Genomic DNA, 45,764 nt, shown 5'->3' with positions numbered 1-45,764 from the left:
CGGTGGCACGTCCACCGGCCCCGCGGCCCTTTTAACCCGGAAGCAAAACTCCGGGACCCACGCGGAACCGGCCCCTGCCGCTGCTACCATGGCAGCCAGATCGGGCCCGCCCGCAAACCGAAAGGCTTTGATGACTGTCGTACCTCTCCCGCTCGAGCAGACCCTGCCCGGAGGCGAACTGATCCACGGTGCCGAGGGCGGCTCCGTCGTCCGGCGCTCGGTCCTGCCCGGCGGGGTAAGGGTACTCACCGAGGCGATGCCCGGGCAGCGCTCGGCCACCATCGGCTTCTGGGTGGGCGTAGGGTCCCGCGACGAGGCCGAAGGCCAGCACGGCTCCACCCACTTCCTGGAGCACCTCCTGTTCAAAGGCACCAAGCGGCGCACGGCCCTGGAAATCGCCTCGGCCTTCGACGAGGTGGGCGGCGAATCCAACGCGGCCACCGCCAAGGAAAGCACCTGCTACTTCGCCCGTGTCCTCGACTCGGACCTGCCCATGGCCATCGACGTCATCGCGGACATGATCACCGGCGCCGTCCTGGACCCGGCCGAGCTGGAGCAGGAACGCGACGTCATCCTCGAGGAAATCGCCATGGACAGCGACGACCCCACGGACGTCGCCCACGAAAAGTTCGTTGCCGCCGTCCTCGGCGTGCACCCCCTCGGCCGGCCGATCGGCGGCACGCCCGCCGCCATCAAGGGCGTCTCCCGGGACTCGGTCTGGGAACACTACCGGCGCTACTACCGGCCGGACGAGCTCGTCATCACCGCGGCCGGCGGGCTGGACCACGACGTCGTCTGCCGCCTCGTCACGGAGGCCCTGCGCGCCGCCGGCTGGTCGCTGCGCGAAGGCGCTGCACCGGTGGAGCGCCGCTCCACCGAGCGGGCCGCCATCACCGGAACTTCCGGCCTGCAGGTGGTCAAGCGCCCGGTGGAGCAGGCCAACATCATCATGGGCTGCCCCTCGCTGGTGGCCACGGACGAGCGCCGCTTCGTGATGAGCGTGCTGAACGCCGTGCTGGGCGGCGGCATGTCCTCGCGCCTGTTCCAGGAAATCCGGGAGAAGCGCGGCCTCGTCTACTCCACGTACTCCTTCGCCTCCTCTTACGCCGACGCCGGCTACTTCGGCATGTACGCCGGCTGCACGCCGTCGAAGGTCAAGCAGGTCCTGGAGCTGCTGGGCACCGAGCTCGACAAGCTCGCCGCCAACGGCATCACCGACGAGGAACTCAGCAAGGCCGTGGGGCAGCTGAGCGGCGGGATTGTCCTCGCCCTCGAAGACACCGGATCGCGGATGTCGCGCCTTGGCCGTGCCGAGCTGGTCTCGGGCGAGTTCCAGGACATCGACGAGACCCTGCGCAGAATCAAGGCCGTCACCACCGCCGAGGTCCAGGAACTGGCCCGGGAACTGGCTGCGTCACCGCGCACCATCACCGTGGTGGGGCCCTTCGAGGAGTCGGAGACCTTCGGCCTCTGAGCCCGTGCCCTGCCCCGGACATGTCCGCTCCCGGCGCTGAAGAGTGGACATATTCCGAATATGTCCACTCTTCGCATTTCCGGGTGGACATGTCCGTCTGTGGAACGGTGGACATGTCCGTCCGGCGGGCAGAAGATGGGGCCGGAGGCATCATGCGCGATCAGCGGCACGTGTCCGTGGCAGAGTCCCTTGAGCCGTTCCTCGGCCGCTGGCGGGGGAGCGCGGAACTGGCCGCGTCACCGTCTGGCCCCGCCCGCACGGTCGAGGCGGAAGTCGTGTTCACGAAGGCCGCAGGCGGCCACGCCGTGGTGCAGAGCTACCGGCACCTGGAAGCCGACGGCTCACACTTCGAAGGCCACGGGGTGTTCACGGTGGACCCGGACCACGGCGACACTTTCTGGTACTACGTGGACAGCATCGGCAAACCGCCCGAAGCCCCTGCCCGGGGCCACTGGGACGGCGGCACCCTCACCCTGGAACGGCACAGCCCGCGGGGCACCTCGCGCCACAGTTTCCGGATCGACGGCGGCGAGCTGGTCCACAGCGGCAGCCTCCGCAAGGGAACCGCGCCGGAGTTCACGCGCTTCCTGAGCGCCCGCTTCCGGCGGGCCTGAAGGCAGCCACCCTGAAGGCAGCCACCCTGAAGGCAGCGGGCCTGGGGTCCGCTATCCGCCGGCGAACGGCGGCAGCACGTCGACGACGTCGTCTGCGCCAAGCGGCGCGGTGCGGTCGCGGACGGCGACCTCGTTGCGCAGGAAGCTGCTGCGGGCGATGATCCGCTCCAGCGGCGGCGTCCCGGCCGGTGGTACAGCGCGTTCGACGGCGAGCAGCGCCTCGAGCAATTCCGTCAGGCTGCTGCCTGCGGGCAGGTGGTGGTGTTCTTCTTCGACGCCGGCCGCGGAGCGTGCGGCAGCGAAGTAGCGTACGAGCAAGGTAGTTCAGCCTCCGATGGCGCTCATGCTGCGGTCGGGCTGGACGAAGTCCGGTGCGCCCAGACCTGTGTGGTCCATGCCGTGTGCCTTGGGTTTGATCCACATGGCGTCCTGCCAGCGGGCGGCGAGTTCCTCGTCGCTTGCGCCCTGGCGGAGCAGCCCCAACAGGTCGAATTCCTCGTGCGAGAACAGGCAGCTCATGATCTTGCCCTCCGCCGTGATCCGGGTGCGCCGGCAATCGGAGCAGAACGGCTCGGTCACCGAGGCAATGATCCCCACGGTGCCCAGCACGGGACCGGTGCCATCAGCGGAACCGGCCGTCCCGGCGGAAGCCTCCTCCCGGCGTCGTACTTCAAAGCGTTCGGCCGGTGCGCCGTCGCGTTCGCGCGGGTCGGGGCCGAGCACGAAGTCGCGGGAAAGGAGTTCACGGATTTCCGCGGCAGTGATCATGTTTCGCCGGGTCCAGCCGTGGTCGGCGTCCAGCGGCATCTGCTCGATGAAGCGCAGCTCGTAGCCGCGGTCCAGGGCCCAGGCCAGCAAGCCGGGCGCTTCGGCGTCGTTGATTCCGCGCATCAGCACGGCGTTGAGCTTCACCGGGCCCAGGCCAGCGTCCCAGGCGGCCTCGACGCCGGCGAGCACCTTGCCCAGGAACGGGCGGCGGGTCAGCTGGGCGAACGTTTCCTCGTGCAGGGAATCCAGGGACACGTTGATCCGGCTCAGGCCCGCGGCCTTGAGGGCGGCTGCCTTCTTGTCCAGTCCGACGCCGTTGGTGGTCATCGAGATCGGCAGTTCCGGGTGCTCGGCCCGCAGGGCTGCGATGATGTCCACCAAATCGGCCCGGACCAGCGGCTCGCCGCCAGTGAGCCGGAGTTCGCGCACACCGAGCCGGCGCACGCCGACCCGCACGATCCGGACGATCTCCTCCGCGGTCATCACTGCCTGCTTGGATAGCCATTCCAGGCCTTCGGCCGGCATGCAGTAGGTACAACGGAGATTGCACTTGTCCGTCAGCGACAGCCGCATGTCCGTGGCCCGCCGCCCGTGGACGTCAAACAAACCTGCCGGAATGCCTTTAGGGCGCGGCGGGGGTACGGCGCCATTGCCGGCGTCCCCGTCCGCGCGCACCAGCGGCATTCCCAGTCCAATACTCATGTTTTCAGGCTACGCCAAGTGACCCGGAACCTCCCCACCGGAGGGTGTCGCATTTCACTTCAGGCGTCACGGAATGCCCGGTTCTTACGGAATACCAACGGATCGCCTCGCGGGGCGCCCGCACCGCCACGCAGGCCTGCCGGAATCCTATGCTGGGAGGGTGAACAAGGCGTCCGAGCAGCGGCCCGAAGACCGCAGTCCTGCCGACCCTGGCTACCGCCGCATCCTCGTTGTCGAGGACGAGGCCACGCTGGCCGGCGTCGTCCGGGACTACCTGGTGCGGGCCGGTTTCCAGGTGCGGATCGCCGCGGACGGTTTCAGCGCCCTGGACCTCGCCTCCGCCTGGCGGCCCGACCTGGTGCTGCTGGACCGGATGCTGCCCGGCGTGGACGGGGTGGAAGTCTGCCGCCGGCTGCGCCGCACCATGGCCGTTCCCGTCATCATGGTCACCGCCCTCGGCACCGAGGACGACCGTATCCTCGGCCTGGAAACCGGCGCCGACGACTACGTCACCAAGCCGTTCTCGCCCCGCGAACTGGTGCTCCGGGTGAAATCCGTGCTGCGCCGCAGCATCAGGGAGTCCACGCCGGAACCGCCGGTGGAAGTTGCCGGATTCGTCCTGGACCCGGCGGCCAGGACTGTGCTGCACCACGGCAAACCGCTCGCCCTGACCCTGCGTGAGTTCGACCTGCTGGCCTTCCTGCTCCGCCGGCCGCGGCAGGTTTTCAGCCGGGAGGAACTGATCAAGGCCGTCTGGGAGTGGGACTTCGGCGACCTCTCCACGGTGACGGTCCACGTGCGCCGCCTGCGCGAAAAGATCGAAGACGACCCCACGGCCCCGCGCCTGCTGAAGACCGTGTGGGGAGTGGGCTACCGCTTCGACCCGCCGGCGGCCGACGGCGACGGGCAAGAACCGGAGGGCGGCCGTGGAGAGCGCTGAGCTGCTGACCATCCTGGCCTGGGTGCTGCTGTGGGCCCTTGCCATCGGCGCCGTGACGGTGGTGCTGTTGCGGTACCTCCGGCGGGCCTCCATCCTCGTCCAGGTCTGCCTGGTGGTGGTGGCCGCCGTCGCGGTGCTGGTGGCGGGGATGGTGAGCGCGTTCAACGCCATGTTCATCTCCGCCCGCGACCTGGAAGTCATGTGGTACATCCTCGGGTTGGCCTCCGCCGTCGCACTCGGCATCGCCCTGATGCTCGGCGTCGGGGTATCGCGCAACGCCGCACGCCTCGTGACCGCCGCCCGGCAACTCGGCAGCGCGGATGGCCCCAACGGCGGGCTGCCCGCCGGCCGGGGGCTGCCGGCAATGAACTCGGAACTGGCCCGGCTGGCCCGGGAACTCGAGAAGAGCGGCATCCGCCTGGAGGAATCCCGGCAGCGGGAGGCCGCCGTCGAGAACGCCCGCCGGGAACTGGTCTCCTGGATTTCCCACGACCTCCGCACCCCGCTGGCCGGCATGCGCGCCATGGCCGAAGCCCTCGAGGACGGCATGGCCCCTGACCCTTCCGCCTACCACCGCAAGATCATCAGCCACAGCGAACAGATGGCCGCCATGGTCAACGACCTCCTGGAGCTCTCCCGCATCCAGGCCGGAACCCTCCGGCTGCGGGCCGAGGCAATCGACCTGTACGACCTCCTCAGCGATGCCATCGCCGACCTCGCGCCGCTGGCCGCCCGGCGCGGAATAACGCTCGACGGCGGCGGCGTGGCACACTGCATGGCCGTCGCCGACGGGCCCAGCCTGGGCCGGGCCGTGCGGAACGTCCTGCACAACGCGGTGATCTACAGCCGGCCGGACAGCACGGTCCGGGTGGGCGCGGGGATATCCGCGGGGGCGCCTGCCGGAACGCCGGAACTCGTCGTCACTGTAGACGACAGCTGCGGCGGGATCGCCGAGGACGACCTGGCGCACGTCTTCGAGACCGGCTGGCAGAAAGATCCCGCACGGGGCAGGAGCGACGACGGCGGCCAGCCGGGCGGTGCCCTGTTCAGCGGGGCCGGAGTCGGGTTGAGCATGGTTGCCGGAATCGTCAAGGCCCACGGCGGGAGCGCTTCACTGGCCAATTACGGGGACGGCTGCCGCTTCGAACTGCGCCTGCCCGCAGCCCCGGGAACCGCGGCACCGGGAACGACAGCCCCGGGAACCGCAGCACCAGAACCACCAGCACAGCCACTACCAGGGAAGGGCACGCCATGAGCACGCTATCCCGCCCAGCGAAAAGCACCACCGCGGCCCGCACCCGCTGGGCCGCAGCAGCGGGCGCCGTCGCGGTGGGCGCCGGCGTCGCCCTCGGCGAACTGCTGGCCGCCCTGCTCAGCCCCGGGCTCTCGCCCGTCACCGCCTTGGGCGGAGCGGTGATCGACGCCGTCCCGCCCGGAGTTAAGGACCTCGCCGTGGCCTGGTTCGGCACCGCGGACAAAGCCGTGCTGATCGCCAGCATCGGCCTGGTCACCTTGGTGCTCGCCGCCGTCGCCGGAATCCTCGAAGACCGCAGGCCGGGCACCGGGCTGATCCTCGCGGGCCTGGCGGGCGCCGCGGGACTGGCCGCGGTGATGACCCGGGCGCAGTCGGTCCAGCTCGCGACGCTCGCGCCCGTGGCCGGGGCGGCGCTGGCAATGGGGCTGCTGCGCCTCTTCGCCAAGCGCCTCGCCGCCTGGAATCCCGCCGGCGGCAAGGCGAAGGAAACCGCACCCCTGGCTCGCCGCAGCTTCCTGCAGTTCCTGGGGCTCAGCGCCGCCGGTGCGGCCGTCGGCGGGATCGTGACGGCGGTCATCCGCCGCGCGGGAAGCCTCGCCGATTCCGCCCGGAGCGCATTGTCCCTTCCGGCACCTGCGACGCCGGCCCAGGCCATCCCCGCCGGTGCTTCGCTCGACGTTCCCGGGATCTCCTCCCTTGTGACCCCGAATCCGGAGTTCTATCGCATCGACACCGCCCTGATCGTGCCAGCCCTCAGCCCGGACACCTGGACACTCAAGGTGACCGGACTCGTCGAACACCCGGTCGAACTGACCTTCGCGGACCTCCTGGCCAAGCCGATGACCGCCCGCCACATCACCATCGCCTGCGTGTCCAACGAGGTGGGCGGTGACCTGATCGGCAACGCCCTGTGGCTCGGCTGGCCGGTCCGGGAACTCCTGGCCATGGCAGGCCCCAAGGACGGCGCAGACATGGTGCTCTCCGTCAGCAGCGACGGCTTTACTGCCGGCACGCCCCTCGAAGCCCTCACCGACGGCCGGGACGCGCTGCTCGCCGTCGGCATGAACGGCGAACCGCTGCCCCTCGAACACGGCTTCCCGGTGCGGATGATCGTCCCGGGCCTCTACGGCTACGTCTCGGCCACCAAATGGCTCACCGAGCTGAAGGTCACCCGCTTCGCCGACGACCAGGGCTACTGGACGCCGCGCGGCTGGAGCGCCCGCGGCCCCATCAAGACCCAGTCCCGCATCGACGTGCCGCGGCAGGGCGCCAAGGTCAACGCGGGAACGGTGCAGTTCGGCGGCGTCGCGTGGGCCCAGCACCGCGGCATCGGCCGGGTGGAACTGCGCGTGGACCGCGGCCCCTGGCAGCAGGCGGAGCTGGCGCCGGGAATCTCGAAAGACACCTGGGTGCAATGGAAGCGCGGCCTCGAGCTGGGTCCCGGCGAGCACGAAATCCAGGTCCGGGCCACCGACTCCACCGGCACCCCGCAGCCCGAACAGCGGACACCCGTCGCCCCGGACGGCGCCACCGGCTTCCACACGGTGTCGGTCACAGCCGGCTGAGACGCCGGGATGGATGCGCTGATCCCGTAGGCTGGCTGCACTAACCGTCCAACCCCGGAGGTACCCCGTGCCCAGATCTGTCGCCGAGCACGCCGACGCCGTCCGCGGCCTCCTCGCCGGGCTGCCCGCAGCCAAGGGCAGTGAACGCCTCCCGCTGCTGGATGCGCTCGGCCGCGCGCTCGCCGTCGACGTCCTGGCGCCCGGGCACCTCCCGCCGTTCGCGAACTCCCAGATGGACGGCTATGCGGTCCGCTCCCTGGATTTCCGGCACGACGGCGGCACTCCCGACGGCGGTGCCGGCGACAGCGGAACGGGAACCGGCGGCGCCCGGCTGAAAGTCGTGGCCCCCATCCCGGCCGGCGTCGCCCCGCAGGAACTGCTCCCCGGCAGCGCCGCCCCGATCATGACCGGCGCGATGATGCCCGCCGGAGCGGACGCCGTCGTACCGATCGAGCAGGCGGTGCCGGACAGCTTCCCCGCTCCGGGCACGGACGCCGTCGTCGAGCTACCCCCGACGGCGGCCCGCAGCTTCGTCCGCGCGGCGGGCAGCGACATCGCCGCCGGGACCTTGGCGCTCGCCGCTGGAACCAGCCTCGGCCCCGGGCAGCTGGGCCTGCTCGCCGCCCTCGGACTCACCGAGGTGGAGGTCCGCCGGCCGCTGCACGTGCTTCTCGTGACGACGGGGGACGAGGTGGTGGAACCGGGCCACGCGCTGCCGCCGGGCAAGATCCACGACGCCAACGGAACCCTGCTCGAGGCCGCCATGCGCCAGGCCGGGCTGGTTGTCACCCGGAGCGCCATTTCCTCCGACGACCCCGCCGTGCTGCTTGGGAAGCTGCGCGGCCGGGACGCCGGCGCGGACCTCATCGTGACCACCGGCGGGGTCAGCAAAGGCGCCTACGAGGTGGTCCGGCAGGCCATGGCGGAACAGCCGGTGGAGTTCCTGTCCGTCGCGATGCAGCCGGGCGGTCCGCAGGGCATCGGGACGTTCGATGGCGTCCCCTTCCTCGGCTTCCCGGGCAACCCCGTGAGCTGCCTGGTGTCCTTCGAAATGTTCCTGCGGCCGGCGCTCTCCGCCGTCCTCGGCGCACCGGCGCCGCGCCCCGCACCCCGCGCCCGGCTGACCGAACGCCTCAGCTCGCCTGCCGGCAAACACCAGCTGCGCCGGGCCAGCCTGCTGCCGGACGGAACGGTCCGCCTGGAAGGCGGCCCCGGCTCCCACCTGGTCCATGCCCTGGCCAAGGCCAACGCCTTGGTCCACGTGCCGGCCGACGTCACGGAACTCGAGGCCGGCGCGGAAGTGGAAGTATGGATGTTGTGAGTGATTCCCAATACACCCCGGACGGCCTGGACAACCCGGGCGGCCTGACCCACCTCCGCCAGGACGGTACCGCCCAGATGGTGGACGTCTCCGGCAAGGCCGTGACCACCCGCGAAGCCACCGCCACAGCCACAGTCCGCAGCACCCCCGAGGTCCTGGCCCTGCTCGGCGCCGGCGAACTGCCGAAGGGCGACGCCCTCGCCGTGGCCCGGGTGGCAGGGATCATGGCTGCGAAGAAGACCCCCGAGCTCATCCCGCTGTGCCATCCGCTGCCGATCTCCAAGGTCACCGTCGACTTCGAACTCGGACAGGACTCGGTGCAGGTCGAGGCGACCGTCAAGACCCGCGGCGTCACCGGCGTCGAAATGGAAGCCCTCACCGCGGCGTCCGTGGCGGCGCTCAGCGTCTACGACATGATCAAGGCCGTGGACAAGCACGCCGTCATCAGCGGCATCCAGGTGCTCGCGAAAAGCGGCGGCAAGAGCGGCGATTGGCGCCTCGACGACGGTTCAGCCGACGGCGACGCCACCGCCGGGGAGGCCACGGCCGGGGAGGCCACGCCGTGAGCGGCTGCGAACCCGGCGCGCACGGGCCCCGGAAGGCCGGCGTCGTCATCGCCTCGACCCGCGCCGCCGCGGGCATCTATCGGGACGAAACCGGTCCGGTGATCGAAGACTGGCTCGCCGAACACGGCTTCGAGACCTTCCCCGCCATGGTGGTGCCCGACGGCGAACCGGTGGGCGCCGCGATCCGCGCCCTCCTCAGCCAGGAACCCGCCGTCATCATCACCAGCGGCGGCACCGGACTCAGCCCCGACGACCGGACCCCGGACGTCACGCTGCCGCTCCTGGACCGCGAAATCCCGGGCATTATGGAAGGCATGCGCCGCGCCGGCGCCGCGAAGACCCCGCTCGCCATGCTGAGCCGTGGCCATGCCGGAACCGCGGGCCGCACCTTCATCGTGAACCTGCCCGGTTCCCCCAAGGGCGTCATGGACGGGCTCGCCGTCCTTGACCCCGTCCTCGGCCACCTATGCGATCAGTTGGAAGGAAGCCATGGTCACTGAAAGCAGCTTCGAAGTAGTCCACGCCGTGCTCAGCGCCGAGCCGATTTCCGTGGACCAGGCCATCGCGGCCGTCGAATCGGACACGGCCGGAGCCGTGGTGAGCTTCAGCGGCGTCGTCCGCAACCACGACGGCGGCAAGGCCGTGGACCGGCTCAGCTACAGCGCGCACCCCACGGCACACCAGGTGCTGGCCGACGTCGTCGCCACCCTGATCGCCGAGCATGCGGGGGAGACCGGGCAGCCCGTGCGGATCTGGGCCGCGCACCGGGTGGGCAAGCTGGAGATCGGCGACCCGGCACTGGTGTGCGCGGTGTCCGCTTCGCACCGGGGCCAGGCCTTCGCCATCTGCTCGGAACTGGTGGACAGAATCAAGGAACAGGTCCCCATCTGGAAGGAACAGTTCTTCAGCGACGGCACCGTCGAATGGGTCGGGGCGGGGGAGTAGGTCCCCGCGCCCGCAGGCGTAACCGGTTCAAGGCAGTGCCCCGCCCGACGGTAGGGTTAACGCCATGACCGAACAACTTGCCGTCGCCGTGCTGGGCGCCTCCGGGCGCATGGGAATCGAAGCCGTGAAGGCCGTCGAAGCCGCCCCGGACATGAAGCTCGTGGCCGCCCTGGGCCGCAACGATTCCCTGGACACCCTGCTTGACGCCGGCGCCAAGTACGTCGTGGACCTCACCGTCCCGGACAGCACGGAAGCGAACGTCCGCTTCGCCGTCGAACACGGCATGCACGCCGTCGTCGGCACCACCGGCTGGGACGCCGGCCGCCTGGCCGACCTGCGCTCCCTGCTGGCCGGCAACCCGGAGTCGGGCGTGCTGATCGCCCCGAACTTTGCCCTCGGCTCGGTGCTCGCTTCCGCCTTCGCCGCCAAGGCGTCCAAATACTTCGAATCGGTGGAAATCATCGAACTGCACCACCCCAACAAGGTGGACGCGCCCTCCGGCACCGCCGTGCGCACCGCCCAGCTGATCGCCGAGGCCCGCGAACAGGCAGGCGTTCCGGCCAGCCCGGACGCCACCGAAACCTCGCTCGACGGCGCCCGCGGCTGCGACGTCGACGGCGTCCGCGTCCACAGTGTCCGCCTGCGCGGCCTGGTGGCCCACCAGGAAGTCCTGCTGGGCGGACCAGGGGAGCAGCTGACCATCCGCCACGACTCCTTCGACCGCGCCTCCTTCATGCCCGGCGTCCTCCTGGGCCTGCGCAACGTTGCCGCGCACCCGGGTCTCACCGTGGGCCTGGACGGCTACCTGGACCTGGGCCTCTAGGCCATGGGAACGTTCTGGACCGTCCTCAAGAACAACCGCACCAAGATCTGGGTCGGCGCCATCACCCTGCTGCTGGTGCTGTACCTGGTGGTTTCCTTCCAGCGTTCCCTGCTGCTGCTGGGCGACGCCAACCTCATGGCCAAGGCGATCGGCACGGCCTACCTGGTCCTGCCGATCGTGGGTGCCTGGGCGCTGATCCGCGAGCTCATGTTCGGGGCCCGCACCGAACAGATGGCCAGGATCCTCGAGGACGAAGGCGGCCTGCCGGAGGACCGGCTGCCGCGGACCCCGGGCGGCAGGATCGTGCGTGCCGCGGCGGACGCCGAGTTCGAAAAATACCGGGTGGAAACCGAAGCGGCGCCCGAGGACTGGCGCTCCTGGTTCCGCCTCGCCTGCGCCTACGACGCCGCCGGGGACCGCAAGCGTGCCCGCGCCTCCATGCGCGACGCCGTCCGGCTGTTCCGTGGCCGGCCCGCCGCAGGCGCCTGAACCGCCGGCGCCTGAACCGCCGGCACCTGGACCTTTCCGCGGGTTGTCACCGGCCCGCGGCCGTCAGGTAACGGCCGAGCACTGCGGCCCGGTGCGCCATCCACTCCAAAGGCCCGCGCCTGCCCCAAAGCGCGAACAGCACGCCGACCGCCACCGCTGCCAGAGCGTGCAGCAGGTACATGCCTTCCGGGGTGAGCCCTGCGGGAAGTTCCTGTCCATGGAACCAGGACACTGCCCAGACATGCAGGGTGTAGAGAGTCAGCGTCATCGCCCCGGGTCCAGCGAGCGGCAGGAGCCAGCGCGCGGGTTCCGGGGCGCCCGGCCTGCGGAGCCCGCCCAGCAGCAGGAAGAAGCCGACGACGGCGGCCGCCGTTCCCGCGGTGTGCAGCAGGTCCAGCGTGGTTCCCGAGTGGGGCGCCGCCGCGGCGAGCCACCACCAGGTCCCGCTCTGTTCCACGCCCGTCAGGCTGACCTGGAGACGGCCCTCCAAGGGGAAGGCGGGGTTGCCCACGCTTGCTTCCAGGGCCTGCAGTCCGCCCCAATCCAGGATCGCCGCGTTGCCCAGCAGCTTCGCGCCCGCTGCCACGGCGGCGCCGGTGCACAGCACCAGGGCCCGGACCGCTGTCCGCGCCAGGTCCAGCCGACCGATCAACAGGCCGATCAACAGGTAGGAGAGCCACTGCAGCACCGGGTAGTAGCCGGTGAGCAGGACGTCCGCCAGCAGCGGGCCCGGCGTGCCCAGGTCCTCCATGGCCGGGTTGTGGCCGAGGACCAAGGGCGGCTCTGCGGACAGGAACCAAGGCCGCAGCGCGAAGGCGAGGACCGGGGACAGCAGCACCCACCCGCCGGCCCAGGCCGCGAGGGCCCTCGTGCCGAGGCCGAGGAAGGGCAGCACGCAGAGGAACAGCACGGCGTAGTGCACCAGGATCACGGCGATGTTCACCTCAAGGCCGCCCAGGATCAGGCCCACGACGGCGACGGGCACCGCCCGCAGGGCCACTCCGAGACGTGCTGCCTGCAGCTCCCCTCCGCGCAGCGGCCGCTGCCTGCCGGTGCTGAGGGTCAGCCCGACGCCGGCCAGGATTGCGAAGAGGGCGGCTGAGCGGCCGGAAAACACCAGGCCCACCCACGTGGGGGTCTGGGCCGGGTCGGAGCCGAAGATGGCCATCAGGTGCGTTGCCATCATCCCGAGGAGGGCAACGCCGCGCGCAGCGTCGACTCCGGCCAGCCGCTTGCTGGCGGTCGGCTTTGCAGCCACCCGGGCCCGGGGGCGGCGCCGGTCAGGACTCACAGCCTCCATGAGCCGATCGTCGCACAGGCCGTGCGGCCAGCGGCAGCTTTCGGGCGCTTCGGTTATCCGCCGAGGCGCAGCTTCCGGGCCTTTTTACCGGCTTTCAGGTACGCGGCGTGCGACTGTTTGGCGGTGTCCTGTTCCTGCCGCGCCAGTTGCTGGTAGATCTCCTTGCTTGCTTCGCTGAGATCCGGGGCGTCGGCGAGGCCGGCCAGGAACTCCCGGGCGATCACGGCATCCTGGTGCTGGCCGAGGACGTCCTGCAGCCGGTGGGCGGATTTCCGGAGTTTCCGGGCAGCCTTGCCGTAGAGGGGAACAGCGGTTTCGGCGCCGTGGCGCAGCCTCTTGGCGTCTTTGCGGATCTTGTGCAGGGCTTTGTCGTGGCGGGGGCCGGCCGTGGTTTTCCTGGCCTTGCGCTCGGATTTCTCCAGCCGCGCGATGCCTTTGTTGATGAACTTCGCGCTGGCCTTGCCTGCCTTGCGCTGCGCTTTGGACTTCGCCGGCGGGTGGTCGCGGAAGGCTTCCAAGGCGTCCAGCAACTGGAAGTACCGGGACGTGTCCAGCGCCGCGAGCGCGCGGCGATATCCGCCGTCGTACCTGGCGCCGAGTTCGTGTTCGACCTGTCCCCGGACGGGTCCGGACGACTGCTCTTCAGGCAGCTCGCCGAGGTTGGCAAGGATCCGGGAGCGCATCACCTCGGCATCGCGGGGCCTGCCGAGGATCCCTCCGATCCAGCGCAGTTCGTCCTCAAGCCGGGACGCGGCGTCTTTGTTGAACAGCGGCCGGTAGATGGCTAGGGCGGACCTGGTCCGCCGGACGGCCGAGCGCATGTTGTGCAGTGCCTCGGGCTCCTCGCGGCGGACCCCGGCGTCGTAGTCGAGGATCTCCGTGAGGCGGGCATCAAGGTAGGCGAGGACGAGGTCCCGGACCGGGCCCTTCTTGCGCGGGCGGATGGGGCTCCTCTTGGTGCCGGCCGGCCAGGCGTCGCCGAGGGCGCGGGCCACCTTGGAGCTGTGGCCGGCGGGCCGGGCGCCGGCGGCTGCGATCGCTGGCGACGCGGCGCTGAACAGCTCCGGCGTGGCGTGGAGGAGTTCGAGCTCCCATTCGCGCCAGTGGGTGCCTTGTTCCCGGCCCTTGGGTTCCGGGCCCCTGAGCTGTGCCGCGTGGACGTGGTCGTCGGAGAAATCAGCGAGGTGCTCTCCGCCGGGACCGTACAGCCGGGTGGTGGTCCGCCGTGTGGTCAGCCGGGCCGTGGGCGAAAGTTCCCTGCCGCGGATGAAGGCGGCCAGCCGTTCGAGCAGCCGCGGAGGCACTGCGTCGGGCTGGCCCAAGGGGGCGTGGATTTCCTGGCGGTCGTCGGGGCCCAGGGGCAGTTTCAGGTGCCAGCCGTCGTCGGGCCCTCCCGTACGGCGCCGCAGCGTGATGGCCCGTCTGGCCAGTTCCATGTCCGGGGTGTCGAAGTAGACGGCTTCCAGGAGCATTTCGGCCGGGTCCCCCGTGTGTTCGACGCCGGGGATGTCGAGGAAGCGCGGTGCCCGGGACGTGGGTCCGGGCTCGTACTTGCGCTCTGATTCGGTGCTTTCCGCAGGGACCATGGCTCAGGCGAGGGGGCTTGCCGGAGAGTCCAAGGCCACGGCGAGGACAGCATCGGCGACGTCGTCGCGCAGGTAGTAGGCCCGGTTCTCCCGGGGTTCGAGGCTGCCGTGGACCACGTAATAGCCGCGGCCTTCACCCGGGCCGCCGGCTGCGCGGTCGAGGGCCTCGACGGCGGCCGGGTCGAGTCGTTGCTCCCGCCCGAGCTGGTGCAGCCGCTCCAGTTCCTCGGGGCGCAGCGCGCTGATCAGCGCGGGGATGTTCGTCATGGCGCACGTCCTTAGCCGGCACCTGATGGGGGATGGTGTCGCTCCGTCGAGCCGTCGGTGCCTTTGCCCGGCCCGGCACACCCCGATTGTAGGACCGGCCGCTCGCGCCGAGAAGGGCCCGGCCCGGCATGACGGCGACGGCCCGGCATCCGGAGCCACCGTCCGCGCCGGGCGCAGCGCCAAGGCCTTGTATTCGAATATATGTTCGAATAATATTGCCCGCATGAAAGATCCCATGCCGGAGGGCCCCATGAAGGCAATGAGCCCAGGGGTGGTCGATTTCCTGTTCAGGCAACTGGTCAACGGGGAGCCCCCGGAGGATGTGCAATGGCAGCGCGAAGGGACTGTCCTCGTCGACGAGCCCCCGGGCGCCGAGCTCGCCCGGCGCCTCTCGGAGACGGACCTGGACGCCCTGACGCCCGCGGAACTCTTCGACTACGTCCGTGCCGCCCAGCGCCTCGGCGCCTGGGCCGACAAGCTGCGGGAGGCCGCCGTCGAACGGTATTGCGCCGGACGAATCTGACGCCGAAGGCGAATGTGGCGGTGGACACCTCGTCCCATTCCCGGAACGTGCGGCTGACAGGGTAACGTTTTTCGTATGTCTGACTCCCGCGCAAATGTTCCTGCCCTTGGTACCCTGCTGACCGCCATGGTCACCCCCTTCACCAAAGACGGTGACGTCGATTACAAGCAGGCGGCGGAACTGGCGAGCAAGCTGGTCGACGACGGCTGCGACGGCCTGGTCGTCACCGGAACCACAGGCGAAACCTCCACCCTCACCGACGAGGAAAACCTCGGCATGTTCCGTGCCGTCAAGGACGCGGTCGGAGGCCGCGCCGCCATCATCGCCGGCACGGGCACCAACGACACCGCCCATTCCGTGCACCTCTCGCAGGAAGCCGCAAAGCTCGGCATCGACGGGCTCCTGCTCGTCACCCCGTACTACAACAAGCCCAGCCAGGCAGGCATCCGCGCCCACTTCGAAACCGTGGCCTCCGCCACCGACGTCCCGGTGATGCTCTACGACATCCCCGGACGCTCCTCCGTGCAGATCGCCCCCGACACCATGATCCGGCTGGCCGAACACCCGAACATCGTGGCCGTGAAGGACGCCAAGGCCGACTTCGCCGCCGCCACCCGCGTCATGGCCCAGACCGACCTGGCCTTCTACTCCGGCGACGACGGACTGACCCTCGAATGGATGGCACTGGGCGCCGTCGGCCTGGTGGGCGTCACCACGCACGTCGCCACCCGCCGTTTCCGCGAACTGGTGGACGCCGTCAACGCCAACGACCTCGGCACCGCGCGCAAGATCAACTTCGAGCTGGAACCGGTCATCCGTGCCACGATGACCCGCGTCCAGGGCGCCGTAGCCGCCAAGCAGATTCTTAAATGGCAGGGAGTCCTGCCGAACTCGTATGTCCGCTTGCCCCTCGTGGAGCCGGACGCCGACGAGATCAACACCATCCGCGAGGACTTGGCGGAAGCCGGAATGGACTTCACCGTCTAGGAAGATTCCGCCGGAAAGTAGCGCACTATGACCCAAACCGCCCTTCCCGGACTTACCACTCCGCCCAGGCTCAAGGAGGGAACGCTCCGGATCGTGCCCCTCGGCGGCCTGGGTGAAGTCGGCCGCAACATGGCGGTCTTCGAAATCGACGGGAAGCTGCTTATCGTCGACTGCGGCGTGCTCTTCCCCGAAGAGACCCAGCCGGGCGTGGACCTGATCCTCCCGGATTTCAGCTACATCGAAGACCGCCTGGACGACGTCGTCGCCATCGTGCTGACCCACGGGCACGAGGACCACATCGGCGCTGTGCCGTACCTGCTGCGCCTGAAGCCGGACCTGCCCCTGGTGGGTTCGCAGCTGACCCTGGCGCTGGTGGAAGCCAAGCTCCAGGAACACCGGATCAAGCCGTACACCCTCACCGTCACGGAAGGGCAGATCGAACAGTTCGGCCCCTTCGAGTGTGAATTCGTCGCGGTCAACCACTCCATCCCGGACGCCCTCGCGGTGTTCATCCGCACAGCGGGCGGCAACGTGCTGCACACCGGCGACTTCAAGATGGACCAGCTGCCGTTGGACGGCCGGATCACCGACCTGCGCCACTTCGCCCGCCTCGGCGAAGAGGGCGTGGACCTGTTCATGGCCGATTCCACCAACGCGGACGTCCCCGGCTTCACCACTGCGGAAAAGGAAATCGGCCCCACCCTGGAGCGGCTGTTCAGCCAGGCGAAGAAGCGCATCATCGTGGCGTCCTTCTCCTCGCATGTGCACCGCGTCCAGCAGGTCCTCGACGCTGCCGCCAAGCACGGCCGGAACGTGGCCTTCGTGGGCCGATCCATGGTCCGGAACATGGCCATCGCCGCCAAGCTGGGCTACCTGGACGTGCCGCCGGGCATCCTGGTGGACCTGAAGAACATCGACGAACTGCCGGACCACCGCGTGGTCCTGATGTCCACCGGTTCCCAGGGCGAACCCATGGCCGCGCTGTCCCGCATGGCCAACGGCGACCACCGCGTCGTCGTCGGCACCGGGGACACCGTGATCCTGGCCTCGAGCCTCATCCCCGGCAACGAGAACGCGGTCTTCCGGATCATCAACGGCCTGCTCAAGCTTGGCGCGGAGGTCATCCACAAGGGCAACGCCAAGGTGCACGTCTCCGGCCACGCAGCCGCCGGCGAACTGCTCTACTGCTACAACATCCTCAAGCCGCTCAACGCCATGCCGGTGCACGGTGAAACCCGGCACCTGATCGCCAACGGCCGGATCGCCGAGGACTCTGGCGTGCCCACGGAGAACGTCATCCTCGCGGACAACGGCACCGTGATCGACCTGAAGGACCGCAAGGCCCGGGTGTCCGGCCAGGTGGAGGTCGGCTTCGTCTACGTGGACGGCTCCAGCGTCGGCGAGATCACCGACGCCGACCTCAAGGACCGCAGGATCCTGGGCGACGAAGGCTTCATCTCGGTCATCACCGTCATCAACCGCACCACCGGCAAGATCGTCTCCGGCCCGGAGATCCACGCCCGGGGCGTGGCGGAGGACGACGCCGTGTTCGACGAGATCGTGCCCAAGATCAACGCCGCCCTCGAAGAAGCCGTGGTCAACCACCCGGACCACACCAACTACCAGCTGCAGCAGGTGGTGCGCCGCGTGATCGGAACGTGGGTGAACCGCAGGCTCCGGCGCCGCCCGATGATCATCCCGGTGGTCCTCGAGGCGTAGCTCACACGCAGCCCGGCCCCGAGGGGCCCGAAAAGCCGGACGGCCCGGAATCCGCAGGATTCCGGGCCGTTTGCGGTACCGTGGCGAGTATGGCGACTCGTACTTCCTCCGCGCCAAAAGGCAGCTCCACCAGTAAGTCCGGCGGATCCAGCCGGGGCGGAGCCACCACAAAATCCAGCAGGAGCGCCGGCTCCGCTTCCCGCGGCAGCGCCCGGGGCAGCAGCCGGGGCAAGGCAAGCGCCGAGCCACAGCAGCCCTGGCTCGTCAGGGTCCTCGCCGGTGCCTGGCAGGGCATCGGGCACCTTGTCGGCGCGGGAGTGCGCCGCATCGGCCACGACGTCAGCGACCTCGATCCGTCCGAACGCCGCGACGGCGCCGCCCTGTTCAACCTCGTGCTCGGCATCTTCATCGCCACCTTCACGTGGTGGGGCATGCGCGGCTGGCTGCCGGACCTCGTCTACAGCGTCGTCAACGGCACCTTCGGCTGGATGTCCCTCCTCCTACCGCTCATGCTCTTCGTCTGCGCCTTCCGGCTGTTCCGGCAGCCCTGGGACGGCCGGGGCAACAACCGCGTGGGGATCGGTTTCCTGATCATGACCTTCGCCGGGACCGGCCTGGCGCACGTCATCGGCGGCCAGCCCACGGTCGCGGACGGGTTCGACGGGCTGCGCCGCGCCGGCGGCATGCTCGGTTTCCTCGCGGCGGCACCGCTGGCGGCCATCCATGCCGCCGTCCCCGTCCTCGTCTACTCCGCCCTGGCCTTCACGTCCGTGCTCATCGTCACCGCGACGCCGTTCGGGGCGATCCCGCAGCGGATCCGGGCAGCGTACGAACACCTCATGGGCGTGGACCTCATGGAGGACGGCACCCGCGGCGACGCCCACGACCGCAGCTACCTCTACGAGAACGACCGCCCCGCCCCGAAGAAGAAAAAGCGCATGCGGCTCTTCGGCAAGGACGAAGAGGCCGCGCCGGGGCTGGGCGGCTATGTGGGGGACGAAGCCTTCGAGCACGCAATCGTCGACGGCGAAGACGGCGCCACGGCGCCGAAGGCACCCTCGGTGCCCCCGGGAGTCCGCCGCCCCACCCAGGCCGAGATCGCCGTCGAGAAGATCAAGGCGGCCCAGGGCCTGGGCAGCGCCGGCCAGGGCGAGAGCCCCACCGAGGCGATTCCCGTCGTCGCGCCCGCCATCAGGGTTCCCTCGACGCCGGTCAGCCCGCCACCGCCGCCCACGCCGATCCCGCAGCGCACCGAACAGCTCTCCTTGGCGGGGGACGTCACATACACGCTCCCGGCCTCGGACAACCTGACACCGGGCTCGGTGCCGAAGGAACGGACCGAGGCGAACGACGCCGTCGTGGCCGCCCTGACGGACACCCTGCAACAGTTCAACGTCGACGCCACCGTCACCGGCTTCAGCCGCGGCCCCACCGTGACCCGCTACGAGATCGAGCTGGCCCCCGGCACCAAGGTGGAACGCGTCACGGCCCTGTCCAAGAACATCTCCTACGCCGTGGCCTCCAGCGACGTCCGCATCCTCAGCCCCATCCCGGGCAAGTCCGCCATCGGCATCGAAATCCCCAACACCGACCGCGAAACCGTGTCCCTGGGCGATGTCCTGCGCAGCCAGAACGCCCGCCGCACGGACCACCCGATGGTCATGGGCGTGGGCAAGGACGTCGAGGGCGGCTTCGTGGTGGCCAACCTGGCCAAGATGCCGCACATGCTCGTGGCCGGTGCCACCGGTGCCGGTAAGTCCTCCTTCGTGAACTCGATGATCACCTCGATCCTCATGCGCGCCACCCCGGACGAGGTCCGCATGGTCATGGTGGACCCCAAGCGCGTGGAACTCACCGCCTACGAGGGCGTGCCGCACCTCATTACGCCCATCATCACCAACCCGAAGAAGGCCGCCGAAGCCCTGCAGTGGGTGGTCCGCGAGATGGACGCCCGCTACGACGACCTGGCCAACTACGGCTACAAGCACATCGACGATTTCAACAAGGCAGTCCGGGCCGGCAAGGTGGTCCCGCCGCCGGACTCCAAGCGCGTCATCAAGCCGTACCCGTACCTGCTGGTGATCGTGGACGAACTCGCCGACCTCATGATGGTGGCCCCGCGCGACGTCGAAGACTCGATCGTGCGCATCACCCAGCTGGCCCGCGCCGCAGGCATCCACCTGGTGCTGGCCACCCAGCGCCCGTCGGTGGACGTCGTCACCGGCCTCATCAAGGCCAACGTGCCCTCCCGCATGGCCTTCGCCACCTCCTCCGTCACCGACTCCCGCGTGGTCCTGGACCAGCCCGGCGCCGAAAAGCTGATCGGCCAGGGCGACGCCCTGTTCCTGCCGATGGGTGCCTCCAAGGCGATGCGTGTCCAGGGCGCCTGGGTTTCGGAATCCGAAATCCACAAGGTGGTCGAGCACGTCAAGGGCCAGCTCCAAGCCGTGTACCGCGACGACGTCGCCGCCGAGGCACCCAAGAAGCAGATCGATGACGACATCGGGGACGACCTCGAGGTGCTGCTGCAGGCCACGGAGCTCGTGGTCACCACGCAGTTCGGCTCCACGTCCATGCTGCAGCGCAAGCTGCGCGTAGGCTTCGCCAAGGCCGGCCGGCTCATGGACCTGCTCGAATCCCGTGGCGTCGTGGGGCCGTCCGAAGGGTCCAAGGCCCGCGACGTGCTCGTCAAGCCGGACGACCTCGCCCCGGTGCTTGCGGCCATGAAGGGCGGCGAAGCGCCCGCCGTCCCCGACGCCCACACCGCCGCACTGAGCGACAACGCGAACGCGAACATCGCCGTCGGCGGCTATGCCGAAGACCTTGTGGCCGCCGACCTGGACAACCGCACCCAGGCGATCGACTACTATGACGGTGCCGACGGCGGGGAGGACGACGGCGGCGAGGACGCCTGGTCGCTGACTGGTCGGTAGTCATGGGCCGGACGGTAATCAGGGTGCCGGCCTCCGGACGGTAGCCTAGAGGCGTGACTACATCCGAAGGCAGCCAAGCCGGTTCCGGCTCCGAGATCTGGAACCTGCCCAACATCCTGACGATGCTGCGCATCGCCCTCGTCCCGTTCTTCATCTGGTTCCTGCTTGCCGACAACGGCGAGCATGGACTCTGGCGCTGGGCCGCCGTCGTCGCCTTCGCCGCGGCGATCTACACGGACAAGCTCGACGGCGACATCGCCCGCAGCCGGAACCTGATCACCAACTTCGGCAAGATCGCCGACCCGATCGCGGACAAGCTGCTCATCGGTTCCGCCCTCGTGCTCCTCTCCGCATTGGGGGAGTTGCCCTGGTGGATCACCATCGTCATCCTGGTGCGGGAGTGGGGGATTACCGCCCTGCGCTTCTTCGTCATCCGCTATGGCGTGATGCCGGCCTCGCGCGGCGGAAAGCTCAAAACCGTCGTCCAGACCGTCGCCATTTTCCTGTTCATCGTGCCCCTGGCGTTGATCGCTCCCTGGCTGTACTGGCTGGCGTTCGCCGTGATGCTCGCGGCCCTCGCAATCACCGTCTGGACCGGCGTCGAGTACGTCTTCCAGGCGCTCAGGCTGCGGGCCGCAGGACGGCGCGCATGAGCCGTCCGGCAGCGGAGACCGCTGCCGACGTCGTCGCCCTGGCGATCGACCGGGGCGTCACGGTGGCGACGGCGGAATCCCTCACGGCGGGCTTGGTCGCCGCGATCCTGGCCAACACCCCGGGCGCGTCCGGGATGCTGCAGGGCGGCGTGGTCGCCTACCAGAACTCGGTGAAAGCCGCCGTGCTCGGGGTGCCGGAGGCCTTGCTCGCCGAGGCCGGTTCGGTGGACGCCGAGGTTGCCCGCGCCATGGCGGAGGGTGCACGGAAAGCCTGCGGCGCCGACGTCGGCGTGTCCACCACGGGAGTAGCCGGGCCTGACGCGCACGACGGGAAAGACGTGGGCACCGTCTTCATCGCGGTGGCGTCCGGCCAGGGCAGCGAAGCGTTCGGCTACGCCTTCTCCGGCGGCCGCGCCGAGATCCGGGAGCAGGCTGCCGCCGCCGCGCTGGAGAGTGTGCTGGGCCTCTTGCGCAGCACCGAGTTACCACAGGTAAAGTAAGCGGGAACAAAAACGGCAGCCCGATAGTTGTTACATTGTGTCGCCCCGGAAGAGCCGGGGCGCCTAGGATGTAAGACAAGCGGGGCACCTTTTCGAGGGTGTCCCGGACCGAAGAGGGAGCAAGGCGATACAGATGGTAAAGCAGCCCGTATCCGTAAACGGCGTTGTCCGCTGGAAGGATGTGGGCTTGGCCGAATCGGCACCGAGGGAACAGAAGGAGCGCAAGATGGTTGTACTGCGTCACGAGATCGGTGATGTTCTGCGCGATGTCCGGCAGCGCCAGGGCCGTACCCTTCGCGAGGTTTCGCACAGCGCCCGCGTATCCCTCGGCTACCTCAGCGAGGTGGAGCGCGGCCAGAAGGAAGCGTCCTCCGAACTGCTGTCCTCGATCTGCACGGCCCTGGACGTCCCGCTGTCCAGCATGCTCCGCGAAGTCAGCGACCGGGTGGCCGTTGCCGAAGGCGTGGCAGTTCCGGACACCGTTCCCCAGGAGTTCGCGCAGCGCTACGGACGCGACCTGGACCGCGAACTCAGCGCGGAACTGGGCGGGGATTTCACCCCGGGCGTGCTCTCGGCAGCCCGCTGAGCACCGCGGCATAAACGCCAAATCACATAGACAACACAGGAGGAGGCTCCGGCAGCAGCGCCGGAGCCTCCTCTTTTTGTGCGGCGTGACGCTTGTATCGGGTGCGCCGAGCCGGGTCAGGCCGGCCAGCCTCAGGCCTGGTCTTTGCCGATTCCTTCGCCATAGGCGGTGTTGAGCCGCTCCATGTACTCGGCCAGCGTACGGATTTCGTCGAGGGGCCATTCGCCCAGGCGTTCCCGGAACACCTGCCGCCGCGCGTCCTGGACCTGGTGCATCTTTTCCTCGCCCTTGGGCGTCAGGCGGATGGACTGCGCCCGCCCGTCCTGCGGGTCGGCCTCCTTATAGACCATGCCGATGCTTTCAAGGAAGGCGATCTGGCGGCTCACCGAGGGCTTGCCGACGCCGATGCACGAGGCCAGTTCGGTCAGGCGCATGGGCCCTTCCTTGCGGATGATCGACAGCAGGCCGTAGGCGGCAGGTTCCATGTCCGGGTGCACCTGGCGCGAGAGCTGGTGGGAGAGCGAACGGGCCCGGCGCCAGAAGATGCTCAGCTGGTGTTCCACCTGTTGGAGGGCGTTATCCACGCCGTCTCCATCGACCGGCTCCGGCGCATCGTCGGGGGTATTGCTCATGGCAACCATTCTAGAGTCCGGCCACGTGAGAGACTCTATTGGTGCGGATCAGTGACTTTTGGCGACTCATGGAGGACGAGTTCGGGAGCGGCTATGCCCGGGTCCTGGCGGGCTCCCTCGTGCTTGCCGGGGTGGGCGGGCGCACCGCCGGCCAGGCGCTGGACGCCGGTGTCGAGCCGCGGAAGGTGTGGCTCGCGATCTGCGAGGTCCAGGACGTTCCCGAGGAACGCCGGCTGGGACGCGACATCAAGATCAAGGACGGGGCCTCCCAGCAGTTCTGAACCGGCCGAAGTCCCGGGCCAAGCCCGCGGACCCAGCTTCGAAGCGGTGACACGCGCGGCCCGCGTGTTCGAATATCTGTTCGGATAGGACTATGCTCCTTTCAGAGGAAAATTGATTCTGACGGACCTCCGCCTGTATCCGTGAACTAGTCCGATTCCGCGTGGTTTATCCACATAGCGCATGTTGCCCGCAAAAAATGTCAGCGGCCGGCACTAGCGTCGGAAGGGACAGGAAAGCGGCCCCTCAGGCCAGTCCACAGCGAGAAAGCTCAGAGGTGTGAACCATGGCGGCAAACCCGGATCGTGAGAAGGCGCTCGAAGCAGCGCTTGCCCAGATCGACAAGCAATTCGGCAAGGGCTCCATCATGCGCCTGGGTGACGACACCCGTGCGCCCATCGAAGTGATCCCCACCGGATCGATCGCCTTGGACGTCGCCCTGGGCATCGGCGGCCTGCCGCGTGGCCGTGTCGTGGAAATCTACGGCCCGGAATCGTCGGGTAAGACCACCGTGGCACTGCACGCCGTAGCCAATGCGCAGCGCAACGGCGGCATCGCGGCCTTCATCGACGCCGAACACGCACTGGACCCGGACTACGCTGCCAAGCTCGGCGTGGACACGGACGCCCTGCTCGTGTCGCAGCCGGACACCGGTGAACAGGCCCTGGAAATCATGGACATGCTGGTGGGCTCCGGCTCCCTGGACATCATCGTCATCGACTCCGTGGCGGCCCTCGTTCCGCGGGCCGAAATCGAAGGCGAAATGGGTGACTCCCACGTGGGTCTGCAGGCCCGCCTCATGAGCCAGGCGCTGCGTAAGATCACCGGCCGCCTGAGCCAGACCAAGACCACCGCCATCTTCATCAACCAGCTGCGTGAAAAGATCGGTGTGTTCTTCGGCTCCCCGGAAACCACCACCGGTGGTAAGGCCCTGAAGTTCTACGCCTCGGTGCGTATCGATGTCCGCCGCATCCAGACGCTCAAGGAAGGCTCGGACTCGGTCGGCAACCGCACCAAGGCCAAGATCGTCAAGAACAAGATGGCCCCGCCCTTCAAGGTCGCCGAATTCGACATCATCTACGGCCAGGGCATCTCCCGCGAAGGCGGAATCATCGACATGGGTGTCGAGCACGGCATCATCAAGAAGTCCGGTTCGTGGTTCACCTACGACGGCGACCAGCTGGGCCAGGGCATGGAGAACTCGCGCCGCTTCCTGCGCGACAACCCCGAACTCGCCCAGGAACTGGAGCGCCTCATCAAGGAGAAGCTGGGCGTCGGCGTCAAGCCAGCCGAAGGCGAGGACTCTCCGAAGCTGAAGGCCGTTGACGGCTAGGCGCCAGCGCACGGCCCGCCCGGGCAGGGAACTCCCAGCGGATTCCTCCGTGACGGAGGATGCCGAGGCCGATCCCGAAGCGGTGGCGCGGGCCATCGTCCTGCGGCAGCTGACCAACTCTCCCAAGAGCAGGCAGCAGCTGGCCCGGAAGCTTGCCGAGCGCAACGTGCCCGAATCCGTAGCGGACGCTGTGCTGGACCGATTCGAAGAGGTCCGGCTCATCGACGACGCCGACTTTGCCGAGATGTGGGTCCGGAGCCGCTCCCAGACCAGGAAACTGGCCCGGGGCGCGCTCCGCCGGGAACTGGCAGACAAGGGCATCGACCCCGACACCGCCGAAGAGGCCCTCGCGCAGCTCAGCGACGACGATGAACAGCAGGCCGCACGGGAACTCGTCGCGCGCAAGCTCCGGGGCGGCGTGGACCTTGGCAACAGGGAGGAACGGGACAAGCACACCCGGCGCCTCGCGGCCATGCTGGCGCGGAAGGGGTACCAGCCCTCCCTGGCGTTCCGGATCGTCGGGGAAGTGCTGGACGAAGCCGGTACCCTTAACGAGTGAGTTTTACCGCTTCTCCCGCAGCCCCTTCCTCCGCAGCTGAGCCCGTAGCTGAATCCGCAGCCGAATCGGCAGTTGCATCCACTGACGGGCTTGGCGCCGCCGGTCCCGCGCGCCAACGCACCTACCAGGTCCGCACCTTCGGCTGCCAGATGAACGTCCATGACTCCGAGCGCATGGCCGGCCTGCTGGAGGACGCCGGATACGTTCCCGCGGACGGGGCCCTGGCCGACGTCGTGGTCTTCAACACCTGCGCCGTCCGGGAGAACGCGGACAACAAGCTGTACGGCAACCTCGGCGAACTGAAGCAGGTCAAGGCCGCGCACCCGGGAATGCAGATCGCCGTCGGTGGCTGCCTCGCCCAGAAGGACCGCGAAACCATTGTCAGCAAGGCCCCCTGGGTGGATGCCGTTTTCGGCACCCACAACGTCGGCGCCCTTCCCGCGCTGCTGGACCGGGCCCGCCACAACAACGAGGCGCAGCTCGAAATCCTCGAATCCCTGGACGTCTTCCCGTCCACCCTGCCCACCAAGCGTGACTCCGTCTACTCCGGCTGGGTGTCGATTTCCGTCGGCTGCAACAACACCTGCACCTTCTGCATCGTGCCGTCCCTGCGCGGCAAGGAAAAGGACCGCCGGCCGGGGGAGATCCTCGCCGAAATCCAGGCCCTCGTGGACGACGGCGCGGTCGAGGTCACACTTCTTGGCCAGAACGTCAACTCCTACGGCGTGGAATTCGGCGACCGGCTGGCCTTCTCCAAGCTGCTGCGGGCCTGCGGCGGGATCGAAGGACTCGAACGCGTGCGCTTTACCAGCCCGCACCCGGCGGCCTTCACCGACGACGTCATCGACGCCATGGCCGAAACCCCCAACGTGATGCCCCAGCTGCACATGCCCCTGCAGTCCGGCTCCGACAAGGTCCTCAAGGACATGCGCCGCTCGTACCGTTCCTCCAGGTTCCTGGGCATCCTCGACAAGGTCCGGGAACGGATCCCCAATGCCGCCATCACCACGGACATCATCGTCGGCTTCCCCGGTGAGACCGAGGAGGACTTCCAAGCCACGCTTGACGTCGTCAAAAAGTCGCGCTTCTCCTCCGCCTTCACCTTCCAGTACTCCAAGCGGCCCGGCACCCCGGCGGCCGAGCTTCCGGAGCAGCTTCCCAAGGCCGTCGTGCAGGAACGCTACGAGCGGCTCATCGCGCTCCAGGACCGGATCGCCGCCGAAGAGAACGCCAAGCAGCTCGGCCGCAAGGTGGAGCTTCTCGTCACCGCCCAGGCAGGACGCAAGGCAGGGGAGACCCACCGCTTGTCCGGCCGTGCCGCCGACCAGCGCCTCGTACACTTCTCCGTCCCCGACGGCGCCGAAACCCCGCGCCCCGGCGACTTCGTCACCGTCACCATCACCGAAGCCGCGGCCTTCCACCTGCTCGCCGACCCCGCAGGCGCGGCCGACTACAGCCTGCGCCGCTCCCGGGCCGGCGACGCCTGGGACCGTTCGCAGGCCGATTCCTGCGGCGCCCCCGCGCCCGGCACCGCGGGCAAGGACGGCAAGGCGGCGGTCTCCCTGGGCATGCCGTCGCTGCCGCTGCGCCGCAGTTGAGCACGCCGCAGGTGAACGGTGACCTGACCCCGCCGGTGATCGCCGTCGTCGGGCCCACCGGCTCCGGGAAGTCCGACCTCGGCGTCCAGTTGGCGCTGGCGTTGGGCGGCGAGGTCATCAACGCCGACGCCATGCAGTTCTACCGCGGCATGGACATCGGCACGGCGAAGATCACGCCCGCCGAACGCCACGGAGTGCCCCACCACCTCCTGGACACCATGGACGTCACGGAGGAAGCGAGCGTTTCGGCGTTCCAGCAGGACTGCCGGGCGATCATCGACGACATCCACGCCCGCGGCAAACGCGCCATCCTGGTCGGCGGCTCCGGCCTTTATGTCCGTGCGGCCCTGGACGTGCTCGAGTTCCCCGGAACCGACCCGGCCGCCCGCAAGGAGCTTGAGGACGAAGCCGCCGAGCACGGCCTGTCCGTCCTGGTGGACCGCCTGCGCGCCGTCGACCCGGTGTCCGCCGGACGGCTCGGCGACGCCCGCCGCATCATCCGGGCGCTCGAGGTGCACCGGCTCACCGGCCGCCCCTTCAGCTCCTTCATGCCCGTGCGCGAGTACGTCCGCCCTGCCGTCCAGATCGGGCTCGACGTCGACCGGGAGCTCCTGCGCGAACGCCTCGCCGTGCGGGTGCACCGCATGGTCGATGCCGGACTGCTGGACGAGGTCCGCGCGCTCGACGGCGCCGGCCTGCGCCGCGGCAAGACCGCCTCGCGTGCGCTCGGCTACGCGCAGTTCCTCAGGGTGCTCGACGGCGAGTCGGACACCGCGACGGCGGCCGAGGAGACCATCGTGGCAACGCGGCAGTTCGCGCGCCGCCAGCTCACCTGGTTCCGCGCCGATCCCCGGATCACCTGGCTCGACTGGCAGGACCCCGGACTCATCGCCAAGGCCGCGGAGTTGTGCTGACCAGGCTGTGCTGACGAAGCTGCTCCGCAGGCAGCACCCGCTGATTTAAGGCACACGCCCGCCCGCAGGTAGCCTTGATCCATGGACGAAAGCCTCATGAAGACCCTTGGCCTCAACGGACTGCCTTTTTCCAAGGGCCACGGCACCGGCAACGATTTCGTCCTGATCGCCGACCCGGAAGACCAGCACCTGGTCACCCCGGAACAGGTTGCCGCGCTGTGCAACCGGCACCTCGGCATCGGCGGCGACGGGCTCATCCGCGCCGTCCCCTCGCGCTTCCTTCCCGAAGGCCGTGACATCCTTGCGGATGAACCCGCCGCGGAATGGTTCATGGATTACCGCAACGGTGACGGCTCGCTGTCCGAAATGTGCGGCAACGGCGTCCGCGTTTTCGTGCACTTCCTCATCGACCAGGGCTTCGTGACCCTCGGAGCCGGCGAATCCCTGGCCATCGGGACCCGGGGCGGCGTCAAGCGGATCTCCCGCACCGCCGAGGGCTACGCCGTGGACATGGGCCCCTGGGAATTCATCTTCCCCGAGGACGCCCGCGACAAGGCCATGGACTCGCTGGTCCACGCAGACGGCCTCGAGGTTGCCCGTCCCGCGCTCTCGGTCAGCATGGGCAACCCGCACACGGTGGTGGCGCTGGCCGAACTGTCGGAGCTGGAAGCCACGGAACTCTACAAGGCGCCCCAGGTGGACCCCGTCCCGCCGCACGGCACCAACGTCGAATTCGTCGTGCCGGCCGAGCCGCTGGTCCACGACGGCACCGGGACCATCACCATGCGCGTCCACGAACGCGGCGTGGGTGAGACCCAGTCCTGCGGCACCGGCGCCTGCGCGGCCGCCGTCGCGATCCGGCACTGGGCCGGCGACGGCGCACCGGACACCTGGAAGGTCAACGTTCCCGGCGGCGTCGTCGAAGTGCGCTTCTTCCCCGGCGCAGGCGGGCGCGAACACGTGGAGCTCAGCGGCCCCGCGGTGATCGTCGCTACTGGTTCGCTTTCCTGACCCGCAGGATCCGGAAGGACTTGGCGGTGCTTTCCCGGCTCACGGTGAACGTCCCGTCCAGTTCCTCCGCCAGCCAGCGCTGAAGGGAATCCGAACCCAGGTTCTTCTGGACCACCAGCCAGGCGTCGCCGCCCGGAGCCAGCCGCGGCAGCCACTTCAGCAGCAGCGCATGCAGTTCGGCCTTGCCGATGCGGATCGGCGGGTTCGACCAGATGGTGTCGAACCTCACGGAAGGGTCGACGTCGTCGGGCAGACTTGCGGTGACGTTGCCCAGCCCCAGCGCGGCGGCGTTCTCGTTGGTCAGGGTGATGCAGCGGTCGTTGACGTCCACTGCGTAGACCTGCGCCTTCGGCGCCATGAGCGCCATGGTGAGCGTGATCGGACCCCAGCCGCAGCCGATGTCCAGCAGATTGCCCTGCGCGGCAGGGGCCGGAACTTCGTCCAGCAGGATCACGGTTCCTTTGTCGATGCCGTCGGGGCTGAAAATGCCCGGAGAGCTGTGGAGCCTGCGGGTGGCGCCGGCCAGTTCCACCGTGAGGGGCTTGCGGGGGAAGGGCCCGGCGGGGGCGTTGAAATAGTGAGCAGACTCCATAGCTTGCCAGAGTAGTTGGCGGCGCCAGCCAAGGGAAACCGCGGCGAGCGGCACGTGCCCGCCAGGGCCCGGCAGGGACGGCAAGTGCTTGACAACGCCTGATAGAGTTGTATGCATGTTCTTGATCTTTGAGTAATTCAGCCCCTGCGATGCAGGCCTGCCGGTGCATTCTCTCCAGGAGACCCGCCAGTGCCTTTCCGCCTTGGCATGATCCCGGTAACCGATCCGCTGCAGCGGTGTCCCGTCGAGGCACCCGCGCCGGCTGCCGGAAGCTCAACAGATCGATCCACCCGCCGTCCGGCTCCGGTTCCACCGCCGCCGTCCGCCGTTAGTGGACTTCCTGTCTGGTCCTGCGAAGGCGTCAGCCCAGCGCGAAGCGCGCACCATCAGACATCAATCGGCACTATTCTGGATGTGCCGAACCTCTAAGGAGACCATGACCACGCAGCAGAACACCGGAGCCGATTCCGACGCCCAGGACATGAGTCCTGAACAAATCCAGGCTGTCATCGACCGGATTCTCTCCAAGGATGTGCCGGTACCGGCGCGGGACGACGATTCCCGCGGCGTGTTCGGCAAGGCCCAGGCGATTTCCACCCTGGATGAAGAACACAGCATTTACGACGGCGAACAGGAAGACCTGGCCGAACGCCGCGCCCTGCGCCGCACGGCAGGCCTGTCCACCGAACTCGAAGACGTCACCGAAGTCGAATACCGGCAGCTGCGCCTCGAGCGCGTTGTGCTGGCCGGGCTTTGGACCGAGGGGACCCTCGCCGACGCCGAAAACTCCCTCCGTGAGCTTGCGGCACTGGCCGAGACGGCCGGCTCGGAGGTGCTGGACGGCATCGTCCAGCGCCGGGCCAAGCCGGACCCCGGCACCTACCTCGGTTCCGGCAAGGCGCTGGAGCTCAGGGACATCGTCATGTCCACCGGGGCGGACACCGTCGTCGTGGACACCGAGCTGGCGCCGTCCCAGCGGCGCGGCCTGGAAGACATCGTCAAGGTCAAGGTGGTGGACCGCACCACCCTGATCCTGGACATTTTCGCCCAGCACGCCAAGAGCCGTGAAGGCAAGGCCCAGGTGGAGCTGGCCCAGCTCGAATACCTGCTGCCGCGCCTGCGCGGTTGGGGTGAGTCCATGTCCCGCCAAGCCGGTGGCCAGGTGGGTGGCGCAGGAGCCGGCATGGGTTCGCGCGGCCCCGGTGAAACCAAGATCGAACTCGACCGCCGGCGCATCCGTACCCGGATGGCCAAGCTGCGGCGGGAGATCGCGGCCATGAAGCCGGCGCGGGAGACCAAGCGGGCCAACCGCCGTCGCAATGCCGTCCCGTCGGTGGCGATCGCCGGCTACACGAACGCCGGAAAGTCCTCCCTGCTCAACCGCCTCACCGACGCCGGCGTCCTCGTCGAGAACGCCCTGTTCGCCACGCTCGATCCGACGGTCCGCAAGGCGCAGACCCCGGACGGGATCAGCTACACGCTGGCCGACACGGTCGGTTTCGTCCGCTCCCTGCCCACCCAGCTGGTGGAGGCTTTCCGCTCCACCCTGGAGGAAGTGGCCGACGCCGACCTGATCCTTCACGTCGTGGATGTCTCCCATCCCGACCCCGAAGGCCAGATCGCCGCGGTGCGGACCGTCCTCGCCGAAGTGGATGCCCGGAAGATTCCGGAAATCATCGTGTTGAACAAGGTGGATGCGGCCGATCCCTTCGTCGTCGAACGCCTGAAGCAGAAGGAGCCGCGGCACGCCGTCGTCTCCACGCGCACCGGCCAGGGCATCGCCGAACTGCTGGAATCCATCAGTGCGTCCATCCCGCGGCCCGGCGTCCGGCTGGAGGCGCTGATTCCGTACAACCGGGGCGAGCTGATCAACAAGCTGCACAATTCCGACGCCGAAATCCTCAGCCTTGAGCATGAGGAAGGCGGCACCCGGGTGGTTGCCATGGTGCACGAAAACCTGGCCGCAGAACTCGGCGAGTTCGCCATCAATGGCTGATCAGGAAACCGCAGTCACCGGAGGGTCCAGGGCGGAACGCACCGCCCTGGACCTCCTGGACAAGGCCGTGGCGGGCATGGGCGGGCAGAACCGCACCGGCCAGCACACCATGGCCCTCCATGTTGCCCGGGCGATCGAAAACAACGAGCATCTCCTGGTCCAGGCCGGCACCGGTACCGGTAAGTCACTCGCGTACCTGGTCCCGTTGATTGCGCACGCGATGGACAGCAACAAGCCCACTTTGGTGTCCACGGCGACTCTCGCGCTGCAGAGCCAGATCGTGGCCCGCGACTTGCCCAGGCTTCTCGGAACCCTCAACCCCCTGCTGGAGCGTCCGGTGGTGGTGGCACTGGTCAAGGGCCGGGCGAACTATCTGTGCCTCCACAAACTGGAGGGCGGCTTCCCCAGTGAAGAACCTGCCGAGGGCCAGCTGTTTTCCCTCGGCGAAGACACCAGCGTCCCGCACCTGGCGGCCGCGATTGGCGGCACCGCGTCGCAGCTCGGGAAGGAAGTGCTCCGCCTGCGCGAATGGGCGGAAACCACCGCCACCGGTGACCGCGACGAACTCATGCCAGGTGTGACGGACCGTGCCTGGCGGCAGGTCTCGGTGACCTCCATGGAATGCCTCGGCTCGCAGAAGTGCCCGATGGCCGAGGAATGCTTCAGCGAACTTGCCCGGCATCGGGCCGCGGAGGCCGACGTCGTGGTCACCAACCACGCGATGCTCGCCGTCAGCGCCTTCGAAGGCCTGGCCGTGCTGCCCGAATACGACGTCGTGGTGGTGGACGAGGCCCACGAACTCCAGGACCGTGTCACCGGCGCCGTCTCCGGGCAGCTGTCGGTGACCATGATCCATGCCGCGGCCTCCAGTGCCCGCAAGCACACCGCCATCACCGTGGACGCGCTCAATTCCGCCGCGGACAGGCTCGAGGTTGCGCTGGCCGGCGCCCCCTCCGGGCTGCTGCCCAACGGGCTCAACGACGAACAGCTCGACTGCATCGACCAGCTCCGGGAGGCCTGCCGGGCTGCGCTCTCGGATTCGAAGGGGGATTCCTCCAACGCGGTCGACGGCGGCCGGCAGCTTGCGCGTTCACGCCTCCTGCTGATCCTGGAACTGTGCGAACGGCTGCTCGCCGCCCGCGACAACCGCGAGGTGGTGTGGCTTTCGCGCTCCAGCACCTTCGACCCGCAGCAAGGGTATTCGGCGCCAGACGACAGCGCCCCCGCCCTGATCAACATCGCCCCGCTGAGCGTCGCCGGACGCCTGCGCGAAGGCCTGTTCGCCGACCACACCGTGGTGCTGACTTCCGCCACCCTCGCCATCGGTGCGGCGTTCGAGCCGGCAGCCGGCGGCCTGGGCCTGATGGGGGACGGGGCGCCAAGCTGGACCGGCGTGGATGTCGGCTCGCCCTTCGACTACCCGAAGCAGGGGATGCTGTACGTGGCGGCGCATTTGCCCAAGCCCGGACGCGGAACCTCGCCCGAGGCCCTCGACGAACTGGAGCGGCTGCTCCGTGCCTCGAAGGGTGGCGCCCTGTGCCTGTTTTCCTCCCGCCGGGCTGCCGAAGAAGCGGCCGAACAGATGCGCTCCAGGCTGGACCTCTCCATCCTGTGCCAGGGTGAATCGACCATGGCGGCCCTCGTGAAGCAGTTCGCCGATGAAAAGGACACCTGCCTCTTCGGCACGATGTCGCTTTGGCAGGGCGTGGACGTGCCCGGCGGTTCCTGCCGGCTGGTGGTGATCGACAGGATTCCGTTCCCGCGGCCCGACGACCCGCTGATGACAGCCCGTTCCCGTGCGGTGGCGCAGTCCGGCGGCAACGGCTTCATGGCGGTGTCGGCCACCCACGCGGCGATCCGCCTCGCCCAGGGCGCCGGCCGGCTGATCCGCACCACCGGGGACAAGGGCGTGGTGGCCGTCCTGGACTCCAGGCTTTCGACCGAACGCTACGGCGGATTCCTGCGGGCAGCGCTGCCGCCGTTCTGGGCCACGACCGACCGCACGGTGGTCAGCGGCGCGCTCGAACGGCTGAGCGCGGGCTAGAGGGACTCGCTTTCCCTAGAGGGAACGCAGGACCGAGACGACCTTGCCCATGATCGTTGCGTGGTCGCCGAGGATCGGTTCGTACTGGGTGTTCTGCGGAAGCAGCCAGGTGTGGCCGTCCCGCTGGCGGAACGTCTTGACCGTGGCTTCGTCGTCGAGCAGGGCCGCCACGATGTCGCCGTTGACGGCGTCGTTCTGGCGGCGCACCACCACCCAGTCGCCGTCGCAGATCGCGGCGTCGATCATGGAATCACCCGCCACCTTGAGCATGAACAGTTCGCCGTGGCCGACCAGTTGGCGGGGCAGGGGAAGTACATCCTCCACGGTCTGGTCCGCCAGGATCGGGCCACCGGCGGCGATGCGGCCCACGAGCGGCACCAGGGCGGTGTCGCTGGCGCTGGCCAACTCGGTGACGGCAAGGCCCCCGGTGCTCCGCAGCGAGGCGGGAGCTTCGACGCCCGGAATTTCGGCCCTGCCATCGAGGGTCAGCGGCATGAGGACTTCCATGGCGCGGGGACGCTTCGGATCACGCCTCAGGTAGCCGAGCTTCTCCAGCTGGGACAACTGGTGCGTGACGCTGGAGAGGCTGGCAAGGCCCACGGTATCGCCGATCTCGCGCATCGACGGCGGGTAGCCGTTGTCGTTCACGGAACGCTGGATGGTCTCCAGGATCTTCTTCTGGCGGACGGTCAGGCCCTTGGCCGCCTTGGGCAGCTGTTGGCTCCGCGGGACGGCTCCGTTGCCGTTGGCTCGTGCTGCCATGTGCCGCGTCCTTCCGTTCTGCCCGGGCCGTCGGCCGGGGACGGGGCCCTGAAAATGTCAGACCCTCCTGATGCACTTTTCCCGTGCCTGTTCCTTCCTCAAACGTAGGGCAGGTGCAGGGCTTTATCAAACATTTGTTCTAGCGAGTCTCGACACCATTCGTTGATAAGTGCTAAAAATGTCGTAGCAAGGTTCGAATATGTGTTCTAAGTCAGCAGATCGGCCGCCCATCGATTCGAACATCGGATTCGAACGCAGGGCGGGCAGGTGCTGATGGATGAAGAGAGAATTGGCAGCCATGCGCCGGGCGGATCCGGGTGCAGGCTTTTCACCAGGAGGGCTCAGCTCATGTCCGGCATCACCATCACCCGCGAATTCCCCCAGGCTGTCCCCGGCCGCCTCCGCCTCACCCGTCGTGGCCGCATCGTCTTCTTCGGCATCCCGGCAATGCTCCTCCTTGCCGCGCTGCTGACCTTCGTCGGATTCCTGAACTCGCCGGCGAAGGCCGCCGACGAGGGAACCGCATTGCGGGCTACCCCCACGGTGGCCGTCACCGTGCAAGCCGGCCAGTCCCTGTGGGGGATCGCCGGAGCCGCCGCGCCGCTGCGTGATCCGCGCGACGTCATTGTGGAAATCATCCAGTTGAACAACCTGGAAGGCGGGCGCATCGTCCCCGGCCAGCAGTTGTTCGTCCCCGCCGCCTGACCCCGCACGCTCACGCGGCCGCACGTCCCTCGCCGGCCGCAGCTGTCACAGTTTCAAGGCACCAGCGCTTGCACCTTAAACTGTCATGGTGAGTGAGCAGCTAGAGCGACTTGACCGACTTCCCCTCCGGAGCAACCTCCGCGGACTGAGCCCGTACGGTGCCCCGCAGCTGGACGTTCCGATCCTGCTCAACGTCAACGAAAACACCCATGGCGTTCCCGCGGATGTCCAGGCCGCGATCACCGAGGCTGTCGCCAAGGCGGCCATGGGCCTGAACCGCTACCCGGACCGCGAGTTCACGGAACTGCGCGAGGCGCTGGCCGAATACCTGGGCCACGGCCTTACGCCGGAGAACATCTGGGCGGCCAACGGCTCGAACGAGGTCCTCCAGCAGATTCTCCAGGCCTTTGGCGGCCCCGGTCGCACCGCCCTGGGCTTCCCTCCCACGTACTCGATGTACCCCCTGCTCGCCAGTGGAACCGATACCGCCTACGTCACCGGCGTCCGTGCCGACGACTACGGGCTGGACGCCGCGTCGGCCGCAGCGCAGGTCCGGGAACTGCAGCCGAACATCGTGTTCCTCTGCTCACCGAACAACCCCACCGGCACGGGCCTGGGCCTTGACGTCGTCGAGGCCGTCTACGAAGCGGGTGAGGCAAGCCAGGCGATTGTCATTGTCGACGAGGCGTACCACGAGTTCGCCCACGACAACACGCCCAGCGCGCTGACCCTGCTGCCCGGCCGCGAACGCCTCATTGTTTCGCGCACCATGAGCAAGGCCTTCGCCCTTGCCGGCGCCCGCGTGGGCTACCTGGCAGCCGCGCCTGAGGTCACCGACGCCATCCGCCTGGTACGCCTGCCGTACCACCTCTCCGCAGTCACCCAGGCCACCGCCCTCGCGGCCCTCCGGCACCGCGAGGCGCTCATGGCCGATGTTGAGGACATCAAGGTCCAGCGCGACCGCATCGTCGACGGGCTGATCCGCCTGGGCCTGAAGCCCGCGTCCTCCGACTCGAACTACGTCTTCTTCGGCGGCCTCGAGAATCCGCACGCCATCTGGCAGGGCCTGCTCGACGCCGGCGTGCTGATCCGCGACGTCGGCATCCCCGGCCACCTGCGCGTGACCGCAGGCACCGAAGCCGAAACCACGGCCTTCCTCGAGGCCCTCGAAGCCCTGCTTGACGGCCAAGCCCCCGCCCGGGCCTAGACTTGAAGCTGATCCACACCTCCCTTCTAAGGACAATTCAATGAGCGAAAACGGCGCCACCACGGCAGCCGCCCGGACCGCACGCATGGAACGCGCTACCAGCGAGTCCTCGGTCTTCGTCGAGATCAACCTCGACGGCACCGGCGCCTCGGACATCAGCACCTCCGTGCCGTTCTACGACCACATGCTCACCGCGCTCTGCAAGCATTCGCTCATCGACATGACCGTCAAGGCCACCGGTGACACCCACATCGACGCCCACCACACGGTGGAAGACGTCGCCATCACCTTCGGCGAAGTCCTGCGCACCGCGCTCGGGAACAAGGCAGGGATCCGCCGCTTCGGCGAAGCCACCGTGCCCCTCGACGAAGCACTGGCACACGCCGTCGTGGACGTCTCCGGACGCCCGTACCTGGTGCACGGCGGCGAGCCCGCGGGCCAGGAATACCACCTCATCGGCGGACACTTCACCGGTTCGCTGACGCGCCACGTCTTCGAGGCGATCACGCTGCACGCCGGCATCTGCCTGCACATGAACGTGCTGGCCGGCCGCGACCCGCACCACATCGTCGAAGCCCAGTTCAAGGCCTTCGCCCGCGCCCTCCGCGCCGCCGTGGAATCCGATCCCCGCGTGGAGGGCATCCCGTCCACCAAGGGAGCCCTGTGAGCAAGCAGATCCTCAAGGACGGCGCCGTCGTGGACCCCGACGCCGCCGGCCGCATCATTTCCCCTGACGGCAAGCCCACCGTCACCGTCCTGGACTACGGCTCCGGGAACGTGCGCTCGGCCGTGCGCGCCCTGGAACGTGCCGGCGCCCAAGTGACCCTCAGCGCCAAGCCCGAAGACGTCCTGAACGCGGACGGCCTGCTGGTCCCCGGCGTCGGAGCCTTCGAAACCGTCATGCGCGAACTGAAGGCCGTCGACGCCATCCGGATGATCGGGCGCAGGGTGGCCGGCGGCCGTCCCGTGCTCGCCATCTGCGTGGGCCTGCAGGTCCTCTTCGAAGCCGGCGTGGAGCACGGCACCGAATCCGAGGGCATGGGGGAGTGGCCCGGCAAGGTCGAACTGCTGCCTGCCCCGGTCGTCCCGCACATGGGCTGGAACACCGTGAAGGTGCCCGAAGGCTCCAAGCTGTTCGCCGGCGTCGAGGACGAGCGCTTCTACTTCGTGCACTCCTACGGCGTGCAGAAGTGGGAGTTCGACGTGGCGCAGCCGCGGATGGCCCCGCCCATGGTCACCTGGTCCGAGCACGGCGCGCCCTTCATTGCCGCCGTGGAGAACGGGCCGCTGTGCGCCACCCAGTTCCACCCGGAGAAGTCCGGCGATGCCGGGGCACGCCTACTGCGCAACTGGGTCGAGGGCCTGCGCCCCAAGCCCGCCGGCGGCACGGCAACCACCGGCGCCCCGGAAGCCACCGCCTGATATGTGGTCGATCATCCTGATGGGCCTGGCCGGGCTGCTGATCGGTGGCGGGATTTCCTTCCACCAGCAGAAGCGGCCCCGCTGGGTTTCCATTTCCTTCTACGTGCTGGCCGCCATGTCGCTGCTGGCCGCCTACCTTCTGACCCTGCCGGGCAAGTGACGCCCGCTTCCGTCTCCAACACCGAGGATTCCCATGGCTACTGAACTGCCCGTCCTGGAACTGCTGCCCGCCGTCGACATCGTGGACGGCCAGGCCGTCCGCCTCCTGCAGGGCGAGGCCGGCTCCGAAACCAGCTACGGCACCCCGCTCGAAGCCGCCCTGAACTGGCAGAACGACGGCGCCGAATGGGTGCACATGGTGGACCTCGACGCCGCCTTCGGCCGCGGGAACAACGCGGACCTCATCAGCGAAGTGGTCTCGCAGCTGGAGGTAAAGGTCGAGCTCTCCGGCGGCCTGCGCGACGACGAGTCCCTCGAGCGCGCCCTCGGGCTCGGCGTCGCCCGCGTCAACCTCGGTACCGCCGCCCTCGAGAACCCCGAATGGACCCGGCGCGCCATCGAACGCTTCGGCGACAAGATCGCCGTCGGCCTCGACGTCCGCGGCACCACCCTGGCCGGCCGCGGCTGGACCAAGGAAGGCGGCGACCTCTGGGAGGTTCTGGCCCGCCTCGAGGACGCCGGCTGCGCCCGCTACGTCGTTACCGACGTGACCAAGGACGGTACGCTGCAGGGCCCCAACGTCGAGCTGCTCAAGCAGATGGTCGAAAAGACCGGCAAGCCCGTCGTCGCCTCCGGCGGCATCTCCAGCCTGGAGGACCTGCGCGTCCTGCGCGAACTGGTGCCGGTCGGCGTCGAAGGCGCAATCGTGGGCAAGGCCCTGTACGCGGGAGCCTTCACGCTTCCCGAGGCCCTGGACGTAGCCGGCCGCCGCTGATGCCCGGCGAGCAGGAACAGGTGCCGGCAGAAGGCGCAGCGCCCAGGCGCGAACTTCCGGGCCACATCGCCGCGGCACTGGCCGGCGCCGGGGGAGCGGCCGACTCGGCCGGAACGCCGTGGGAGGGCCGGAACCTGAGCGGGGACGCCGCGAAGATCCATAACTTCGAGGACGACGACGGCAGCGCCGACGCCGGGTACCTCGCCGCCATCGACGCGTTGCGCGAGGGCAGAGGCGGCGAAGCGGAGGTCGTCCGGGCGCTGGCCACGGCGCGGGTTTTCGTGCCGGTCATGGCGACCTTGGCAGAAGAAGCCGACGGCGTCGCCGACGCGCACGGCCACACCCTGCATGCCGACAAGCAGGCCGACATGGCCCTGGTCACCCTGAAGGCCCCCGACGGCCGGGCGGCGATGCCGGTGTTCACCTCGGCGGCCGCCCTCGAATCCTGGCATCCGGAGGCCCGGCCCGTCGCTGTCTACGCAGCCCGCGCGGCGCTTTCCGCAGTCTCCGAAGGCGCCCAATTGCTCGTCCTGGACCCGGGATCCGACGTCACGTTCGTGGTCCGTCGTCCGGCGGTGTGGGCATTGGCACAGCAGCGCGACTGGACGCCGTCGTACCTGGATGATCAACTGGAGTCTGCTCTCGCTTCCACGGCACGGGAATTCCCGGCGGTCCGCCGCCTGGAAACCCGCCAGGGCGCCGGAACGGCATCCCGAACGGCGGCCGGACACACCGTGGCCGGCGGCGGTGCCGGCCCCGAACTGCAGGTGGTGCTTTTCCTCGCCGACGGCCTCGACGCCACAGGCCTGCAGGCGCTGCTGGGACGGCTGAACGAAGCGTGGGCACAGCTTGATGCCTTCGCCGAGAACGTCGACTCACTCGAGGTCAAGCTGCAGCGCTTCGCGCAGGAGACTGCGCCTTAATCACGGTTGCACCGGTCCACGGGCAGCCACCCGGGGAACAAAGAGGTTGTAGCTCGTGAATTTCGCTCTCTACAGGGAGTCGCTGTCCATCCGTTCGGTCAGGCAGCTGCTGATCATCGGCCTGATCGCCCGCATCCCGCACTCGGCGGCCGGCGTACTCCTGACGCTGCACATCGTGCTGACGCTGGACCAGGGCTACGCGGCGGCCGGTGCCGCCGCGGCGCTGATGACCATCGGCATCGCCATCGGCGCGCCCTGGCGGGGCCGCCGCGTGGACCGGGCTGGCCTCCGCAAGGCCCTTATCCCCTCGGTCATTTCCGAAGCGTTCATCTGGGCGGTCGTCCCTCACGCCAGCTACCAGTGGGTCCTGCCCCTGGTGTTCGTGGGCGGCCTGTTCAGCCTGCCCATCTTCAGCGTCATCCGGCAGTCCCTGGGCGTGCTGGTCGAGGGGGAGCAGCGGCGCTCGGCCTTCGCCCTCGATTCCATCTTCACCGAGATGGTCTTCATGATCGGCCCGGCCGTGGGCGCCATCGCGGCGACGAGCGGCTACTCCGCCGTTGCCCTGACGGCGGTCGGTGCCTCGGCCTCGGTGGCCGGCCTCTTCCTGATCTGGTTCAACCCGCCCACCCGCACCGAGGACCCCTGTACCGCGGAGGAAAGCGCCGCACGTGCCGCGGACGATCTCACCGCGGCGGGTGCCGCGATGGTCGCCTCGGCCGCGCACGTGCAGGAGGCCGCCTCCGAACTGGCCCCCGCCGGTTCCAGGCTGGCGCGGCTCCGCGGGCACGTCGCACGGAACTTCGCCTGGCTCACCGTCTCCGTTGCGGCGGTCTTCGTCGTCGCGGCCGGCTCCGGCATGGTGCTCAGCGGCACCGACGTCGGCATCGTGGCGATCCTGGAGCGCGGAGGCCACCAGACCGAACTCGGCATCGTCTTCTTCTTCTGGTGCGCCGCCTCCGTGATTGGCGGCGTGGTCTACGGTGCGATGCACCGGCCCGTTTCGCCGCTGCTGCTCCTGCTCGGCATGGCCGCGCTGACCATCCCGATGGGCCTCGCCCAGGACACCTGGGCCCTGGCCATCCTCTCCCTGCTGCCGGGCCTGCTGTGCGCGCCGGTGCTGTCGGCCGCCTCGGAGAAGGTCGCCGACCTCGTCGGGGAGGAGCGCAGGGGAGAAGCGATGGGCTGGTACGGCTCGGCCCTGACCGCCGGGGTCGCGCTCGGCGCCCCGCTGGCCGGTGTGTTCATCGACGGCGTCGGTTCCTGGGCGGGCTTCGTTTCGGTGGGCGTCGCCGGCGTCGCGCTCTGCCTGGCGGGCCTGGTGCTGATGCGGATCCGAAGGGCGGCACGCGTCCGCTAGCCGCACTTTGCACATCAGACGACGACGGCGGCTGCCCCACCCGGGGACAGCCGCCGCCGTCGTCTGTGCTTGGTTTTTCCGGGACTAGTTCACCGGACCGGTGAACTTTTCGCCCGGGCCCTTGCCCGGCTCGTCCGGGATCAAGGACGCTTCGCGGAACGCGAGCTGCAGCGATCGCAGGCCGTCGCGCAAGGGACCGGCGTGCTGCGAACCGATCTCCGGGGCTGCTGCGGTCACCAGGCCGGCGAGGGCGGTGATGAGCTTGCGGGCTTCATCCAGGTCCTTCAGGTCCTCGGCGTTGGGGTCGTCGGCAAGGCCCACCTTGACGGCGGCCGCGCTCATCAGGTGTACCGCTCCGGTGGTGATGACCTCAACGGCCGGAACCTCCGAAATATCACGGATTTGCTGGGCCAGTCCGGCGTCGTCGCCTTCTTCGGTCCGGTCGGGTGAATTGCTGTCAGCAGTGCTCATGCTGGTAAGCTTGACACAGACCGGCTGAGAGTCGCCATTTTGCCGTGGAAACCCCGTCCTGCCACTCGATGTGCAGTTGGCGGGCTGTTTCTGTAGACTTGACTTTCAGTTTGCAAGCGGAGTTCTCTCCCACCCGCGTCAGCCGTTTCCCTTCGGGGATGTTAAGTTGCCGGGTATCTGGTCGGACATTGTCCGGGACTGTTCCCGTTCAGTGCGTGCCTGTCGTCCCGGCAGGTCCCGATCTTCCGAGGCCTTCGATTGCACCAGCAATTGGGGGCCTTCTCTTTTTGCCGGTGGAACACTAACCACAACCACAGGAGCTTTGACATTAGCGAGCCAAGAATCAATGAGCGTATCCGCGTCCCCGAGGTGCGGCTGGTCGGCCCTGCCGGCGAACAGGTAGGAATCGTCCGTATCGAGGATGCCCTGCGCCTGGCTGCCGAATCTGATCTGGATCTCGTTGAAGTTGCACCGCAGGCCAAGCCTCCGGTGTGCAAGCTGATGGACTTCGGCAAGTACAAGTACGAAGCCGCGGTCAAGGCCCGTGAGGCCCGCAAGAACCAGACCAACACGGTTCTGAAGGAAATCCGCTTCCGCCTGAAGATCGACACCCACGACTACGAAACGAAGCGCGGCCACGCCCTCCGCTTCCTGGGTGCCGGTGACAAGGTGAAGGCCATGATCCAGTTCCGCGGCCGTGAGCAGCAGCGCCCCGAAATGGGTATCCGCCTGCTGCAGCGTTTCGCGGAAGACGTCGCCGAAGTCGGTGTGGTGGAGTCCAGCCCCCGGATCGACGGCCGCAACATGGTCATGGTGATCGGTCCGCTGAAGAACAAGGCCGAGGCCAAGGCCGAAGCCCGCCGAGCTGCACAGCGCGCCGAAGCCAAGGCCCAGAACGAGGCCAAGGCTGCAGCACGGATCGACACGTCGGGCAACGACGCTCCGCTCACCCAGACCCTCGGGGACCTGCTTCCGGCAGAACTCCTGAACCAGTCTGAGGAACAGGCGACGGAAACCCCCGTGGAGGAAACCGCCGTCGAGCAGGCCCCCGTTGCAGAGGCCCCGGCCGAGCAGGCACCTGCTGCAGAGGCTCCCGTCGAGGAAGCCCCCGCAGAAGAGGCGCCGGCCGCCGTGGAAGCACCCCAGCCGGCTGAGGAAGTTGCACCGGCCGAGGAAGCTCCGAAGCCCGCCGCCGCACCGAAGCCGGCAGCTGCCGCGGTTCCGAAGCCGATGGCAAAGCCCGCGGCTCCGAAGCCCGTCGCTCGCCCGGCGGCACCGAAGCCGGCCAAGCCGGCAGCGCGCAAGACCAACTAGTCACGCCGCAGGAAGCCACGCTTCCGCCCGGCACGCAAACAGCACGCCGGCCCCACGGGGCCGGCTGCACGAAAGAACTGCAGACCCGTCTGCGGACACGTAAGGAGATCGGTTCCCATGCCGAAGATGAAGACCCACAGCGGTGCCAAGAAGCGCTTCAAGCTGACCGGTACCGGCAAGCTGAAGCGTCAGCAGGCCAACCGCCGCCACTACCTGGAGCACAAGTCCTCCATCCTGACCCGTCGCCTCGCCGGCGACAAGATCGTCTTCAAGGGCGATGCCAAGGTCATCAAGAAGATGCTCGGCGTCTAAGTTCCACGTTTTCCGGTTGCTGCCACCCGGCAGCACTGACTACACCAAAGCCTTCCCCGGCCGCCAGGAATTCGGCGGCCCGCGGGATAAGAATTCTGAAGGAGTACGCACGTGGCACGTGTGAAGCGGGCGGTCAACGCCCAGAAGAAGCGTCGGGTCATCCTTGAACGGGCAAAGGGCTACCGCGGGCAGCGGTCCCGCCTGTACCGCAAGGCCAAGGAACAGCTGCTGCACTCGTTTGTGTACAGCTACGGCGACCGCCGCAAGCGCAAGGGCGACTTCCGCCGCCTCTGGATCCAGCGCATCAACGCTGCATCCCGCGCCAACGGCCTGACCTACAACCGCCTCATCCAGGGCCTGAAGGCTGCTGAGGTTGAGGTCGACCGCCGCATGCTCGCCGAGCTGGCCGTGTCCGACGCCAACGCCTTCACCGCGCTGGTGAACGTTGCCAAGGCTGCCCTGCCCGCCGACACCTCCGCTCCGGCCGCCAAGGCCGAGGCTGCCCCGAAGGCTGCTGCCAAGGCTGCCGCCGCCCCGAAGGCTGCCGACAAGCCGGCCATCGAAGGCGCCGTCGCCGCCGTTGAGGGCGAAGGCGCTCCGGAAGGCTACGAGATCAAGGGCAACGCCGAGTCCAAGAAGTACCACGTCCCGGGTTCCACCTGGTACGACAACACCGCCGCCGAATACTGGTTCTCCAGCGTTGAGGCTGCAAAGGCTGCCGGCTTCGAGCCGGCCGGCGGCGAAGCCCGCCAGCAGATCAAGAACTAGTCGCGACAGCCACTAAAGTTCTTTATATGAACGAAACCGGGCGCCCGCAAGATTTTCCGATGTCCAACCCCCGAGCCGATCGGGTCAGGGATGTCGCAAAGCTTGCAGGGCGCCCGGCCCGTTTAAAGCGCGGCCGCTTTCTGGCGGAGGGCCCGCAGGCCGTGCGTGAGGCCCTGTCGCTGCATCGGGAACGTACCCTGGCGGGCGGGCCCGGCGTCGTCCATGAGGTGTACGCAAGCGAAGCATGCCTGGAGCGGCTTCCCGAACTTGCCGACCTGGCGCAGGGCGTGAACCTCCGCCTGGCCACGGACGAGGTCCTTGCGGCCATGGCCGACACGGTGAACCCCCAGGGGATCCTGGCGGTCTGCAGCTTCGTCGACGTCAGCCTGGAGTCAGTGCTCGACGCCGGTCCGCGCCTTGTGGCGGTCATGTGCCAGGTGCGCGACCCCGGAAACGCGGGAACCGTGCTGCGGGCGGCGGACGCCGCCGGGGCGGACGCGGTGGTGCTGACGGCGTCGAGCGTGGACATCTACAACCCCAAAGCCGTGCGCTCCACGGCCGGTTCGCTCTTCCACCTCCCGGTGGTGCTCGGCGCGGACGTCGATGAACTGGTGGCGGCCTGCAAGGCCCGCGGGATTGGCGTGCTGGCCGCCGATGGCTACGGCACCGTCAACCTGGACACGCTGCAGGACGAGAACGCCGCGCGCCGGTTGGGCGCCACGGACGTGGTGTCCGACTACGCCCTCGAAAACCCGACCGCCTGGCTCTTCGGCAACGAAGCGCAGGGCCTGTCCGATGCCGAACTCGCCCTCGCCGAACACCGGGTGGCGGTTCCGGTCTACGGTTCCGCGGAAAGCCTGAACCTCGGCACCGCGGCAACCGTGTGCCTCTACGCCAGCGCCCGCTCACAGCAGGGAAGCTGAGCCGAATCCCTGGCCAGCCCGGCGGCGGACCAGACGTCGCGGTGTGCGCGCGGGACGCTCCTGCCGGTACGGTATTGCTTGCAGGGAAGGGGGCCGCGGGGTCCCGGCTGTTCCCCGCAAGTTCCCCGGATCCTGTGAAGAGGAGAAGCTTTCGTGGCTGCAAATGGCGGTACCAAGGCGATCGTGGCGGCACTGGCCGCCAACCTGACCATCGCCTTGTTGAAGTTCGTCGCATTCGTCCTGACGATGTCATCGTCCATGCTGGCGGAGGCGATCCACTCGGTGGCCGACTCCGGAAACCAGCTCCTGCTCCTGATCGGCGGCAAGCGGGCCAAGCGCGCCGCGAGCCCGCAACACCCCTTCGGCTACGGCCGCGAGCGATACATCTACGCCTTCATCGTCTCGATCGTGCTGTTCAGCGTCGGCGGCCTGTTCGCCCTGTTCGAGGCTTGGGAGAAGTTCCAACACCCCCACGCCATCGAAGGCGACTTCTGGTGGGTCCCGCTCGCCGTCCTGATCGGTGCGATCGTTGCCGAAAGCTTCTCCTTCCGCACGGCGATCATTGAGTCCAACCACGTCCGCGGCAAGCAGAGCTGGACGAACTTCATCCGGAACGCCAAGCAGCCCGAGCTCCCGGTTATCCTGCTGGAGGACCTCGGCGCCCTCGTCGGCCTTGTCTTCGCCCTCTTTGGCGTGAGCATGACCCTGCTGACCGGGGACGGCGTCTGGGATGCCGCCGGCACCGCCATGATCGGCCTGCTGCTGGTGGCGATCGCCGTCGTGCTGGCTGTCGAGACGAAGTCGCTGCTGCTGGGCGAATCCGCCACCAAGGAAGACGTCGCCCGCATCACCGCAGCCCTCGAGTCCGGCAGCACCCGCATCATCCACCTCAAGACCATGCACCTTGGCCCGGAGGAACTGCTCGTCGCCGCAAAGATCAGCGTGGGTGCGGCCGATACCGGCGAGAGCATCGCCAAGGCGATCGACGACGCCGAGGGCCGGATCCGCGCTGCGGTTCCGATGGCGCGGGTCATCTACCTCGAGCCGGACATCGCCCGTGTGAACGCCTGACGCCTGGCATACCCTGACCCCAGCCAGGCAGGCCGGACTTCCTCCGGCCTAAGCAGAACGCCGGCCGTGCATCCATGCACGGCCGGCGTTCTGCTCAACGGTTCCTCTGTGGCGGTCACCG

The 45,764-nt window shown here is 68.6% G+C and carries 48 protein-coding genes; 39 read left to right on the top strand and 9 right to left on the bottom strand.

The features are described from left to right. Positions 1-130 precede the first annotated feature (130 nt). Both D3654_RS15000 and D3654_RS14995 read left to right on the top strand, forming a co-directional pair. Positions 131-1,474 carry a M16 family metallopeptidase gene (locus tag D3654_RS15000; RefSeq protein WP_120522279.1) on the top strand — a complete coding sequence of 448 codons (1,344 nt, stop codon included), beginning with the start codon at positions 131-133 and terminating at the stop codon, positions 1,472-1,474. A gap of 152 nt (positions 1,475-1,626) precedes the next feature. Continuing rightward, the gene (locus tag D3654_RS14995) at positions 1,627-2,088 is read left to right on the top strand and encodes a DUF1579 family protein (protein ID WP_120522284.1); all 462 of its coding nucleotides are present in this window, start codon (positions 1,627-1,629) and stop codon (positions 2,086-2,088) included. A gap of 51 nt (positions 2,089-2,139) precedes the next feature. On the opposite strand, the gene D3654_RS14990 is transcribed toward D3654_RS14995, so the two are convergent. Together D3654_RS14990 and moaA are read right to left on the bottom strand one after the other, a co-directional pair. Then, entirely contained in the window at positions 2,140-2,406 is a 267-nt protein-coding gene (locus D3654_RS14990; RefSeq protein WP_120522278.1) for a MoaD/ThiS family protein, read from the bottom strand. A 6-nt stretch (positions 2,407-2,412) separates the two neighbouring features. Next, on the bottom strand, positions 2,413-3,558 hold the full coding sequence (gene moaA / locus D3654_RS14985) for a GTP 3',8-cyclase MoaA (RefSeq protein WP_120522277.1): 1,146 nt from the start codon (positions 3,556-3,558) through the stop codon (positions 2,413-2,415). 160 nt (positions 3,559-3,718) lie between these two features. On the opposite strand from moaA, the gene D3654_RS14980 reads away from it, so the two are divergent. From D3654_RS14980 to D3654_RS14940, 9 genes are all read left to right on the top strand, one after another. Beyond that, positions 3,719-4,498 carry a response regulator transcription factor gene (locus tag D3654_RS14980; protein WP_280960121.1) on the top strand — a complete coding sequence of 260 codons (780 nt, stop codon included), beginning with the start codon at positions 3,719-3,721 and terminating at the stop codon, positions 4,496-4,498. Then, complete coding sequence (locus tag D3654_RS14975) at positions 4,485-5,753, top strand: sensor histidine kinase (protein WP_120522275.1); 1,269 nt, start codon at positions 4,485-4,487, stop codon at positions 5,751-5,753. The genes D3654_RS14980 and D3654_RS14975 overlap by 14 nt, the downstream gene beginning before the upstream one ends. Further along, a complete protein-coding gene (locus D3654_RS14970) occupies positions 5,750-7,318 on the top strand; it encodes a molybdopterin-dependent oxidoreductase (protein WP_120522274.1) in 1,569 nt (522 codons plus the stop codon). The genes D3654_RS14975 and D3654_RS14970 overlap by 4 nt, the downstream gene beginning before the upstream one ends. Before the next feature lie 67 nt (positions 7,319-7,385). Then, complete coding sequence (locus tag D3654_RS14965) at positions 7,386-8,639, top strand: molybdopterin molybdotransferase MoeA (protein ID WP_120522273.1); 1,254 nt, start codon at positions 7,386-7,388, stop codon at positions 8,637-8,639. Continuing rightward, positions 8,627-9,205, top strand: coding sequence for a cyclic pyranopterin monophosphate synthase MoaC (gene moaC / locus D3654_RS14960; RefSeq protein WP_280960120.1), 579 nt, complete (start codon positions 8,627-8,629; stop codon positions 9,203-9,205). The genes D3654_RS14965 and moaC overlap by 13 nt, the downstream gene beginning before the upstream one ends. After that, positions 9,202-9,705, top strand: coding sequence for a MogA/MoaB family molybdenum cofactor biosynthesis protein (locus tag D3654_RS14955; protein WP_120522272.1), 504 nt, complete (start codon positions 9,202-9,204; stop codon positions 9,703-9,705). Before moaC ends, D3654_RS14955 begins: the two co-directional genes overlap by 4 nt. Next, complete coding sequence (locus tag D3654_RS14950; RefSeq protein WP_120522271.1) at positions 9,695-10,150, top strand: molybdenum cofactor biosynthesis protein MoaE; 456 nt, start codon at positions 9,695-9,697, stop codon at positions 10,148-10,150. Before D3654_RS14955 ends, D3654_RS14950 begins: the two co-directional genes overlap by 11 nt. 64 nt (positions 10,151-10,214) lie before the next feature. Further along, entirely contained in the window at positions 10,215-10,973 is a 759-nt protein-coding gene (gene dapB, locus D3654_RS14945; protein WP_120522270.1) for a 4-hydroxy-tetrahydrodipicolinate reductase, read from the top strand. Positions 10,974-10,976: 3 nt separating this feature from the next. After that, complete coding sequence (locus D3654_RS14940) at positions 10,977-11,462, top strand: hypothetical protein (protein ID WP_120522269.1); 486 nt, start codon at positions 10,977-10,979, stop codon at positions 11,460-11,462. Positions 11,463-11,508: 46 nt separating this feature from the next. Here D3654_RS14940 and D3654_RS14935 read toward each other — a convergent pair whose 3' ends face one another. From D3654_RS14935 to D3654_RS14925, 3 genes are read right to left on the bottom strand one after another with little or no spacing between them, the layout of a single operon-like run. Then, positions 11,509-12,762 carry a heparan-alpha-glucosaminide N-acetyltransferase domain-containing protein gene (locus D3654_RS14935; RefSeq protein WP_120522268.1) on the bottom strand — a complete coding sequence of 418 codons (1,254 nt, stop codon included), beginning with the start codon at positions 12,760-12,762 and terminating at the stop codon, positions 11,509-11,511. 53 nt (positions 12,763-12,815) lie between these two features. After that, a complete protein-coding gene (locus D3654_RS14930; RefSeq protein WP_120522267.1) occupies positions 12,816-14,348 on the bottom strand; it encodes a CYTH and CHAD domain-containing protein in 1,533 nt (510 codons plus the stop codon). 3 nt (positions 14,349-14,351) lie between these two features. Then, positions 14,352-14,615: a hypothetical protein gene (locus D3654_RS14925; RefSeq protein ID WP_120522266.1), complete on the bottom strand. Its 264-nt coding sequence runs from the start codon at positions 14,613-14,615 to the stop codon at positions 14,352-14,354. Positions 14,616-14,838: 223 nt separating this feature from the next. Here D3654_RS14925 and D3654_RS14920 point away from each other — a divergent pair, with 223 nt between their 5' ends. From D3654_RS14920 to D3654_RS14890, 7 genes are all read left to right on the top strand, one after another. Then, positions 14,839-15,138 carry a hypothetical protein gene (locus D3654_RS14920; RefSeq protein WP_120522265.1) on the top strand — a complete coding sequence of 100 codons (300 nt, stop codon included), beginning with the start codon at positions 14,839-14,841 and terminating at the stop codon, positions 15,136-15,138. Positions 15,139-15,213: 75 nt separating this feature from the next. Beyond that, the gene (gene dapA, locus D3654_RS14915; RefSeq protein ID WP_120522264.1) at positions 15,214-16,125 is read left to right on the top strand and encodes a 4-hydroxy-tetrahydrodipicolinate synthase; all 912 of its coding nucleotides are present in this window, start codon (positions 15,214-15,216) and stop codon (positions 16,123-16,125) included. A 27-nt stretch (positions 16,126-16,152) separates the two neighbouring features. Next, the gene (locus D3654_RS14910) at positions 16,153-17,844 is read left to right on the top strand and encodes a ribonuclease J (protein ID WP_120522263.1); all 1,692 of its coding nucleotides are present in this window, start codon (positions 16,153-16,155) and stop codon (positions 17,842-17,844) included. 89 nt (positions 17,845-17,933) lie between these two features. Continuing rightward, the gene (locus D3654_RS14905) at positions 17,934-20,777 is read left to right on the top strand and encodes an FtsK/SpoIIIE family DNA translocase (protein ID WP_120522262.1); all 2,844 of its coding nucleotides are present in this window, start codon (positions 17,934-17,936) and stop codon (positions 20,775-20,777) included. Positions 20,778-20,830: 53 nt separating this feature from the next. Next, positions 20,831-21,430 carry a CDP-diacylglycerol--glycerol-3-phosphate 3-phosphatidyltransferase gene (pgsA, locus tag D3654_RS14900; RefSeq protein ID WP_120522261.1) on the top strand — a complete coding sequence of 200 codons (600 nt, stop codon included), beginning with the start codon at positions 20,831-20,833 and terminating at the stop codon, positions 21,428-21,430. Beyond that, positions 21,427-21,930, top strand: a complete 504-nt coding sequence (locus tag D3654_RS14895; RefSeq protein WP_120522260.1) for a CinA family protein — start codon at positions 21,427-21,429, stop codon at positions 21,928-21,930. Before pgsA ends, D3654_RS14895 begins: the two co-directional genes overlap by 4 nt. Positions 21,931-22,063: 133 nt before the next feature. After that, on the top strand, positions 22,064-22,516 hold the full coding sequence (locus D3654_RS14890; protein WP_074589203.1) for a helix-turn-helix domain-containing protein: 453 nt from the start codon (positions 22,064-22,066) through the stop codon (positions 22,514-22,516). Positions 22,517-22,647: 131 nt separating this feature from the next. On the opposite strand, the gene D3654_RS14885 is transcribed toward D3654_RS14890, so the two are convergent. After that, entirely contained in the window at positions 22,648-23,148 is a 501-nt protein-coding gene (locus D3654_RS14885; protein WP_162943753.1) for a MarR family winged helix-turn-helix transcriptional regulator, read from the bottom strand. 41 nt (positions 23,149-23,189) lie between these two features. Between D3654_RS14885 and D3654_RS14880 the strand changes: the two genes are divergently transcribed. From D3654_RS14880 to dapF, 6 genes are all read left to right on the top strand, one after another. Next, positions 23,190-23,429 carry a DUF3046 domain-containing protein gene (locus D3654_RS14880; RefSeq protein ID WP_120522283.1) on the top strand — a complete coding sequence of 80 codons (240 nt, stop codon included), beginning with the start codon at positions 23,190-23,192 and terminating at the stop codon, positions 23,427-23,429. A gap of 284 nt (positions 23,430-23,713) precedes the next feature. After that, positions 23,714-24,760: a recombinase RecA gene (gene recA, locus D3654_RS14875; RefSeq protein ID WP_074589205.1), complete on the top strand. Its 1,047-nt coding sequence runs from the start codon at positions 23,714-23,716 to the stop codon at positions 24,758-24,760. 49 nt (positions 24,761-24,809) lie between these two features. Beyond that, complete coding sequence (locus D3654_RS14870; protein WP_425359425.1) at positions 24,810-25,319, top strand: regulatory protein RecX; 510 nt, start codon at positions 24,810-24,812, stop codon at positions 25,317-25,319. Beyond that, complete coding sequence (miaB, locus tag D3654_RS14865) at positions 25,316-26,917, top strand: tRNA (N6-isopentenyl adenosine(37)-C2)-methylthiotransferase MiaB (RefSeq protein ID WP_280960119.1); 1,602 nt, start codon at positions 25,316-25,318, stop codon at positions 26,915-26,917. Before D3654_RS14870 ends, miaB begins: the two co-directional genes overlap by 4 nt. Positions 26,918-26,928: 11 nt before the next feature. Continuing rightward, positions 26,929-27,831 (top strand): tRNA (adenosine(37)-N6)-dimethylallyltransferase MiaA, encoded by a 903-nt coding sequence (gene miaA / locus D3654_RS14860; protein ID WP_120522258.1) that lies wholly within the window; start codon positions 26,929-26,931, stop codon positions 27,829-27,831. A gap of 81 nt (positions 27,832-27,912) precedes the next feature. Beyond that, positions 27,913-28,842, top strand: a complete 930-nt coding sequence (gene dapF / locus D3654_RS14855) for a diaminopimelate epimerase (protein WP_120522257.1) — start codon at positions 27,913-27,915, stop codon at positions 28,840-28,842. Here dapF and D3654_RS14850 read toward each other — a convergent pair. Then, on the bottom strand, positions 28,823-29,434 hold the full coding sequence (locus D3654_RS14850) for a class I SAM-dependent methyltransferase (RefSeq protein ID WP_120522256.1): 612 nt from the start codon (positions 29,432-29,434) through the stop codon (positions 28,823-28,825). The genes dapF and D3654_RS14850 overlap by 20 nt on opposite strands. A gap of 436 nt (positions 29,435-29,870) precedes the next feature. Here D3654_RS14850 and hflX point away from each other — a divergent pair, with 436 nt between their 5' ends. Both hflX and D3654_RS14840 read left to right on the top strand, forming a co-directional pair. After that, entirely contained in the window at positions 29,871-31,430 is a 1,560-nt protein-coding gene (gene hflX / locus D3654_RS14845) for a GTPase HflX (protein WP_120522255.1), read from the top strand. Next, the gene (locus tag D3654_RS14840) at positions 31,423-33,474 is read left to right on the top strand and encodes an ATP-dependent DNA helicase (protein ID WP_120522254.1); all 2,052 of its coding nucleotides are present in this window, start codon (positions 31,423-31,425) and stop codon (positions 33,472-33,474) included. Before hflX ends, D3654_RS14840 begins: the two co-directional genes overlap by 8 nt. A gap of 15 nt (positions 33,475-33,489) precedes the next feature. Here D3654_RS14840 and lexA read toward each other — a convergent pair whose 3' ends face one another. Continuing rightward, positions 33,490-34,236: a transcriptional repressor LexA gene (lexA, locus tag D3654_RS14835; protein ID WP_120522253.1), complete on the bottom strand. Its 747-nt coding sequence runs from the start codon at positions 34,234-34,236 to the stop codon at positions 33,490-33,492. A 348-nt stretch (positions 34,237-34,584) separates the two neighbouring features. Between lexA and D3654_RS14830 the strand changes: the two genes are divergently transcribed. The 8 genes from D3654_RS14830 to D3654_RS14800 all read left to right on the top strand — a co-directional run bounded on the left by D3654_RS14830 (position 34,585) and on the right by D3654_RS14800 (position 40,784). Beyond that, positions 34,585-34,941, top strand: coding sequence for a LysM peptidoglycan-binding domain-containing protein (locus tag D3654_RS14830; protein WP_245413256.1), 357 nt, complete (start codon positions 34,585-34,587; stop codon positions 34,939-34,941). An 88-nt stretch (positions 34,942-35,029) separates the two neighbouring features. After that, positions 35,030-36,148, top strand: a complete 1,119-nt coding sequence (locus D3654_RS14825; RefSeq protein WP_120522280.1) for a histidinol-phosphate transaminase — start codon at positions 35,030-35,032, stop codon at positions 36,146-36,148. A gap of 40 nt (positions 36,149-36,188) precedes the next feature. Further along, on the top strand, positions 36,189-36,815 hold the full coding sequence (gene hisB, locus D3654_RS14820) for an imidazoleglycerol-phosphate dehydratase HisB (protein ID WP_120522252.1): 627 nt from the start codon (positions 36,189-36,191) through the stop codon (positions 36,813-36,815). Continuing rightward, on the top strand, positions 36,812-37,570 hold the full coding sequence (hisH, locus tag D3654_RS14815) for an imidazole glycerol phosphate synthase subunit HisH (protein WP_120522251.1): 759 nt from the start codon (positions 36,812-36,814) through the stop codon (positions 37,568-37,570). Before hisB ends, hisH begins: the two co-directional genes overlap by 4 nt. Before the next feature lies 1 nt (position 37,571). After that, complete coding sequence (locus D3654_RS20530) at positions 37,572-37,730, top strand: hypothetical protein (RefSeq protein ID WP_162943752.1); 159 nt, start codon at positions 37,572-37,574, stop codon at positions 37,728-37,730. A gap of 33 nt (positions 37,731-37,763) precedes the next feature. Next, positions 37,764-38,504 carry a bifunctional 1-(5-phosphoribosyl)-5-((5-phosphoribosylamino)methylideneamino)imidazole-4-carboxamide isomerase/phosphoribosylanthranilate isomerase PriA gene (priA, locus tag D3654_RS14810; protein ID WP_205571821.1) on the top strand — a complete coding sequence of 247 codons (741 nt, stop codon included), beginning with the start codon at positions 37,764-37,766 and terminating at the stop codon, positions 38,502-38,504. Further along, entirely contained in the window at positions 38,504-39,427 is a 924-nt protein-coding gene (locus D3654_RS14805; RefSeq protein ID WP_120522249.1) for an SseB family protein, read from the top strand. Before priA ends, D3654_RS14805 begins: the two co-directional genes overlap by 1 nt. Positions 39,428-39,482: 55 nt before the next feature. Next, the gene (locus tag D3654_RS14800) at positions 39,483-40,784 is read left to right on the top strand and encodes an MFS transporter (RefSeq protein WP_120522248.1); all 1,302 of its coding nucleotides are present in this window, start codon (positions 39,483-39,485) and stop codon (positions 40,782-40,784) included. Between the two features lie 84 nt (positions 40,785-40,868). Here the strand turns inward: D3654_RS14800 and D3654_RS14795 are convergent, their stop codons facing one another. Continuing rightward, entirely contained in the window at positions 40,869-41,255 is a 387-nt protein-coding gene (locus tag D3654_RS14795) for a DUF1844 domain-containing protein (protein ID WP_120522247.1), read from the bottom strand. Between the two features lie 369 nt (positions 41,256-41,624). Here D3654_RS14795 and infC point away from each other — a divergent pair, with 369 nt between their 5' ends. From infC to D3654_RS14770, 5 genes are all read left to right on the top strand, one after another. Beyond that, complete coding sequence (infC, locus tag D3654_RS14790) at positions 41,625-42,569, top strand: translation initiation factor IF-3 (RefSeq protein WP_245413255.1); 945 nt, start codon at positions 41,625-41,627, stop codon at positions 42,567-42,569. 117 nt (positions 42,570-42,686) lie between these two features. After that, a complete protein-coding gene (rpmI, locus tag D3654_RS14785; protein WP_070349297.1) occupies positions 42,687-42,881 on the top strand; it encodes a 50S ribosomal protein L35 in 195 nt (64 codons plus the stop codon). Positions 42,882-42,992: 111 nt separating this feature from the next. Continuing rightward, entirely contained in the window at positions 42,993-43,649 is a 657-nt protein-coding gene (rplT, locus tag D3654_RS14780) for a 50S ribosomal protein L20, sunset domain variant (RefSeq protein ID WP_120522245.1), read from the top strand. A gap of 26 nt (positions 43,650-43,675) precedes the next feature. Then, positions 43,676-44,572 (top strand): TrmH family RNA methyltransferase, encoded by an 897-nt coding sequence (locus D3654_RS14775; protein ID WP_120522244.1) that lies wholly within the window; start codon positions 43,676-43,678, stop codon positions 44,570-44,572. 153 nt (positions 44,573-44,725) lie between these two features. After that, complete coding sequence (locus D3654_RS14770) at positions 44,726-45,643, top strand: cation diffusion facilitator family transporter (RefSeq protein WP_120522243.1); 918 nt, start codon at positions 44,726-44,728, stop codon at positions 45,641-45,643. Positions 45,644-45,764: the final 121 nt, after the last annotated feature.

This window comes from Arthrobacter celericrescens, assembly GCF_003614925.1.
Lineage (GTDB): Bacteria > Actinomycetota > Actinomycetes > Actinomycetales > Micrococcaceae > Arthrobacter > Arthrobacter celericrescens.
This window is presented reverse-complemented; position numbering and strand designations above follow the sequence as displayed.

Coding starts and splice junctions, on each gene's coding strand:
- hisB (WP_120522252.1), top strand. CDS start 36,189: ATGAGCGAAAACGGCGCCACCACGGCAGCCGCCCGGACCGCACGCATG.
- moaC (WP_280960120.1), top strand. CDS start 8,627: ATGGATGTTGTGAGTGATTCCCAATACACCCCGGACGGCCTGGACAAC.
- D3654_RS14995 (WP_120522284.1), top strand. CDS start 1,627: ATGCGCGATCAGCGGCACGTGTCCGTGGCAGAGTCCCTTGAGCCGTTC.
- D3654_RS14940 (WP_120522269.1), top strand. CDS start 10,977: ATGGGAACGTTCTGGACCGTCCTCAAGAACAACCGCACCAAGATCTGG.
- D3654_RS14970 (WP_120522274.1), top strand. CDS start 5,750: ATGAGCACGCTATCCCGCCCAGCGAAAAGCACCACCGCGGCCCGCACC.
- D3654_RS14850 (WP_120522256.1), bottom strand. CDS start 29,434: ATGGAGTCTGCTCACTATTTCAACGCCCCCGCCGGGCCCTTCCCCCGC.
- D3654_RS14910 (WP_120522263.1), top strand. CDS start 16,153: ATGACCCAAACCGCCCTTCCCGGACTTACCACTCCGCCCAGGCTCAAG.
- moaA (WP_120522277.1), bottom strand. CDS start 3,558: ATGAGTATTGGACTGGGAATGCCGCTGGTGCGCGCGGACGGGGACGCC.
- hflX (WP_120522255.1), top strand. CDS start 29,871: ATGACCACGCAGCAGAACACCGGAGCCGATTCCGACGCCCAGGACATG.
- dapA (WP_120522264.1), top strand. CDS start 15,214: ATGTCTGACTCCCGCGCAAATGTTCCTGCCCTTGGTACCCTGCTGACC.
- D3654_RS14885 (WP_162943753.1), bottom strand. CDS start 23,148: ATGAGCAATACCCCCGACGATGCGCCGGAGCCGGTCGATGGAGACGGC.
- D3654_RS14905 (WP_120522262.1), top strand. CDS start 17,934: ATGGCGACTCGTACTTCCTCCGCGCCAAAAGGCAGCTCCACCAGTAAG.
- D3654_RS14775 (WP_120522244.1), top strand. CDS start 43,676: ATGAACGAAACCGGGCGCCCGCAAGATTTTCCGATGTCCAACCCCCGA.
- lexA (WP_120522253.1), bottom strand. CDS start 34,236: ATGGCAGCACGAGCCAACGGCAACGGAGCCGTCCCGCGGAGCCAACAG.
- rpmI (WP_070349297.1), top strand. CDS start 42,687: ATGCCGAAGATGAAGACCCACAGCGGTGCCAAGAAGCGCTTCAAGCTG.
- dapF (WP_120522257.1), top strand. CDS start 27,913: ATGGACGAAAGCCTCATGAAGACCCTTGGCCTCAACGGACTGCCTTTT.
- D3654_RS15000 (WP_120522279.1), top strand. CDS start 131: ATGACTGTCGTACCTCTCCCGCTCGAGCAGACCCTGCCCGGAGGCGAA.
- priA (WP_205571821.1), top strand. CDS start 37,764: ATGGCTACTGAACTGCCCGTCCTGGAACTGCTGCCCGCCGTCGACATC.
- D3654_RS14950 (WP_120522271.1), top strand. CDS start 9,695: ATGGTCACTGAAAGCAGCTTCGAAGTAGTCCACGCCGTGCTCAGCGCC.
- D3654_RS14930 (WP_120522267.1), bottom strand. CDS start 14,348: ATGGTCCCTGCGGAAAGCACCGAATCAGAGCGCAAGTACGAGCCCGGA.
- D3654_RS20530 (WP_162943752.1), top strand. CDS start 37,572: ATGTGGTCGATCATCCTGATGGGCCTGGCCGGGCTGCTGATCGGTGGC.
- D3654_RS14890 (WP_074589203.1), top strand. CDS start 22,064: ATGGTAAAGCAGCCCGTATCCGTAAACGGCGTTGTCCGCTGGAAGGAT.
- D3654_RS14840 (WP_120522254.1), top strand. CDS start 31,423: ATGGCTGATCAGGAAACCGCAGTCACCGGAGGGTCCAGGGCGGAACGC.
- recA (WP_074589205.1), top strand. CDS start 23,714: ATGGCGGCAAACCCGGATCGTGAGAAGGCGCTCGAAGCAGCGCTTGCC.
- D3654_RS14830 (WP_245413256.1), top strand. CDS start 34,585: ATGTCCGGCATCACCATCACCCGCGAATTCCCCCAGGCTGTCCCCGGC.
- D3654_RS14795 (WP_120522247.1), bottom strand. CDS start 41,255: ATGAGCACTGCTGACAGCAATTCACCCGACCGGACCGAAGAAGGCGAC.
- D3654_RS14895 (WP_120522260.1), top strand. CDS start 21,427: ATGAGCCGTCCGGCAGCGGAGACCGCTGCCGACGTCGTCGCCCTGGCG.
- D3654_RS14920 (WP_120522265.1), top strand. CDS start 14,839: ATGAAAGATCCCATGCCGGAGGGCCCCATGAAGGCAATGAGCCCAGGG.
- D3654_RS14805 (WP_120522249.1), top strand. CDS start 38,504: ATGCCCGGCGAGCAGGAACAGGTGCCGGCAGAAGGCGCAGCGCCCAGG.
- D3654_RS14935 (WP_120522268.1), bottom strand. CDS start 12,762: ATGGAGGCTGTGAGTCCTGACCGGCGCCGCCCCCGGGCCCGGGTGGCT.
- dapB (WP_120522270.1), top strand. CDS start 10,215: ATGACCGAACAACTTGCCGTCGCCGTGCTGGGCGCCTCCGGGCGCATG.
- D3654_RS14925 (WP_120522266.1), bottom strand. CDS start 14,615: ATGACGAACATCCCCGCGCTGATCAGCGCGCTGCGCCCCGAGGAACTG.